Source organism: Nocardia sp. NPDC005978, from assembly GCF_040614455.1.
Lineage (GTDB): Bacteria > Actinomycetota > Actinomycetes > Mycobacteriales > Mycobacteriaceae > Nocardia.
The window spans coordinates 1-42,638 of record NZ_JBEXUS010000070.1 but is presented as its reverse complement, the minus strand read 5'-3'; the positions used below and the strand labels follow the sequence as shown (position 1 = coordinate 42,638).

Sequence of the window (42,638 nt, the reverse complement as noted above, 5' to 3'; positions counted from 1 at the left end):
CTACCCGTCGCTGTTGGTTTCGGCTGGGGTGGGCGTTAGCGGGGGGTCAGCGGGGGGGACTGCGTCTAGTTCGCGTTTCCGAATTGCGCGTGGCCGCCGGGTGTCCGGCGGCCTCGCGGCATTTCGGGGTGGTCGGGTGCGATCGGCGGGTGCGCGACGCCGTGCGATTTGCCGGGCCGTGCCGCCGATCGCTCGCGGCACCGGGTGTTCGTGCGGCTCACCCGTGTTCGCGCACGGAGGTGATGGCGCGGATCTCCATGGACGTGCGGTCGAAGTCGCGGTCGGTGACGCCGGTGGATCCCCGGTACTCCCGGGCGGATTCGCGGTGGAAGGGGACGGCCCGGCCGGCGGCGGCGAACAGGGCGGTGAGGCGAGTGAACATGGCTGCTGCTCGGGATTCGGTCGTCGCGGGCTGGAATGCGCCGGTCGGGGCGCGGTGTTGCAGGGTGGGGGCGATGGCGGTCATACGTGGTCCTCGCTGTTCCGGAGAGATTCGGTGGCGCCGTACGCCATGGCGGCGTAGGTGAGGTAGCCCAGGGCGCTCATGGCGGTTCCGGCGGTGGTGATTGCGACGAGCGGGTGCATGGCAGTAAGTTTTCTTTAGTTCAGTTCCTGCCAACAGTGGCTGTTCTGACATTGTTCGCAAAGATCCAGCCAGGTAGGGTGGGGCCATGCTTTCCAAGGTCGCCGTCGTGCTCAACGACCGCCTCGCCATGTTCGAATTCGGCGTGGTCTGTGAGGTTTTCGGGCTGGATCGCACGATGGACGGCCTGCCCGCGTTCGACTTCCGGGTGTGCGGGGTGGAGCCCGGAAAGCCGCTGAGCACCTCCAGCCCGGGGATCAAGGTGACGCCGGAGTACGGGCTCGAACAGCTGCTGGACGCGGATCTGGTGGCTATTCCGGCCTTTCCGTTCGCGGCCCTGCAGAACGTGGACGCGCGGGTCGTGGACGCGGTGCGGGCGGCCGCGGACAACGGGGCCACCGTGCTGACCGTGTGTTCGGGGGCGTTCCTGGCGGGGGAGGCCGGGCTGCTGGACGGGCGCAAGTGCACCACGCACTGGCGGTACGTCGAACAACTGGCGCAACGGTTTCCGCAGGCCACCGTCGATCCCGACGTGCTGTTCGTGGACGAGGGCACGCTGATCACCAGCGCAGGGACCGCGGCCGGGATCGACGCGTGCCTGCATCTGGTGCGGCGCGAGTTGGGGAGTTCGGTGGCCAATGCCATCGCCCGGCGCATGGTGGTGCCGCCGCAGCGCGACGGCGGGCAGCGGCAGTTCATCGAGCGGCCCGTGGTGGATTGCAGCTCGGACAGTCTCAGCGACACCCTGCACTGGATGGGCGAGCACCTCGAGTTGCCGCACACGGTGGAATCGCTCGCCGAGCGGACCGCCATGTCGACCCGGACCTTCGCGCGCCGGTTCGCGGCCGAAACCGGGACCACGCCGGTGAAATGGCTGACCGGACAGCGGATTCTGCTCGCCAAGCAATTACTGGAGGACACCGAGCTGGATCTGGAGTCGCTGGCGCACCGGTGCGGGTTCGGATCCGGGGCGCTGCTGCGCCATCATTTCCAGCGGCTGGTGGGGATCGCGCCGGTGGAATATCGGCGCAGGTTCGGGGCCCGGGTGTCCTAGCGGGCGGGGTTCGCGGCGCGATCGTCGCGGGCGGTAGCGGCGGTGTGACCGCGCGGGCGCGCGGCGGGTCGTGCCAGTCGGCCCGCGGGGCGGTGCGGTTGATACCGTGCTGACGTGTCGCACACTGCTCAGACAACCGATCGGCCGCTGCGGACGCTGGTGCTCGGTGGAGCCCGGTCCGGGAAGTCGGCCCTCGCGGAACAATTGGCCGAAGCCGCCGCGGGCGCGGCCGGGCGGGACGGGGCGGTGCGCTATATCGCCACCGCGGTGCCGGATCCGGGTGATCGGGATTTCCTCGAACGTATTGCGGCGCATCGGGCCCGGCGGCCCGGGCACTGGACCGTGGTCGAGGGCGATCCGATCGCCGCGCTGGGCACGCCGGCCGCCGCCACGCTGATCGATGATCTCGGGACCTGGTTGACCGCGCGGGTGGACGCGCGGGCGGCGTGGGGTTCGCCGCGCGGGACGCTCGCGCCGGATTTCGACGCGTTGGTCGCCGCGGTCAGCGCGTACGAGCACCCGCTGGTGATCGTGAGCCCCGAGGTCGGGCTGAGCGTGGTGCCGTCGTCACCGTCGGGGCGGTTGTTCCGGGACGAGCTGGGGACGCTGAACCAGCTGCTGGCCGCGGTGTGTGACGAGGTGTACCTGGTGGTGGCGGGGCAGCCGCTGCGGCTGAAGCCGGATCTCGCGGGCGCGGCGACCGCCGTTGTGACGGGTGCGGTCGCGGGTGTGCCTGCCGCGCAGGCGTTCTCGGCCTCCGATGCCGAGGTGCAGGGACCGGCCGACTTCGATGTCGCGCAGGTCGAGGGGGTGGAGGCCGCTGGGGCGCAAGGGGTCTCGGCAGCCGAGGCGGTGAGCCCCGAGGTGTTGCTGCGGCCGAATTCTGTGCAGAGTCAGGTTGTGCGGGCCGCCGGGACGGCCGGGGGCGCGGAGTCGAAGGATGAGGCGGATGCGCCCGCCACCGGCGCGGGCACCGTGCCCGCGGGCGGTGCGGCGGGGAACGGTGCGGCTGCCGCGGCTGCCGTGGCGGTCGGCGCGGGTGTGGGTGTCGCCGGGGATTCGGCCGGCGGACTGGACTTTTCGAAAAAAGAGGTCGCCGAGGTTTCGTTCGGGGTGGTGCCCGGGCCGGACGCGGCGGTGCGGCTCGCGGCCGCGGAGCGGCAGGGGTCGCTGACCAAGCCGGGCGGGGCGCTGGGGCGGCTGGAGCGGCTGGCGAACTGGGTGGCCGCGTGCCAGGGCGTGTGCCCGCCACGGCAGTTCGAGCGAGCCCGCGTCGTGGTGTTCGCCGGGGATCACGGGGTGGCCGAGCACGGGGTGTCGGCGTACCCGAGCGCGGTGACCGGGCAGATGGTGGCGAACTTCCTGGCCGGTGGGGCGGCGGTGAACGTGCTCGCGCGGGTGGCCGATGCCACGGTGCGCGTGGAAGACATTGCGGTGCAGGGCGATACCGCGCCGGAGATCTCGCGGCACAAGGTGCGGCGGTCCAGCGGGTCCATCGATCGGGAGGACGCGCTCACCGCCGAACAGGTGCGGGCCGCGCTCGCGGCGGGTGTCGCGATCGCCGACGAGGAGATCGACTCCGGGGCGGATCTGCTGATCGCCGGGGATATGGGAATCGGCAACACCACACCGGCGACGGTGCTGATCGCGACGATCACCGATACCGAGCCGGTCATCGCGGTGGGGCGCGGGACCGGGGTCGACGATGCCGGGTGGATCCGCAAGACCGCCGCGATTCGCGACGCCATGTGGCGGGCGCGGCCGTTCGCGAAGGAGCCGATCGACCTGTTGCGCACCGCGTCCGGGGCCGACTTCGCCGCCATGGCGGGGTTCCTGGCGCGCGCCGCCGAGCGCCGCACGCCGGTGATCCTGGACGGGGTGGTGGTGACCGCCGCCGCGCTGGTGGCCAATCAGCTGGCCTCGGGCGCGAGCGAATGGTGGGTCGCCGGGCATCGCTCGAGCGAGCCGTCGCACAAGATCGCCCTCGACCGCCTCGGCATGGAACCGCTGCTGGAGATGGAGATGCGCCTGGGCGAAGGTTCGGGCGCGCTGACCGCGCTGCCGCTCCTGCGCGCGGCCGTCGCGACCCTGGGCGAGATGGCGACCTTCGCCGAGGCGGGCGTGAGCACCGCCGGCGCGCCGGAAACCGCCGGTGCCTAGTGCCCCGGCACCGACCGCCGGGCCGAGCGGCTCGGCGGGAAGCAACGTTCGGCGGAACCGTCCGAGGCCGCGAGTGCGCATGTGCGCTGAAGTGTGTAGCTGCGAAGGCGACTTCGAGATATGCGCGGCGGGTGGGGTGACAGGCGATTCCGCTCGGACTGCGGGGTGCGGTCGTGACCGTGCCGAGCTGCCTCGCCGCAGCCCTGGTGTGCGGCGGCGACCACGACCCGCACCGCTTCCGGCGCAACGGGGTTGGCGTCCGAGGCGGCAAAGCGCCGGCGAGCGGGGTCGTTCTTGTCGCCGACGCGTCGGTCTGCGCGGTGGTGTGGCACGCAGACCACCTGTGAACAATGCGGAGCTCAGCGGCTGGGCGTTCCGGGGGATCAGCGCCGGCCGGGTGTGGGTGCGGTGAACGCTGTGCGGCTGGTGGTGTCGTGGCTGACGGTCGTTCCGGTGCGAGGGCCGGAGACGGTGGATCGGGTGGGGGCGGGGCGGGCCATCGGGCTTGCGCCGGTGGTGGGGGTGCTGCTCGGGCTGGGGGCGGCCGGGTTGCTGTGGGGCTTCGACGTTGTGGGTGGGGTGGCGCTGCTCGGCGGTTTTCTGGCGGTGGCGGGGCTGGGGTTGATCACGCGGGGGATGCATCTCGACGGGCTGGCCGACACCATGGACGGGCTCGGGAGTTACGGGTCGCCGGAGCGGGCCCGGGAGATCATGAAGAGTGGCGGCGCGGGGCCGTTCGGGGTGGCCGCGCTGGTGTTCGTGGTTGCCGTGCAGGCGGTTTCGTTCGGGGCGCTGGCCGACGCCGGGCGGTGGGCGGCGGTGGTGCTGGCCGTCGCGGTGGGGCGCGTGGCCGTGGTGGTGGCGTGCAGGCGGGGTGTCGAGGCCGCGCCGGGGGCGGGATTCGGTGCTCTGGTCGCGGGGACGCAGGGGCCGGTCATCGCACTCGGGTGGGCCGGAATCGCCTTGGTGGCGGGGGCATTCGTCACCGATCGGTGGTGGGTCGGGCCGACGGGCGTCGCGCTCGCGCTGGGGCTCACATGGGTGCTGGTGCGGCACTGCGTGCGGCGGTTCGGCGGGTTGAACGGCGATGTGCTCGGCGCCGCACTGGAACTCGCGGTCACGGTGAGTGCCGTGGCGTTCACGCTCGGCTAGTTCCGCCCCCGGAGGGGTTTCGCCGGCGGTTCGGGATCGGCCCGCGCCGGGTAATTCGATTGCGGCGCGGCGGCGGCGTTCCTAGGGTGGGCGCCATGCCATGTCACTACTGCGTGCGTTTCCGTTCCGCCCGGGCTCTGGCCCGCTAGCGGACGCAGGCGTTCTCTCGCGCGTCCGCAGGCGCGGCCCAGGGCCCTTCGAGACCTCCTATCTCTCGAAGCCCCGGAAGGGCACACGCTGTGGCGCAAAAATTCTCATCCCATACCTCCGGCTACCGGAACTACTCCCATACCCAGGGCAAGGTCGGCGCGAGCGGCGGGCACACACCCCGCGACCGCGCCCGGCGCGAACTGTCGCAGAACTTCCTCGTCGATCCGCGCGCCGTGGAATCGATCGTGCGGGCCGCCGAACCGAGCGGTGTCGTGCTCGAACCCGGCGCGGGTGACGGTGCGGTGACCGTGGCGCTGGCCGCGCGCGGAGCCCGGGTCACCGCGTACGAGATCGATCCGCTGCTGGCGGCGAAGCTGTCCGCGCGGACCCGCGCGGACGGTGGAATACGGGTCGTCCGCGGCGATTTCATCAAGGCCCGAGCCCCGCGTGAGGCATTCGCGGTGGCCGGGAACATCCCGTTCTCCCGAACGGCCGCGATCGTGGACTGGTGCCTGAACGCGCCCGCGCTCACCTCCGCGACCCTGCTCACCCAGCGCGAGTACGCGCGCAAGCGCACGGGCGACTACGGGCGCTGGAGCCTGGTCACCGCGGCGACCTGGCCGTGGTTCGGCTGGGAACTGCGGGCGAGCGTGGGCCGGGACAGTTTCCGGCCGGTGCCCGCCGTGGACGCGGCGATCCTGCGCATCCAGCGCCGGGCCGAACCACTGGTGGGTGATCGCGCGGCCTTCACCGCACTGGTGGAGCTGGGCTTCACCGGGGTCGGCGGGTCGGTGCGGGCGTCACTGCGCACCCGATACCGGGGCGTGGACGCGGCGCTGGCCGCGGCGGGGATCGCACCGGACACGGTGGTCGGGTACGTGCATCCCGAGCAGTGGATCGCTGTGTACGACTCGCTCACTTCGTAAAGTCCCGGGGCCGAGTCGATTCCGGTGAATCGGCTCGGCCCCGGGAATTGATCGGCCCGGCGGAGTAATTCGAATTCGGACCGACCGGACGGTCGTTTGTATGTATTCGACTGCGGCATAACAGTTTAGTTGCTGTACGCAATCCGACCGGCCCGCAGCCCCGAATATGTTGATGAATGAGTTCCCCCGTGGCCTGGGAGGCGGAGTCGATCATGGCGTTGCAAATGGGTGCGCTCGTACTGTTCGCGGCGGTGGCGGTCGCGGTATTCATACTCGGCGATCGGATGCGTCCGGCGCGGTGGCGGCACGACGACGACGAAGCCTCCAGCACCATGGTGCTGGATCTGGTGAATATGTTCTTCGCGGCCATTGTGGCCTTCGTGGTCGTCATTCTGTGGCAGCAGTACGACAATGCGCACGCGCACACCGTGGCCGAGGGCAAAGCCCTGGTGGTCACGTATCAGGCGGCCAATGATCTGCCCGAGGCCGATCGCAAAGAGATTCAGTCGCTGGTGAAGGAGTACACCGAGGGCGTCATCACCGACGAGTGGAAATCCATGGACGAGGATTCCGCGCTGAGCGAGACCACCCAGGCGACCTTCGACGACCTGCGCGCTGCGGTCGGCGGGGTGAGTTCGCCGGATCCGGATGTGAAGGATCTGGTCGAAAAGGCCGACGGGGCACTGGATGTCATCGCCGAGGCCCGGTACGACCGCGCCCTGGACGCCGAATACCGGCTGCCCACCTTCATGTACATCGCGCTGTGGTTCGGCACCGGCATGCTGCTGGTGGGCACCGTGCTGTCGGGGATGGCGGTCACCAAGCGCAGCATCCTGATGACCGCGCTCTTCGGGTTCGTGGTCGGCGCGGTGATTCTGGCCGTGTACCAGCTCGATCGGCCCTTCGGCGGCGGCAACGTCATCTCCAAGGAAGCCTATGAGCTCGCGATCTCGCGGTTCGAGCAGATTCCGGCGCCCGAACCCGCACCGGTCCGGGTCGATCCCGCGGTGAGCGTGACCCCGCGCTGATCGGGCGGGGCCGGACGAGTCATTCGCACAAGGCATTCGGAGACAGACGATGGGGCGAAAACAGCGAGCCGCACGCGGGCTGGCGGTAGCGACGGCGGTTCCCGTGGCCGCGATTCTGCTGGCGGTGCAGCCGGGATCGGCGCTGGCGCAGCCGGATCTGCCGTCGATCGGTGAGATTCTCAGCGGCAGTGCGGGTTCGGCGGGATCCTCGGGCGGCGAGATCGACGCGCCGTCCGGCAGTGCGCTGGGACTGGGCACCGGAAGCGGCGCGGCGGCGAGCGGGTCCGGGGGCGGACTGCCTTCGGGCAGTGCGCTCGGGCTGCCCGATGCCGCCGCGGCCGTGGGCATTCCGCTGGGCAGCGGTAGTGCGGCGGGGATTCTCGAGCCGGTGTTCGACGCGGCCGAGGCTCTCGCGCTCAGCAGTGGGCACGCGGCGGCGGCCGCGCCGGGCACGCTCGGGGAGTCCCTGGGTTTCGAGAACGGCAGTGTGCTGACCGCGTGCACGGGCAGTGCCGTGGTCGGCAGCGCCGTGCTGGCGCTGGGAATCTTCACCGGCAGCGGCTTCGGTTCCGGGCTCATCGGGCCCGGATTCGTGCCCGGCTCCAGCGGTTTGGTCGGGCCGGGGTCGAGCGGGCTGGGCAGCGTGGTGGTCGGCAGCGCCGTGCTGGGCAGCGCGGGGCTGACCTGTCTGCTGCTGTTGCCGATGCCGCTGGCGTCGCCGGGTATTCCGCTGGGGTTCCCGGCCGCGCCGGCCGCCGCGCCCGCGCCCGCCCCCGAGGTGATTCCGGCGGTGGTGCCCGAGCTCGTGCCGTTCCTGCCACCGCCGCCGCGGGTGATTCCCCCGCCGCCGCGGGCGTTTCCGGCGAGCGAACCGCTGCCCGAGCCCGAGCCCTGGTCGGCGTTGCAGATGATGACCGTCATCGTGTTGACGATCATCGCCGCGACGCGCGCCAAGATCGCGCGCAGTCGCGGGGAGTGAGGGTGGATCGTCGCGTCGCGCACGCCGGCCGCTGTTCGGCCGTGCGCGGGCCGACCCGGTAGCCGCTGCGGACCGGGCCGGTTCGGGCGGCGGCGGCGCGATCGTAGGATGGGCCGATGACCGGATCGGAAGGGGTGCGCGGTGGGCGGTGAGGACGGCGCGAACGCCGGTGTGCCCACCCGGACCCTGGTCGAGAGCATGCTGCGGGCGGATTCGACCATCGACGCCGGTGAGCTGTACGCGGTCGGCAACGCGCTGGGCATGAGTGATCAGCAGGTGCGGCTGTGCGTGCGCCGGTTGATCGGCGACGGGCAGGTGACGCAGGAGGGGCGCGGCCGCAAGGCGGTGCTGCGCGCCACCGAGGCGCTGCGCCGGTCGGTCGCGCCGAACGTGGATTACCTGCGCTACATGTACGCGCAGGATCGCGGCGACGCGCCCTGGGACGGCGTCTGGCACCTCGTGGCGTTCGCCGTGCCGGAGTCGGTGCGCCATGCCCGGGATGCCATGCGGGACAGGATCGTTCACCTTGGCGGGGCCCCGATTCAAGGCGGGCTGTACGTGTGCGCGAATCCGTGGGAGGCGCGGATCGCGGCCGCGGCGGCGGAATTCGCGGTGGGCGAGTTCATCACCACGATGACCTCCACCGACCTGCGGATCGGGGCGGTCGGCACGCCACGTGATCTCGCCGCGCGACTGTGGCCGCTGGAGCGCCTGGCGGCCGGGCAGCGGCGGCTGGCGCTGGCGGCCGAACGCCACCTCGACCGGCTGCACGCCGCCGAACCCCTCACCCCCACCGAACATCTCACCATCGCCGTCGAGTTGGCCGCCGAGTTCGACCGCGCCACCGATCCCGATCCGCTGCTGCCCCCGGAACTGCTGCCGTCGCCGTGGCCCGGTGCGGCGGCGCGTGAGCTGGTGGCGCGCTGCTGGGCCGAGTTGCTGAAAACCCGTGCGGGCGAGTCGATTCAGCTGTTCGAGGTCTATGCCGAGGTACTCGGAGAGGTCGCCGCCGGGCGCTGATCGGGCCGGGCGACCACTGCGTCGTCCAGTGCGGGCCGCGGTGCGCGCGGGGGTGCGGGATACGCGCTCGATTCCGCACCGTCGCGCCCGGTCTCGGCGGGCAGGGAATCGATTTCCCTCTGCTCAGCGCCCTCGACACCGCTGCCGGTCCGGTCGGCGCCGCGCCTGTTCGCCGGCCTCCAGGCCGGCCGGCCTGTTCGCCGGCGGGTGGTTACGGCCCGCCCTCCGAGCTGTCGATCATGCGATGCCCGGTGGCGATCGCCTCACCTCGCATTGCCGAACGGACTCGCGCAACCATCGAGCTCGTCCGGGTCCGCGCTGTCTGTGACGCCCTGTCCGTAGCGGGTGTGCCGCGTGAACGGCGCGGGCAGGGAGCCGGAATCGATGAGAGCTTCTGTCCGCGTGTTGATTCCGTTGCCGATGCTGTGGATGGTCCGGAGCAGGCCTCGGCGGTGTGGGCGATTTCCCGTAGCGCACTATCGTTCGTGATACCGTCGATCGTATCGAATGTGAACGATCTTGAAGGTTGGGAGGACCTCATGCGGGTGTTGGCACTGGGTGGAGGCGGGGCGATGGGGGCCGTTGCCGTGCGGACCGCCGCCGGGTTGGCGGGGGTGTCGGAGATCGTTGTCGCTGACCGCGATCTCCATGCGGCGCAGCTGGTTTCGTCGACGCTCACCGCGGAGACCGTGCCGGTTCGCGCCGAGCGGGTTGACATCACCGATCCGGGTGAACTGCGGGCGGCGCTCGATGCCGCGGACGTCGTGCTCAATACCGTTGGGCCGTACTACGAATTCGGTGTCGGCGTACTGGGCGCGGCCATCGAGACCGGGACCCACTACCTCGACATCTGCGACGACTGGGAACCCACGCTCGAGATGCTCGAGCTCGACGAGCGGGCGCGGTCCGCGGGGGTGTGCGCGGTCATCGGCATGGGGGCCAGCCCCGGGGTCAGCAATCTGCTGGCGCTGGCGGCGGCGCGGGAGTTCGAAGTGCTGCGGGACATCTACACGGCGTGGCCGGTGGACGCCGGCGGGATGAATCCGGACATGGGGGAGCTGGTGGGGCCGCAGGGGCGGCCGTCGGCGGCCGCGGTGCACTGGATGCAGCAGTTGAGCGGCACCGTCGCGCAGGTGGGGGACGGGCGGATCGTGCGCCGGCGGCCGCTGCGGGCGGTGCGGCTGGACCTGCCGGGCGGGCTGGGCGGCACCGCGTACACGTGCGGACATCCCGAGCCGGTGACGCTGCACCGCACCCTGCGGCCGACGGGGGAGTCGGCCAACCTCATGGTCGTGCGGCCATCCACGGCCGCCTACCTGGATTCGCTGCGCCGCGATCTCGACGCGGGCCGGCTCACCAATGCCGAGGCCGCGGCCCTGGTCGCCGCGCCGGGCGTGCTGCGCGGCCTGCGGGCGGCCTTCGCATCGCTGTGGTTCTCCTCGCCCCGGACGCTGCCGCCCTTCTTCGCGGTGGCGACCGGGACCCGGGAGCGGCGCGCGGAGACGGTGCTCGCGCGCCTGCCCGCGGCCGTGGAGGCCTTCGTCCTGACCGCGGACATGGCCACGGTCACCGGGGTTCCCTTGGCGCTGGGCCTGTCCCAGGTCATCGACGGCGGCGCGCTCGTGCCCGGGGTGCGCCCGCCCGAGGCCGTGATCGATCCGCGGCGCTTCTTCACCGACCTCGCCGCTCACCTCGGGCTCCCCGAATCCGGCGACGTGATCCTGGAAAGAGCCTGATACCCAAGGGAAGTCCCTACCTGCGGAACTTCTCCTCGAGCTCGGTCGCGGTGGCCTGGAGATCGGCAGGGGTGTTGTATTTGAAGATGCCCCGGTAGCCGGACTCCTCCTTGATGGCCTGCTCGACCGCCGGATCGTGGTAGATCTCGGTCAGTTTCAGGTACGTCGGGTTGTCCTTGTCGGCGGCGCGGGCGGCGAAGACGTTGATGTACTGCTTCAGGTCCGGGCGCTCGGGATCGTCGGTGTAGATGATCTCGTTCGCGGTCAGGCCCGCCGGGCGGGCGAAGGTGTCGTCCACGAAGGCGGCGGCCACGCTGCCCAGGGACTGCGCGGTGAGCGTCGGGTCGATGGGGGTGAGCCGCACCTTGGAGGCCGCCGGGTCCACGTCCTCGATCTTGGAGTCCCAGCTCGCGCCGTTCTTCAGCACGACCAGGCCGGCCGCGGCCAGGCTCAGCAGCGGCCGCACCTGATTCGCCGGATTGTTGCTCAGGGTGATCTCGCCGCCCCGTGGAATGTCCGTCACCGACCTGTACTTCTTCGAATACAGCGCGAGCGGGAAGACCTCGGTCGCGCCGATGGGTACCAGGGTGTCGTTGTTGCGGGCGTTGTAGTTGGCCAGATAGCGCACGTGCTGGAACTTGTTGAGATCCACCTGCCGCTGCGAGAGTGCGGGATTCGGCTGGTTGTAGTCGCTGAAGCTGACGTACTCGACCGTGATGCCCGCGTCGCCGGCCTTGCTCTTGAAGACCTCCCAGTGCGGCAGCGCGAGATCGTTCACACCGATGCGCACCACGTCCGAGGGGTGGTCCCTGCCACAGGCGGCGGTCAGGGTCAGCGCGAACAGGAGTGGAATCACCAGAAGACGGCGCATTTGTCGCATTTTTGGCAAAGTAGCCGCGCGGAGGCGCCCTGCGGCAGTGTTTGGATCCGGGGGATCGCAACCATTGCCGGTCGGTTGCCGGTGGGCTTGCATGGTCGGGTTCAGTTTCGACGACCATGCGGGAGCGCGAGTGAAATTCCATCGGGTACTGGCGATCCCGGTACTGGTAGCGGCCGTCGCGACGCTGGGGCTCACCGCCTGCGGCAGCGACGAGGAATCCGCCGACGTGGTGCGCATCGGCACCACCGAGTCCGATCCGCAGTGGGACGTGTTCGAGAGCAAGGCGAAGGAGCAGGGGATCACGCTGAAGATCACCCGGTACTCCGACTACTCGCAGCCCAATACGGCGTTGGCGCAGAAGCAGATCGACGTGAATCTGTTCCAGCACCTGCAGTTCCTCGGACAGTTCAACGTTGCCAACAACGAGGATCTGACGCCGATCGGGGCCACGCAGATCGTGCCGCTGGGGCTGTACTCCAAGAAGCACAAGACCCTCGCCGACATCCCGCAGGGCGGTGAGATCGCCATCCCGAACGACCCGACCAATCAGGCGCGGGCGCTGTTCGTGCTGCAGTCCGCCGGGCTGTTGAAGCTGTCCGGGGATGTGCGCCAGCCCTCGCCCGCCGACGTCGACAAGGGCGCGTCCAAGGTCAAGGTGACCCCGGTCGACGCCGCCCAGACCGCGCTGTCGCTGGCCTCGGTCGACGGCTCGATCATCAACAACACCTTCCTGCAGAAGTCGGGCATCGACCCGAGTTCGGCGCTGTACAAGGATGATCCGAAGAGTCCGGGCGCGGAGCCGTACATCAACACCTTCGTGACGCGGGCCGCGGACAAGAACAACGCCACGTACCTGAAGCTGGTGCAGATCTGGCACGACCCCGAGGTGCAGAAGGCGGTGTCGGAAACCTCCAAGGGCACCTCGGTCGAGGTGAACCGCGCGGGTCCGGAACTGGAGCAGATCCTGGCGCGCGTGCAGCAGACCATCCGCGAGAAGAAGTGAGCGACCCGGTCGCCGACGGCGGGGCGGACGCCCACCCCGCCGTCGAATTCCGTTCGGTCACCAAGGTTTTCCAGGCCGGTAAGCAACGGCACACCGCGCTCGAGGACATCGATCTGCGTATCGAGCGCGGCGAGATCTTCGGCGTGATCGGCTACTCGGGGGCGGGCAAGAGCACGCTGGTGCGGCTCATCAACGCCCTGGAGAAGCCGACCAGCGGGCAGATCCTGATCTCCGGGGACCCGATCACCGGGGTTTCGGAGTCGCGGGTGCGGCGGCTGCGGCGTGACATCGGCATGGTGTTCCAGCAGTTCAACCTGTTCCGATCCCGCACGGCCGCGGGCAATGTCGAGTACCCGCTGAAGGTGGCGGGCTGGCCGCGCGACAAACGCAAGGCCCGGGTCGCCGAACTGCTGGAGTTCGTCGGACTGACGGACAAGGCGCGCAGCTATCCGGATCAGCTGTCGGGCGGGCAGAAGCAGCGCGTGGGCATCGCCCGCGCGCTGGCCACCTCGCCCACCCTGCTGCTGGCCGACGAATCCACCTCGGCGCTGGACCCGGAGACCACGGGGGAGGTGCTGCGGCTGCTGAAGAAGATCAATCGCGAGCTCGGCGTCACCATCGTGGTCATCACCCACGAGATGGATGTGATCCGGGCGGTCGCCGATCGGGTCGCGGTGCTGGCCGAGGGCCGAATCGTGGAGCTGGCCAGGACCTTCGACGTGTTCGCCGATCCGCAGGCCGCGCCGACCCGCTCCTTCGTGGAGACCGTGCTGCACAATCGGCCCACCGCCGAGGAGTTGCGCAGACTCGGCGAGAAGCACGCGGGCCGCCTGGTCACCGTGGATGTCGACGACGAGCGCGGCATCGGCGCGGCGCTGACCGTGGCCGCGCGGGCGGGCGTCGCTTTCGAGGTGGTCTACGGCGGGGTGAGTTCGTTGCAGGACAAGACCTTCGGCAGCATCACCCTGGCGCTGGACGGACCCGAGGATGCCGTCGCGCGGGTCGTGGACGATCTCGAGCGCGGCGCCGAGCATCGGAAGAGCGCGTGAACTACGCCGCCGTCCCCACCGATTGGGACAAACTGCAGCCGGTGCTGATCGAGGCCATCGGCACCACGATCTACCTCGTGCTGCTGACCTTCGTGGTCGGCGGGCTCATCGGCCTGGCCCTGGGCACCGCGCTCTACACCACCCGCAAGGGCGGACTGCTGGCCAACGCGCCCATCAACCTGGTGCTCAACTTCCTGGTCAACGTGGTGCGCCCGATTCCGTTCATCATTCTGCTCGCGGCCCTGGGACCGGTGACCCTCGAAGTCGTCGGCACGACGATCGGCACCGAGGCCGCCGCGTTCGTCATGATCGTCGCCGCCTCCTTCGGCATCGCCCGCATCGTGGAGCAGAACCTGGTCACGGTCGACCCGGGGGTGATCGAGGCGGCGCGGGCCATGGGCGCGACGCCGCTGCGCATCATCGCGACGCTGCTGATCCCGGAGGCACTGGGGCCGTTGATCCTCGGCTACACCTTCATCATCATCGCCATCGTGGACATGTCCGCCATGGCCGGCACCGTCGGCGGCGGTGGCCTGGGTGACTTCGCCCTGGTCTACGGCTACCAGCGCTTCGACTGGCAGGTCACCCTGGTGGCCACGCTCATCATCATCGCGGGGGTGCAGGCCATCCAGTTCGTCGGGAACTGGCTGGCCCGCAAGGTGTTACGCCGCTGATCGACTACTGCGACTGCCGCATTCCGGCCTCTCGACCCCACCCGCTGACGCGCAGGTCGAGGGGCCGGAGCCGGTCGTAGTAGATATTGCGGAGCTGTTCGGGCGCCGAGGGGCGTTCGGGATCCACCTCGTCGATGGCGAACGAGATCGCCGCCAGCTCGCCGAGGAAGTCGTCGCGCTGGCCGGGAAGCTTGGCGCGGTCCTGGGCCTCGAGGCGCGGATTCGATTGCAGGTCGCTGTACTTGGCGCGAATGGCGATATCGGTCTCGTCCATGCGCTCGCGCAGCCAGCCGCGCAGCGCCGAGGGGGTCTGCTGCATGATGACGATCTCGCGGATGGCGGGAATCCGCATGCCTTCACGGATCAGGTCGTCGAGCTTCTCGTTGACGCGCGGCCAGGCCACGAAATCGCCTGCCGCGTAGGCGGCCCGGCCCTGCGCCTCGAGGTCGTCGCGGCGCAGCCGGAAGGCCGGGGCCGAATCCGGTTCGGTGCGCTGCAGCAGCAGGATGATCTCGTCGATCTGACGCAGATCGCGCTCGAACTCCGAGAGCGGGGGCTCGAGGTAGTCGTCCGGCCCGTGGCTGTTCAACAAACCCTGCACGATGGTCTCGGCCTCGAGCAGCAGGTGGTGCGCCTTGGCCTGATCCTGGGTGCGCAGGATCAGGGGTTCGAGCGCGGACAGGCGCTGTGCCATTTCGGGTTCGGCCTTGGCGGCCTCGGCCCGGTGCACCTCGCGGCGCACCTGCTGCCAATCCGTGCGCACACTCGCGGCGCGGGTACGCAACTCGGACCAGGGGGCGACCTCGCGCACCGGGATCTCGATCGCCGCGGTGGCCGAGCGATCCAGGTGCGGGATGCGGACCGCGGCGTGAATGGTCCAGCCCGCCGCGAATTCCAGGGTCAGCTCGACCGGGGTGCCGGGCTCGAGGTTGTCGGGCAGGTCGCGAATCTTCACCTCGCCGATGGGAATCCAGCCCTCGTACAGGCGCACCGCCAGGGTGGTGCCGCGATTGGCGGTCTCCAGGCGCTGATAGACCCGGTGCGGAATCTTGGTGCCGGCCTTGACCACTCGGCACAGCTGGCGGTCCAGCATCTCCACCGAGAAATCGTGGGCCAGGATGTCGCCGGCCAGATCCGGTACGGCCGGGCCGGATTCGACCCGCACACTCAGGCGTTCGGCGGCGATCTCCGTGCCGTCGGCCAGTACCCGGATGGTGCATTCGCCACTCGGGAGCGGGATTTCGATGAACAGGAACGCGCCCTCGTCATCGGTGATGGTCTCGCGCACGGGGTCGCCGCCGTCGGGGTGCACCTCGACCACGACCTCGGCGGCCGCGATGTGCTTGCGCAGCACTCGCCCCGCGATGTCGGCGCAATCCCCCTCCGGCACCAGCGGTTCGAGCTCGAGCACGCTGCCGCGGCTGGTCAGGTTCCCGGCCTTGAGCGCCGCGCCCACCGCGACCACCAGTTCGGGATGGAACAGGCGCGGGGTGACCCCGAAGCGCTCCGCGAGCAGCTCGGCGACCAGCGGGATCCGGGAGGAGCCGCCGACCAGCACGATCTCGTCCAGATCGCCGGGTTTCAGCCGCGCCTTGTCGACCGCGTCGGCGCAGTGCTCGAGGGTGCCGCGCACGAAAGCGTCGATCATGCGCTGGAATTCGTGTCTGCCCAGCGGCAGGTTGATGCTCATGGGCGTGCCAGCACGGTCCTCGAGATCCTGGCTGACGATCTCGGTCTCGGTCTCGCGGGTGAGGTCGTGCTTGGCGGTCTCGGCCAGTGACAGCAGCCGGGCCTGGCGTTCGGCGTCGGCGGCGTCGCCGGGTTCGGTGCGCAGGTCGTAGGCGGGCAGCTGGGCGATCATCCACTCCACGATCGCCTGATCGAAGTCGTAACCGCCGAGGTAGCGGTCGCCGTCGAAGGAGCGGCTGGCGAAGCCCTCCTGCGCGTCCCAGGACACCACCGAGGTGTCGAAGGTGCCGCCGCCCAGGTCGTACACCAGGAAGCGGCGGCGCTCGGCGTGCGTCTCACCGGTCTCGTGCATGTGGGCCAGGGCCGCGGCGACCGGCTCCATGAGGGTTTCGGCCACCTCCAGCCCGGCCTCCGCGCCCGCCCGGGTGGTCTGGGTCTTGGCGCTGGTCTCGAAGTAGGCGGGCACGGTGACCACCGCGCGGTCGATCGGCACGCCCAGGGTCTGCTCGGCCACGGCCTTGAGGTGGCGCAGCAGGTGCACCGACGCTTCGAGCGGGGTGAGGATCGCGTGGCCCGCGGTGACCAGGGCGTCGGTGCCCATGTTGCGCTTGAAGAACATGGCCGGCGGCGAACCGGGCAGGCGCGCTTTGCGTTTGGCGAGCGCGCCGACCAGCGGGGCGCCGTCGGCGCCGATCCAGACCGCGGACGGCGTGGTCAGCGACAGATCCGGATTGGCGACGATGAGCGCGCCGCCCAGCGGGCGCAACCGGCGGGAGTCGATGAGCTCCTGCTTGTTCGGGATGTCCGCGTCGGCGGGAATGGCGAGGCAGCAGTTGGTGGTGCCGAGGTCGATACCGGCGACGATGCTCATGCGAGGGGCTCCTCATGGGTACGCGGGGTGACGGGTTCGTCGCCGGTGGGGTGCGGCACCAGCGCGGGCAGCACCGAAAGCCGCAGGCGCAGTTCGGCGGAGCCCGGCGGGGGCGGCGGTGCGGCGGACAGGGTGCGGCTGAACTCCAGCAGCTCGGCCAGCTCGGCCAGGTCCTCGCCCGCGGCTTCGGGCCGGTGGGTGAGCAGGTCGGCCCGCAGCCGGGCGAGCGGGGTCGCGAGTTCCTCTTCGGCCGCGTTGATCTGCGCCACCGTCAGGGTCTCGCCGAAGAGCGGGAAGCGCTTGGCGTCGTAGGAGATCCGCTTGCGGCGGGCGGCGATGCGGGCGCGGGTGGTGGCCCGATCGGCACCGGGATCGAGGTCCAGGATCTGAAAGGCGGTTTCGTAGTAGGGATTGCGATCGCGCCAAGCCCAGGGGTTCACGATGTGGTTGTCCTGTTCACGCTAGAAGAAGCCGATGGCGCTGCCCTGGGAGTAGCGCGCCCACTGCCCCGCGCCGACCAGGATCTTGCGGGCCTGGTCGTAGGGGCTGTGGTCGGGAAGTCCCAGGGTCAGTGCGGTATTGAGGTGGTTGGCGGCGATCCGGAAACCGGCGCGATCCTCGAAGGGATTGCTCTGCAGCCGGTCGATGGTGGAGATCACGATGGCCAGGCCCAGCCAGAACTCGTGCCGGGCCAGTTTGGCGGCGAAGGCTTTACGGTCCGCGTCGTCCAGTCGCGGACGCAGCGCCGAACTCAGCAATTGCCCCGGGGTGAGGCCGAGTTCGGTGCACAGCGGGCGCACCATGGTCTCGACGCGCTCGAGGACGGTGCGCGCCTGCTCGGCCCATTTGTCGCCGCGGCGCTGTGCGGTCTCGGCGGCTTCGATGCCGACGTCCAGGGCCTGTTCGGCGAGCGGGACGTTGTCCGCGTCGATCTCGACCCACATCTGGGCCTCGTCGAGGGCGCGTTCGAGGTGGCCCTCGCGGGTCGAGCGGCGGATCTGCGCGCCCGCCTCGCGGGCCAGCCGGGTCCGGGCGCGGGTCAGCTCGTCCGCGGCGAAGGGCGCGGTGCGAATGAGCTCCAGATGCGCCCGGGCCCTGGGCAGCTGGTCGCGCCGCAGTTCCAGAACGCGCGTGACGTGTGGTTCCAGGAGCTGGCCGGGGAGTTCCGCGCGCGCCCGGTCGACGATGAGCGTGGTCTCCTCGGGGGTGCCGTCGGCGGTGACCGCGAGCGTACGGGTGCGCAGCTCGTCCCAGAAGTCGTCCGCGGCGTGCAGCCGGGACCACAGCGCCAGGGCCTCGCGCCAGGCCTCGAAAGCCTCGGCGTCCCCGGCGATTTCGAGGGCGTACGCGCGGGCGTGGGCGGCGACGGCGAGGTGGTGCAGGCCGCGGGCGTCGGCGGGGTGCTCGGCGTCGCACTCGCGCCACAGGCGCAGCGCGGACGGCGTCCACGGGTGGATATCGCCGCCGGTGCGCAGTTCGGCGTAGGCCAGGCGCTCCAGGGGGCGTTCGGCGGTGCGGGCGCGGCGGGCGGTGGCGATCTCGGCGATTCTGGCCGCGGCGGCACGCAATCGGCCGGCGTCCTCGCCCTCGAGCCCGGCCAGCAGCCGCGCGGCCCGGGCCAGCGCGCGGTCGGCGTCCCGCGGCGCGTCGAAGAGTTCCGCGCGGGCGGCCTGCGCCAGGTCTGCTCCCGCCACGGTGATGCGCAGCTCGCGCAACGCGTCGTCCGCGCCGCCCACGTCCGTGCTCCCGGCGGGAGCGCGAGTGTCGGTGCTACCGGACACAACTGTTCCGGTCGGATTGGTTGCGGGAGCGTGGGTTTCGGTCACGATCGGTGTGTTCGTGCCGGTCGCGCCGATGAGTTCGGAGACCAGTTCCGGCGCGTGGTGCGCGACCGCGGTCAGCAGGGTCGTGGGATCGAGCAGGGTGCGGGTGGGCCAGGCGCTGCCGTGCCGGGCGAGCAGGGTGCGCGCGCCCCGGGTGACGAGCTCGACGTCCGTGTCCAGCGTGCCCAGCGCCAATTGCCCGTTGGCCAGCAGGGTTTCGTCGGCGGAGGTGGTGCCCAGCAGCCGGCGCAGGTGCTCGCGCGCGCCGTCGCGGTCGTCCGCGCGGAGCCGGTCCAGGGCGGCGAGCAGGAGGGCGGTGGGCAGCAGGCGCTGCTCGCCCGCCCGCAGCACCTCGGTCAGCCGGTCGCCGGGCGCGGTTCCGGACATGACCGCGGCCGCGCTCACCACCAGGTTCCGGTAGGGGCTTGGCGTGCCGGGGCCCTTCAGCTTGTCGCCGGCGGTGATGCCGCGCGCCAGACGGTGGTACGCGCCGATGTCGTGCAGCGCGCGAATGCGTTCGGCCGCCTGCTCGCCGCCGCCGAAGCGCTGGGCCAGTTCGTAGCGCCGGGCGGCCTCGTCCTGTTCGCCGCGTTCGGCGGCCAGATCGCCGACCAGCAGGAACCAGTCGGGTCTGCTCGCGGGTCCGAGCGCGTACAGCAGCAGCCATACCGGTGAGGTGGGGCCGGTGAACTGGTAGTGCTCGAATTCCTTGTCCAGCAGGCCGGACAGATGCCCGCGGGCCGCCCGCCGGAACTCGTCCGAGACCGCCGGACCCGGGGTGCGCACCGAATTGGCCAGCCACGCCGCGAGTTCGGCGTCCTCGGCCAGCAGGCCGCTCACCGAGAACCAGGTGCGCGCGAATTCGGCCGGGGCGGGCTCGCGCAGCCAGGCGCCGAACACCTCGTGCGCGGCGCGCGGGTCGACGGCGCAGCGGTCGGCCACCTCGCACAGCAGGCGCACGGCGGCATCCGGTGCGGTGGGGGCCGCCTCGACGAGCCGGGCCAGCACCCCGGCGCGATCGCGGGTGAGTTCGGCGTCGTCGTAGCGGTTCAGCAGCGCCTGGACCGCGGCCAGGACCGCGCGGGTGCGCACGGCGGGGTCGGTCTCCTGTTCGGCGCGCGTCACCTCGGTCTCGAAGACCGAAGGCCCCGTGGGGCGTTCGTCGCGCCGCGCGCCCCGCGCCGGCTCGGGCGTCGTCTCTCGCACCGGTTCGACCGGTCGCTCCTCGCCGCCCCGCGACCATGGCCAGTTCACGCGAAAACTCCTGCTGGAGGGCGGTATCGGGAAAGCGTGCCGGGGATAGCCACCCGAATCCGCCCCCTGCCCAAGTCGAGAATATCCCTCGCCCGGCCCTTTTCGTCAACCGGTCCGCTCGGAATCGTTGCCGCGCCACGGACATCGCGGGGACCGCTTCGTCGCGGAGCGGGCCACCCGGCGACCGGTGGGACCGTGCGGCACCGAGTCGCCCGGCCCGCGCCCGCTACCCGCGTTTCTGCACGGCGACGGCCGCTTTGCGGGCCGCGACCTGGACCGGGTCCCAGACCGGGGAGAACGGGGGCGCGTAGCCCAGATCGAGGGCGATCATCTGTTCCGCGGTCATGCGGGCGGTCAGGGCCACCGCGGCGATGTCGATGCGTTTGGCAGCGCCCTCGCGGCCCACGATCTGCACACCGAGCAGGCGGCCGGTGCGGCGTTCGGCGAGCATCTTCACCGTCATGGGGGCGGTGCCGGGGAAATAGCCGGAGCGGCTGGTGGATTCGATGGTGACGGTCACGAACTGCAGGCCGACCGCGTGGGCGTCCTTCTCGCGCAGGCCGGTTCGGGCCACCTCGAGTTCGCAGACCTTGCTGACCGCGGTGCCGACCACGCCGGGGAAGGTGGCGTACCCGCCGCCGATGTTGGCCCCGATGATCTGGCCGTGCTTGTTGGCGTGGGTGCCCAGCGCGATATGGCGTTCGGTGCCCGAGACCAGATCCAGTACCTCCACGCAGTCGCCGCCCGCCCAGATGTGCTCGTGCCCGCGCACACGCATGGCCAGGTCGGTGCGCAGACCGCCGGACGCCCCGAGCGGGAGCCCGGCGGCGCGGGCCAGATCGGTGGCGGGGCGCACGCCGATGCCCAGCACCACCACGTCGGCGGGGAACTCCGCGTCGGCGGTGGCGACGGCCCGGACCCGGCCCGCGTCGTCGGTGTGGACAGCGGTGAGCTCGGCGTCGCACAGGACGCGAATGCCCATGCCGTCCATCGCCTTTCGAATGAGCACGCCCATATCGGGATCGAGCGTCGCCATCGGCTGGGACCCGCGGTTGATCATGGTGACCTGGTAGCCGCGATTGATCAGGGCCTCGGCCATCTCCACGCCGATGTAGCCCGCGCCGACCACCACCGCCCGGCGGCCGTCGGTGGAATCGAGGGTGTCGATCAGCGCCTGCCCGTCGTCCAGGGTCTGCACGCCGTGCACCCCGGGCGCGTCGATGCCGGGGATGGGCGGGCGGATCGGAGTCGCGCCGGTGGCGATGACCAGATCGGTGTAGTCCAGCCAGCTTTCGGCCCCGGTGGTCAGATCCCGGGCCCGCACGCGGCGGCCCGGCGGGTCGATCTCCACGACCTCGGTGCGCATGCGCAGGTCGATGTCGCGCGAGCGGTGCTCCTCGGGCGTGCGGGCGATGAGGTGATCGCGGTGCTCCACGTCCCCACCCACCCAGTACGGAATGCCGCAGGCGGAGAAGGAACTGAAGTTTCCGCGCTCGAAGACCACGATCTCGAGCTCCGCCGCCGGCCGCATGCGACGAGCCTGCGAGGCCGCCGACATACCCGTCGCATCCCCACCGATGATCACCAGGCGATCGCTCATGGGTACGACGGTACGGCGCGGGGCGCGCGGGCGGTCGCGCACATGCCGAACCGTTCCCCGGTGCGAGGTTCGCGCACCGCCCTTCGGGGCCGCCGCGAACCTGGTAGTACTGGACTTCGTGAGTATCGATGACATGGACGATGACAAAGTCCTGGAGCTGGCCACGCGCATCTTCGATTTCGCGCGCCAGGGCGACGCCGCACAGCTCGCGGCCTATCTCGAGGCCGGGGTGCCGGTGCAGCTGACGAACGCGCGCGGCGACAATCTGCTCATGCTCGCCGCTTACTATGGGCACGCGGCGGCGGTGGACACGCTGCTGGCCCACGGCGCGGACCCCAACGTCCTCAACGACAGCGGGCAGACCCCGCTGTCCGGCGCGGTCTTCAAGGGCGACACCGATGTCATCGGCGCGCTGCTGGCCGCGGGTGCGGACCCCGACGCCGGGGCGCCCTCGGCTCGCGAGACGGCGATCACCTTCGAGCGCACCGATCTGCTGAAGCTCTTCCCCTAGCCGGGGCGCGACGCGAAGGAGCGCCCGCCGCGGCGGACGCTCCCCGTGTTTCGGTACGCGGCTACACGTTGACCGGGTAGACCGGCTCCTGGATCTCCGGCTTGATGCGGTCCTCCACGAAGATGCCGTGCCAGATCATGAAGACCAGCAGCGTCCACAACCGGCGCGAATGATCCACCGGGCCGGTGCGGTGCGCCTCGAGCATGGCCGCGATGGCGGCCTTGTTCAGCAGGTGGTCGGTCTGGCTGTCGGCGATCTGCTCCCTAGCCCAGTCGTGCAGCTCGGGGCCGCGCAGCCAATGCCGCAGCGGGACCGGGAAACCGAGCTTGGCGCGGTTGAGCACGTGCGCGGGCACGATGTCGCCCAGCGCCTGGCGCAGCGCGTACTTGGTGGTCTGCTTGGTGATCTTCTGTTCGAACGGAATCTTCTCCGCGACCTTGAAGACCTCGTGATCCAGGAACGGCACCCGCAGTTCCAGGGAGTTCGCCATGGTCATCTTGTCGGCCTTGACCAGGATGTCGCCGCGCAGCCAGGTGAACAGGTCCAGGTGCTGCATGCGTGCCACCGGGTCCATGTCGCGATGCTGGCTGCCGTAGATGGGGCCGGTCACGTCCTGATGCGTCCACTCGGGGCGGAAATCGCGCAGCACCGAACGCAGTTGGGCGTCGTTGAAGCTGCGGGCGTTGCCGTAGTAGCGATCCTCGAGCTTCAGCGAGCCGCGGTGCAGCAGGCTCTTGCCGCGGGTGCCCTCGGGAATGCGATCCGAGAGCTTGCCCGCGAGCTTGCGCAGCCCGCTCGGCAGGTACTCGAAGGGCTTGAGCGAGAGCGGTTCCCGGTAGATGGTGTAGCCGCCGAACAGCTCGTCCGCGCCCTCGCCCGAGAGCACGACCTTGACGTGCTTGCGCGCTTCCTTGGCCACGAAGTACAGCGGCACCAGCGCCGGGTCGGCGACGGGTTCGTCCAGGTACCAGACGATCTCGGGGATCGCGCCCGCGAAATCCTCGGGGGTGACCGTGCGGATGAAGTGCTTGGCCCCGATGGCGGCCGCGGTCTCGGCGGCCACGTCGGCCTCGGAGTAGCCCTCGCGCTCGAACGCCGAGGTGAAGGTCAGCAGATTCGGGTTGTGCCGGATCGCCAGCGCCGCAATGGCGGTGGAGTCGATGCCGCCGGACAGGAACGAGCCGACGGTGACATCGGCGCGCATGTGCTTGGCGACCGAGTCCTCGAGCGCCTCGGCGATCTCGCGGTACCGGTTGGCCGGGGTGTTGGGCCGGACGCCGGTCGGGCGGGTGGTGGGGACGTGCGGGTTCACGTCGTCGGGCTTGCCGAAGGGCACCACCCGGAACCGGGGATCGAAGTAGCGCGTGATGCGCGGGGCCGCACCGGGTTCCACCCAGGCGTAGCAGCCCGACTCCAGCCGCCGGATGTCCCGGTGCAGCGTCTCGGGCTCGGGCACGTACTGCAGCACGGTGTAGTGCTCGAGCGCGCGCGGATCCAGGGCATCGGAGAGTTCGAGCTCGGGCAGCAGCTCCAGGACGCTCTTCTTCTCCGAGGCGAAGGCGGTGCCGCCGGGGCCGGTCGCCAGGAACAGCGGCTTGATGCCGAACGGGTCGCGGGCGATGAAGAGCTTGTTCAGCTCGGTATCCCAGATGGCGAAGGCGAACATGCCGCGCAGGCGCTTGGTGGCCTCGGGACCCCAGTAGTGGAAGGCGGCGACGATCGTCTCGGAGTCGCCCTCGGTGGCGAACATGGGGGAGTCGCCGAACTCGGCCCCGTGCGCGGCGGTCAGTTCCTCGCGCAGCTCGAGGTAGTTGTAGATCTCGCCATTGAAGGTGAGGGCGTAGCGTTCCCGGTTCTCCGGCGGGCCCCAGCGCAGCGGCTGGTGCGAGTGCTCGATGTCGATGATGGAGAGGCGATTGAAGCCGAAGATCATGCGATCGTCGTTCCAGGTGCCCTTCTCATCCGGGCCCCGGTGGCGCTGGCAGTGCAGGGCCTCGTACACCTGCGCCGCGGTGGTCTCGACCGTCCGCCCGTCCGGGGTAGTAGCCGTCTGAGCCGTCAGAAATCCGAGCAGTCCACACACTGCGGGCAGAACCTCGTTTCCGGAGTCAAGGGAAATGCGGGGATGTTCGCGCGTCGGCACGCGAAACGTACTGTCCGAGTATGCCGCACGCGTGCGGATCACGCCGCGAGAGGCCGTATCCACGGCTTATGAGCTTTCCGGAGTGTCGAAGCGGACCCCATCACAATGACCGGCCAGGTTTGGTCTACGCTGCGTAGTACTCGGGAACTCCTGGACCGGATCGCGCGTTGTGCGCGAACCTCGCCGGGAGCTCCCAAACGTGCTGTAGTTGTGTCGCCCGGCGGAAGGGAGCCCGGGCGACGCCAGTCGAATAGACGACCAGGAAGGCGTTGAGCGTGGCGCACAAGGCGAGCGAAGCGATAGGGGCACGATCCGCCCAGGGTCGGCAGGGCCGCATCCTTCGGCGGGCCGGGCTGGCGGTGTCCCTCGGGATGACCGCGATGCTCGTCTCCGGCTGCTCGATCGACAACCCGTGGCTGCGATTCGGTTGGCCCTCGGGTGTCACCCCGCAGGCCACGAAGATGCGGGAACTGTGGACCTGGTCCGTGATCGCCGCTCTGGTGATGGGCGTGCTGGTCTGGGGTCTGACCTTCTGGACGATCGCGTTCCACCGCAAGCGGCCGAACTCCCCGGAGTTCCCCCGCCAGACCGGTTACAACGTGCCGCTCGAGCTGAGCTACACGGTGGTGCCGTTCTTCATCATCGCGGTGCTGTTCTACTTCACCGTGGTCGTGCAGAACTACGTCCACGAGAAGGTCGACAACCCGGATGTCGTGGTCGATGTGACCGCGTTCCAGTGGAACTGGAAGTTCGGTTACCAGAAGGTCGACTTCAAGGGCGGCTACCAGTTCGACGGTGTCGACAAGGCCCGCCAGGGCATGAACACCGAGATCCGGGAGAAGTACGAGGAGCAGGTCAACGAGCACGGGCACCCCTCGCCCGGCCCGAACAACGGCCTGCCGGCCAATGACATCTCGTACCTGAACTACGACCGGGTCGAGACCATCGGCACCTCCAACGAGATCCCGGTGCTGGTGCTGCCGACCGGCAAGAACATCGAGTTCCAGCTGGCCGCCGCCGACGTCATCCACTCCTTCTGGGTGCCCGAGTTCCTGTTCAAGCGGGACGTCATGCCGAACCCGAAGGAGAACAACTCCGACAACATCTTCCAGATCACGAAGATCGAGAAGGAAGGCGCGTTCGTCGGGCGTTGCGCCGAGATGTGCGGCACCTTCCACTCGATGATGAACTTCGAGGTCCGGGCGGTCTCGCCGGAGAAGTTCGAGCAGTACCTGAAGGCGCGTGAGGCGGGCAAGACCAATGCCGCGGCGCTGTCGGAGATCGGCGAGGAGCCGGTGGCCGTCACCACCAAGCCTTTCAACACCGACCGTACGGCCCGCGGCGCGGGCCTCACGGAAGCCAAGTGAGGACTGAACTGACATGAAGGTCGAAGCTCGCATCTTCGAACTGATCACGGTCTTCTTCGTGATCGTGGCCGTGGTGTACGGCTACTTCACCGCCCAGTCGCGCACCGGCGTCGAATGGGCCGGTACCACCGCCATCGTGCTGTCGGCGGGACTGTCCCTGATCGTGGCCACCTACTTCCGCTTCGTCGCGCGCCGCCTGGACCTGCGTCCGGAGGACTTCGAAGAGGCGGAGATCGTCGACGGCGCCGGCGACCTGGGCTTCTTCTCGCCCGGCTCGTTCTGGCCCATCCTGCTCGCGGCCGCCGGTTCCGTGGCCGCCCTGGGCTTCGCGTTCTTCCAGTACTGGCTGATCGCCATCGGTGTCGTGCTGATCCTGATCGCCTCGGCCGGTCTGGTGTTCGAGTACCACCTCGGACCCGAGAAGCACTGAGTTCGAACCGCTGAACCCGCGAGCGCCCCATCCGAATCCGGATGGGGCGCTTCGCTTTGTCGTAGGGGGTGTACCGGCTGCTCGCGCCGTTCAGATCCCCAGGGCGTGCCGGAGCCGGGTGCGCGGGGTCAGGCCCGTCAGGGTGAGCAGGGCGCGCGGGAAGCGCGGCTGCATCGTCGACGGGCGGGTGCGCACCGCGGTCTCGATCCAGCGCGCCGCCTCGCCGGGGTCCGCGGTGTACAGCCCGCCGTGGCGGTCCGATGCCGTGGCGTCGATGTGCACCGCCGGATAGTGGACCGTGGTGACGTGGATGCCGCGCGGGGACAGCTCGGCGTCCGCGCACTGCCCGAACGTGGTCCAGGCGGCCTGGGAGCTGGCGTAGGACGCGAAGTTGGGAGCCGGGCCGGTGGCCGGGCTCCACGGGCCCACATTGATCACGTGCCCCGAGCCGCCGGCGAGCATGGCGGGCAGCAGGCCCAGGGTCAGGCGCAGCGGGCCGAAGTAGTTGGTGGCCATCATGCGCTGATAGTCGGCGAAGCGGTCCAGCGACTGCAGCACCGGGCGCCGGGCGGGCCTGCCCGCGTTGTTGATCAGGACGTCGACGCTGTCGAACTCGGCGCGCAGCCAGCGCACCAGCTCGTCCACGTCGCCCAGGGCGGAGATGTCGCAGCGGTGCCAGTGCGCCTGCCCGCCGGATTCGATGATGGCGGCGCAGTCTTCGATGAGCAGGCTCCCGCGGCGCGCGACGAGGAGTACCTCTGCGCCGCGGGAGGCCAGTAATCGCGCGGTCGCGCGACCGACCTCGGAACTCGCGTCGGTGATGACAATGCGTTTGCCCGCGACGGAACCGGCGGGGTGCGTGCGGCGGGCAGCACGAAATTCGATCATGGGACGGCAACCTTCACTCACGTTACGAGAGCTGAATGGTGCACCGGCATCCCGCCGACGTTACCGATGCGGACCGCGCCCAAGGGCTGCTGGAGCGTTGCCAGTGGTGCGGCAGCCCACATCCTAATCGGTGGGGTCGTACCGCCGGGCGCGTTCGGCGACGCAGATCTCGTCGATCGAGGAAACGATGTCGCGCAACAGTTCCGAGGGCAGCGCGGCCGGGCGCAGGCGACAGGTGAAGGTGATGAAGCCGTGCTCCTCGCCGTCCAGTTCCTGCAGGTAGCGCGACCGCACGCCGTAGGTGAGCGCGGAGATGACGGTGAAGCAGCCGGTGGCCTCGCGGTGCCCGGAGAACAGGTCGTGCAGGCGGTGGAAGACCCGCGGATAGGTCGACAGCGGCGCGAAGACCGAGATGCGATAGGCCGCACCGCGTTCGGAGGAGCTGATGACGGTATCGGCCAGATACTCCGCGTCGCGCAGCGTCAGCACCTTCGGAGCGAACATCAGCGCGCCGGCGGCGGCGTTGCGAACCGGCATGCCCGCCCGGCCGCCCGCGGACGCGGCGATGGCGCCCAGCGACTTACGCGCGCGCGAGCCCACCTCGCGTCTGGCGCGCAGTGAGAGGTTGGGCGCGGTGGGATGCAGGCTCGACCACTGGCCGAAGCGCACGGTGCCCAGCTGCACCTTGCCGGTGCCGACCGGGCGCGAGACCTTCAGCGGCGCGGTGTCGACCCAGCGGCCCACCTGCAGCAGCGCTTCGCCGGGGGACTGGATCTCCTTGAACGCCTGCTCGACGAAGGTGTCGAAGTCCAGGAAGCGATGCGCGTCGGAGGTGAGCCAGGTGCGGTCCTTGTCCACATCGGTGACCTCGAGGGTCAGCGCGGTGATGATGCCGGTGCGCCCGCCGCCGCCCAGGATGCGCCGGAAGCGCTCGACGTGGTGATTGCGCCCGCAGGTGCCGAAACGCCCGTCCTGATCGACGTATTCGAGCTCGACCACGTTGTCGCTGAACATGCCGAAGCGGTGCGAGGCGGCGCTGAGCCCGCCGACCGCCGCGAAGCCGCCCGCGGTGATGTCCCGATGGTCGCCCACGATCGGCAGGCCGAGCCCGTGCGCGCCCAGGGTGCGGTCGATGTCGGACAGGCGGGCGCCCGCCTGCACCCGCACCGTGCGCGCGTCCGCGTCCACGACCTGAACGCGGTTCATCTTGCGCATGGACAGCACCGAACCCTGATCCGGTGGTGAGAGCTCCTCGTCCGGGCGCTCCCCACCGCGGATGATCAGCGGTTTCGTCGACTTGCGCGAATCCCGAACGGTCCGAACCACATCCGCGGTGTCGCGGGGGAGGAATTCTTCCGGGAGGGTGGAGACGGGCGTGCTCATGGCGCTACAGCTAACCATAGTCACGCGCATTGTGCTCGCGGATGGCGCGTCGTCTCAGTGAGCGGGGTCCAGACGCCGTGTGAACAGTACGTTTCCGGTTGCGTCACACAGGTTTACTGTGAGTTCGCTGGACCGGCCGTCGATGGTGACTTCGCCGAAATGCTGGTAGGCGCCGTCGAGCGGGGACGTGTTCTGGACGGGCGGGGCGTGGACGAAAACGGCCTCGGGGCCGAAGGTGCCGTCCAGCTCGTTGGGACCGAACGCGCCGGCGTTGAGGGGGCCCGAGACGAACTCCCAGAACTCGTCGAAATCGCCGACCGCCGCGCGGGCGGGCGAATAGTGGTGCGCGGCGGTGTAGTGCACGTCGGCGGTGAGCCAGACGACGTTGCGCACCCGATCGGATTTGATGGCGCGCAGCACCGCGGCGATCTCGGTTTCGCGACCCGACGGCGCGCCCGGATCGCCGTTGGCCGGACCTTCGAACGCGGTGCTCCCGTCCTTGACCGCCAGGCCGAGCGGCAGATCATTGGCGATGATCTTCCAGGTGGCGCGGGAATCCCGCAAACCCTCGATGAGCCATCGGGTCTGGGCCGCACCGAAGATCGTGCCCGCGGGACCGCGGTTCGCGCCGTTGGCGTCCTTGTAGGTGCGCATGTCGAGCACGAAGACATCCAGCAGCGGGCCGTACGAGATCTTGCGATAGAGGCGGCCGTCGGCGGCCTCCTTCGGCTCCACCGGCATCCATTCGTGGAATGCCTGCCAGGACCGGGTGGCGAGGGTGTCCATGGAGCGTTCGGTGTAGCCCTTGCCCTCGGCGATCTGCCCGCCGGGATACCAGTTGTTGACCGTCTCGTGGTCGTCCCACTGCACGAGCTGGGCGACCGCGGCGTTGAAGCGCAGGTAGTTGGCGTCGGTGAGGTTGTAGGCGTAGTTCCCGCGGAACTGGTCCAGGGTCTGGGCGACCGCGCTCTTGGCCTCGGAGACGGTGTTACGCCAGATCCGGCCGTCCGGGAGGGTCACCGATTCCGCGAGCGGGCCGTCGGCGTAGATGGCGTCACCCGAATGCAGGAACAGGTGCGGATCGCGGGCGGCCATGGCGGAGAAGATCTTCATGCCGCCCAGATCCGGATTGCTGCCGTAGCCCTGGCCCGCCACGTCGCCGGACCACAGCAGCGTGATGTCGGCGGGCGCGACGGGGGCGGTGCGGAAGACGCCGGTGACGGGCTCGGAGGTCGCGCCGTCCTCGGCTTCGAGGGTGACGCGGTAGTGCACCTGTTGTCCGGCGGGCAGTCCGTTGACGCGGATCCGGCCGGTGCCGTCGGTGGCCGGGGTCAGCAGAGCGCCCTCGAAACGTCGTGCGTCCCTGAAGGATTCGGTCGCGGCGGTTTCGACGATCAGGGTGGCGGGGCGGTCCGCGCGCGCCCAGATCAGCGCGCCGTCGGTGCGCGGGTCGCCGACCGCGACGCCGTGCGTCAGGCGCGGGCGCTCGCGCACCAGGGCCGGGCCGCCGTTGGTCGAACAGGCCGCCAGGGCGGGCGCGGTCAGCAGCCCGGCGGCGGAGGCGCGCAGCAGGGTGCGGCGGGAGAGACCGAATTCGCGTGCGGGGAAGAGCGAGGCCATGGGCCGACCATGGCGCAGCCAACGCAACATCGGCTGAACTCTGCCGTGCGGTCCGGCGAATCTTCGGCAACGGGGCGACGTGTCGTGCGCGGGTTCGGGTTCGGGCCGCCGGATATCCTTCGGCGCGCGCGGGTTCGGATCGGTAGGGTCCTACGGCGTGGACAGAGCGCAATTGACGGCCGAGATCGCGGCGGGTGCGTCGCCGGAGCTTCTCTTCTTCTGGGGGCACACCCGTACGCCCGGTCACGCCGTGGGCAAGTGGGTGCTGAGCCAGTGGTGGCCGGTCGAGTTCACCGTGGACGGGCAGAGCTACGGCAGCGCCGAGCATTTCATGATGGGGGAGAAGGCACGGCTGTTCGGCGACGAGGAGATGCGTGCGAAGGTCCTCGCGAGCGAGACGCCCGCCGACGCCAAACGGATCGGGCGCGCGGTGCGGGGATTCGATCAGGACGCGTGGGTGGCGCATCGGTACGACATCGTCCTGCGCGGCAGCATCGCCAAATTCGGGCAGCACACCGAGCTGCGCGACTTTCTGCTCGCCACCGGGGACAAGGTGCTGGTGGAAGCCGCACCGCGGGACACCATCTGGGGGATCGGCCTGGGTGCGGAGAACCCGGCCGCCGCGGATCCGGAGCAGTGGCGCGGGGAGAACCTGCTGGGCTTCGCGCTGATGGACGCGCGGTCCGCGCTCGTCTCGGCGACCTAGGCGAGCAGCGGCCCCGCGTGCGTGCGGGCGGCCAGGTCGGCGAAGACCGCGGCGGTGCGGGAGCCGGGCGCGGGGCAGTAGACGATCATGCGCTGGTCGGTGTCGGCGATGTGCAGGACCTGGCATTCGAAGTCGAGGGGGCCGAGGCCGGGATGGTCGACGCGTTTGGCGTGGCCGCGCCGGACCTCGACGTCGTGGGCGTGCCACATCTGCGCGAAACGCGATGCGGTGCCCAGCAGTTCGGTGACCAGGGCGGCCAGGGCCGGATTGCCCGGATAGCGGGCGGAGGCGGCGCGCAGGTCCGCGACGGTGGAGTGCGCGAAACCGACCATGGACTCGTCCGACCACAGCGGATGGTCGAGCGGTACGGCGAACATCCAGCGCACCATGTTGCGCTCGTGGCCGGGCACTGTGTCGAGGTCGCCGATGAACGGGACCGCCAAGGCGTTCCAGGCCAGGATCTCGTAGGTGGCGTCCACCACGTAGGCGGGGGTGCCCATGGTGTCGAGAATGACCCGGACCGATTGCGGGATGGTGCGATCGGGCCCCGCCACCGCGGGCGGATTCTCCCCGCCCACGCGGAAGAGGTATTCCCGCTCGTCGGCGGTGAGCATGAGCGCGCGGGCCACCGCGGCCAGCACCTGACGCGAGGGCTTGGCCCCGCGGGCCTGTTCCAGGCGGATGTAGTAGTCCACCGAGATGCCGGCCAGCTGAGCCACCTCCTGCCTGCGCAAACCCGTTGTGCGGCGGTTGATTCCGGTGGGCAGCCCGACATCGGCCGGGGTCAGGCGTCCCCGCCGGGTGCGCAGGAACGACGCCAGTTCGCTTCGATCGGCCATGGGTCCAGTGTCGGGCACGTCCGCCCGCGGTGGGTGGTACAACTTGGCCCTCCCGGGCGCGCGTGAGCGGTGTGAGGCTGAAACCCATGACGACAGCACTCATTACCGGGGCCAATCGCAGCATCGGTTTCGAAACCGCCCGTCAGCTCGCCGAGCGGGGGCTGACCGTGCTGGTGGGGGCCCGCGACGCCGAGCGCGGCCGGACCGCCACCGAGAAGTTGAAAGCCGAAGGCGCGCAAGCGCATTTCGTGCAGCTCGACGTGACCGACGCCGAATCCATCGCACGGGCGGCGGCGTGGATCGAGGCCGAGTTCGGATCGCTGGACGTGCTGGTCAACAACGCGGGGATCCTCGGCGGCTTCGACCTGGACGGCAAACCCTCCAACACGCGGGTGCCCACGTTCGCGCAGACCCTCGAGACCAATGTGTTCGGCGTGGTCGCGGTGACCAACGCGCTGCTGCCGCTGCTGCGCCGGGCGCCGGCCGCGCGCATCGTGAACGTCTCCAGCGAGGTCGGCTCGATCGCGGGCATGCTCGATACGCGGGGTCCGATGTGGCCGATGGTGAGCATCTCCTATCCGGTGTCGAAGGCGGCGCTCAACATGGTCACCGCCCAGTACGCCAAGGAACTCTGGGACACCCCGATCAAGGTGAACGCTGCCAACCCGGGCTACTGTGCGACCGACTTCAACGGCAACACCGGTTTTCGCACGGCCGCCCAGGGCGCCGAACCGTCGGTGTATCTGGCGACTCTGCCCGCGGACGGGCCCTCCGGGCAGTTCTGGGGCTACCTCTGGGGTGGTGACACCGAGTACGGTCTGCTGCCCTGGTGACGATTTACGTGACCGTCACCGGCGGGAAACGGACACTGTTGGTCAATTGACCAGTATTGGTGTCCGGTCGGGCATACCCTTGCGACCCGGCTCGACTCGGCGGAAGGATGCCCGTGAACATAGGCCGCAGAACAGTGCTCAGAGGTGCGGCGATGGCCGCGGCGGCGGGACTGGCCGGAGCCGCCGCGGCCCGCGCCACGCCCGGTGCGCCCGGCGCGAACCGGGACGCCGAGGTGATCGTGGTCGGCGCCGGGCTGTCCGGCCTGGCCGCGGCCAAGGCCCTGCGCGCGGCCGGGCAGCGGGTGCTGCTGCTCGAGGCGCGTGACCGCGCGGGCGGGCGCGTGTTCAACGCCACCACGCGCGGGGGCATCGCCGTCGACGGCGGGGCCGAGTTCCTCGGGCCCACCCAGGACCGCATCGCGGCGTTCGCCGCGGAGTACGGGGTGCCCACGCTGCCCACCTACAACCGGGGCGAGTCCATCTTCGCGATCAACGGTGCGCTGCACCGGGTTCCGGCCGCGGTGCCGCTGCCCATCCTGCCGGGCACGGCCGAGACGGCGCTGGCCATGGCCCGCATCGACGCCACCGCGCTCGGATTCCCGGTCGGGGAGCCGTGGCGGCATCCCGAGGCCGCGTACCTGGACTCCATCACCTGGCAGGACTGGATCGACGCCAACGCCGGAACCTACGAGGGCAAGCTGTTTCTCGCCCTGGCCCAGAGCGCACCGCTGTCGGTGCGGCCGCACGAACTCTCGGCGCTGTTCATGATGAACTACTTCGCCGCCTCCGGAAACGAGAGCAACCCCGGCACTTTCGCGCGGCTGCTCAGCGTGGAGGGCGGCGCGCAGGAGCGGTTCTTCGACGGCGGCGCGGCGCTGGTGCCGCTGCGGATGGCCGAATCCTTCTCGGACAGCATCGTTTACGGAGCGCCGGCGCGCGCCATCGAACAGCACGAGGCCGGGGCGTCGGTGATCACCGATCGGGGGACCTTCCGCGCGGCGAAGGTGGTGGTCGCCATGTCGCCCGCCATCAGCGGGCGGATCGAGTACCGGCCCGGACTGCCGAGTGAGCGCGTCGAACTGACCCGGGGCTACACCATGGGCCGGATCGCCAAGTTCCTCGCGGTCTACGAGCGGCCCTTCTGGCGCGAGGACGGGCTCTCGGGGCAGGTCGTGGGCGACGGCACGCCCATCGACGTCACCTACGAGAGCTACGGCCAGGGGCACCACATCCTCATGGGCTTCATCTCCGCCGACGCCATGGCCGACCTGGACGTACGGCCCGACCGGGACCTGGTCGAGACCGGGCTGGACAGCCTGGTGCGGTACTTCGGCCCCCGGGCCCGGTCCGAGGCCGTCGACTACGGATTCAAGAAGTGGGACAACGATCCCTACTCGTGGGGCGGGCCCACGGCCACCACGCGCCCGGGGATTCTCACCCGGTTCGGTCCCGCGCTGCGCGCCCCCGTCGGTGACATCCACTGGGCGGGCACCGAAACCGCGGACTACTGGCAGGGCTACATGGACGGGGCGATCCGCAGCGGTGAACGGGCCGCACGGGAGATCCTGGCGCTGTGATCGGCTGCGGGACGGGCGGATTCGGCGGCTGCGCGACCCCGGAGACGCGAATGCACTCCGGGCGAAGGGATTTCGCCGGGAGTGCATCGTCGCTGGGACGCGTCAGTTGACCACTTCGATGATGTCGCCCGGATTCACATGGTTGTAGAGCCGCTCGGCGCCCTCGGGCACCATGCGGATGCAGCCGTGCGACTGCTCCTCGATCGGGCCGATATGGGTGGCGATGTCACCGTTGAAGAACACGGCCCAGAGCATCTCCGCGTGGTGCATGGTGCTCCAGTGGTACTCCTTCTTGAAGGCCACGTGGAACACCCCGGGCGGGGTCTCGTAGCCGGGGCGGCCGTGCGAGATCGGCGTCGGGCCGTAGGTGACGTTGCCGTCCTCCATGAGCCACGCCTCGTTGCGCGACAGGCTCATGCAGACCCGGGCGCCCTGCGTGGTGCAGGGCGCGACCACCGGGGCCGGTGGGCTGGGAATGATCGACGGGACACCCGGAATATCGGGGCCGCCGGGCCACAGCGGTTCCGCCTGGGCGGGGGCCGCCATCAGCACGGCGGCCGACGCGATTCCGGTTAGCACCGCCGCTCGGGCGATAGGTTTACGGAAGATGGTGCCGCTCATATGTGAACCTCGCTCTTCCCGGGCGCAAGAGTGCGCGGCGGTGACCGGTGATCAGGTCACCTGGTGGTCATGCAAAGGAACTATCACCGCATCTTAAACGGGAATTGTGAGGATTCGGGCGGAATCGGCACCCTGAACAATTGGTGGGTACACCGCTCGGAACCGGCTCTGACCGGGCGGTCGGCAGCTTTGCCGAACTGTGATCGGAAATCACTCGGCGGGGTTATTTCGCTCGTGTAGAAGCAGGAGCAGATACGCCGCGACCGTTTGCGAATCGACGATTACGCCATTCGCGATCATCGTTTCCACTTCGGTCCGGGAGAACCACGCGGCGCGCATGTCCTGTTCGGAGGGCTCGCGTTCGGGTTCGCCCGCGGTCAGTCCGGTGGCCAGCACGACGTGGCCGTAGTGATTGCTGGTGCCGGGCGCCGGGGCGATCCTGCCGAGCAGTGCGAGATGCGCTGCGCGCAAACCGGTTTCCTCGCGCAGCTCCTGCCGGGCGGCGGCGATCGGATCGAAGGGCGTGCCGGGCACCGTGCCGCCGGGGAACTCCCAGCTGCGGCGGCGCAGCGGATACCTGAACTGTTCCACCAGGTGGAATCGATCGCCGTCGCGCGGAATGACGATGGCGAAGTGCGCCTTGTCGATGTAGGCGTACAGCCCGTCGCCGTCGGGTCGGCGAATGATGTCCTCGTGCAGGGTGATCCAGGGATTGGTGTAGATCTCCCGCGATGAGATGGGGTCCATCGCGCAATCCTGCCGCATCGGGTGCGCACGGCGGCGCACTCGCCTCAGGGACGCAGGCTCGCGGTGATCGATTCCGCGGCGGTGACGGTGGCCGCGGCCAGCTCGCGCAGGGCCGCGGCGGGCAGGTGGGCGTCGGGGCAGCTGACCACCGAGGCGATGACCGCGCCGGCGGGCCCGAAGATCGGGGCGGCCACCGAGACCACGGCGTTGTTCTCACCCAGTTCGTCGGGCAGGTAGTCGATGGTGATGAGTTCGGTGATCATGGCGCTGAGGCGGTGCCGCAGCGGGTCGGTGACGGGGGAGTGCCGCAGCGCGGACAGCGCCTCGAGCATGGGGGCGGAATCGTCGGCCAGGCGCTCCACTGAATAGCCGCGCGAGGCGATGGCGTCCAGCACCGTGGCCAGGCGGTCCCGATGGGCCGGGTCGGCGGCGGCGAGCCAGGCGCGCCGTTCGGATTCCGGCGCCCAGGCGATGAATTCGCGGCACACCGGGGGTGCGAAGGGTATGCGCCTGGCATGCCGGATCCAGGGCACCGAGGGTGTGCCGATGACCTCGGTGACGGCGATCGTGTCGCGCTCGCGTTCGGCGAGGAAGACCGGTACGCCCCGGTCGGCGGCCAGCGCGCGCATGGCGTCGGCGGCCGTGCGGCGCAACGGGAACGCGGCCTCGGCCCGCCGGGCCACCGACATCAGGCCCAGGCCCAGTGCGTAGTTGCCGTCCTCGTCGCGGACCGTCCAGCCCTCGGCGGTGAGCTGGGTGAGCACCGCGTGCGCGGTGGCCCGGGACATGCCGGTGGCCCGGACTATGCGGGCGAGCGAGAGCTGTTCGGCCGCATGCCGGGACAGCAGTTCGACGGTCTGCACGACGCGGCGGGTGGGCGGGGAGGGCGCGCCCGTCTCGCTCGGGCCGGCGGTAGCGGAGGCGTCCCGGGCGCCGTTCGGCGCGGCGGCGGTGCGGGCCTCGGTCACGGTGTCCTCGATTGCTGTGCGGCGGAGGGGGTTCGGTCCATTCAACAGCAGTCCCGGCGGTCGCACGCGGGGCCGGGTCCGGGTGTCGCGGTGCGAACGGCGGGCAGCCCGCGCCGGGCAATTCGGCGCGGGGTATTGACCAGTACTGGGCAACCGACCTATCGTCGGTGTCACATTATCGAACAATAGCGTCGAATATTCGACACCGCAAGTCCCGGGCACACGACGCTCCGGGCAACGGCGGGGGCCGGATCGGCGCGGCGAGTGAGTGAAGCGAATGCGCGCGGGATACGAGCTGACGCACCTGGACGCCCTGGAGGCGGAATCGGTGCACATCATTCGGGAGGTGGCCGCCACCTTCGAGCGGCCGGTACTGCTGTTCTCGGGCGGCAAGGACTCGGCGGTCATGCTGGAACTGGCGCGCCGGGCCTTCTGGCCCGCGCCGCTGCCGTTCCCGCTCATGCACATCGACACCGGCCGGAATTTCGACGAGGTGATCGACTTCCGCGATCGCACCGTCGCCCGGCTCGGGGCGCAGCTGCTGGTCGGCAGCGTGCAGGACGACATCGACGCCGGCCGGGTCACCGAGAAGGCCGGGGAGAGCCGCAATCGGCTGCAGACCGCGACCCTGCTGCGCGCCATCCGGGAGAACCGCTTCGACGCGGTCTTCGGCGGGGCGCGCCGCGACGAGGAGAAGGCCCGGGCCAAGGAGCGGGTCTTCAGCTTCCGCGACGAATACGGGGCCTGGGATCCGCGGGCGCAGCGGCCGGAAGTGTGGAACCTCTACAACGGCAGGCACAACAAAGGCGAGCACATCCGGGTGTTCCCGCTCTCGAACTGGACCGAGCTCGACATCTGGGAGTACATCGACCGCGCCGAGGTGGCGCTGCCGTCGCTGTACTACGCGCACCGGCGGCTCGTGCTCGAGCGGGACGGAATGCTGCTGGCGGACAACAGGTTCGTCACCCCCGGACCCGGCGAACCGCTGGTCGAACACAGCGTGCGTTTTCGCACCCTCGGTGACGCCGACTGCACCGGCTGCGTGGAATCGACCGCCGCCACCCCCGCCGAGGTGATCGCCGAAACCGCGGTCACCCGGCTCACCGAACGCGGCGCGACCCGCGCCGACGACCGCATCTCCGACTCCGGCATGGAGGATCGCAAGCGAGAGGGCTACTTCTGATGCGCCGCAACCTATTGCGCCTGGCCACCGCCGGCAGCGTCGACGACGGCAAGTCCACGCTCATCGGCCGCCTGCTCTACGACTCCAAGGCGCTGTTCACCGATCAGCTCGACGCCATCGAACGCGTGAGTCTCGGGCGCGGCAGTGCGCAGCCGGATCTGGCGCTGGTCACCGACGGGCTGCGCGCCGAACGCGAGCAGGGCATCACCATCGACGTCGCCTACCGCTACTTCACCACCCCGCGCAGGAAATTCGTCATCGCGGACACCCCCGGGCACGTGCAGTACACCCGCAACATGGTGACCGGCGCGTCCACCGCGGACCTGGCGCTCATCCTGGTCGACGCGCGCAAGGGCGTCTCCGAGCAGACGCGGCGGCACGCGTTCCTGTCCTCGCTGCTGGGCGTGGGGCACCTGGTGCTGTGCGTGAACAAGATGGACCTGGTCGACTGGTCCGAGGAGCGGTTCGAGGAGATCCGTTCCGAGTTCGCCGATTTCGCCACCAAACTCGACGTCGGCGACCTCAGCTTCCTGCCGGTGTCCGCGCTCACCGGCGACAACGTGGTCGAAACCTCCACGCACACACCGTGGTACGCCGGACCGCCGCTGCTGCGGCACCTCGAGGAAGTGCACATCGCCTCGGACCGCAACCTCATCGACGCGCGGCTGCCCGTGCAGTACGTCATCCGCCCGCACGGGCAGAGCGAGCGCTCCTACGCGGGCACCATCGCCGGGGGGATCTTCAAGCCCGGCGACGAGGTCGTGGTGCTGCCCTCGGGGCGCGGCAGTCACGTCAGCGAGATCTGGGGACCCGGCGGCGGCAAGATCGAGGAGGCGTACGCCGGGATGGCGGTCTCGCTCACCCTCGACGACGACATCGATGTCGGTCGCGGCGACATGCTCGCCCGGCCCGGCAATCAGCCGCATCAGGATCGTGAACTCGACGCCATGGTGTGCTGGTTCTCCGACACCACCGTGCTGCGCGCCGGGAACGACTACAGCCTGCGCACCGCCACCCAGGCCACCAAGGTGCGGGTCACCGAACTGGACTACCGGCTCGATGTGAACACCCTGCACCGTGAGACCGAAGCGGAACAGCTGGGGCTCAACGACATCGGGCGACTCACCCTGCACGGCCGCCAGCCGGTCATGTTCGACGCCTACCGGGACAATCGCGCCACCGGCAGCTTCATCCTCGTCGACGATGCCACCAATCAGACCGTGGCCGCGGGCATGATCACCGGGCGCACCCCGGGCAAGCTCGAGACCAGCAGCGACCGCGGGCACCGCACCAGCGGGCGGCGGCCGCGCCCGAACCTGGTGTGGCACAACTCCAAGGTCGATCGCGAGCAGCGGCTGAGCGCGGGGGCGACCATCTGGCTCACCGGGCTGTCCGGGTCCGGAAAGTCCACCATCGCCGTGGAATTGGAGCGCCAGCTCATCGCGTCGGGCCGGCCCGCGTACCTGCTGGACGGGGACAACCTGCGGCACGGACTGACCAGCAACCTCGGATTCACCGACGAGGATCGGCGCGAGAACATCCGGCGCGTGGCCGAGGTCGCGGCGCTGTTCGCCGACGCGGGCACCGTCGCCATCGTCTCGCTCATCAGCCCGTTCCGGGAACAGCGCCGCGACGCGCGAAAGCTGCACGACGACAAGCGATTGCCGTTCTACGAGGTCTTCGTGGACACGCCCCTGGCAGAGTGCGAACTGCGCGATCCCAAGGGCCTGTACAAGCGCGCCCGCGCCGGGGAACTGCGCGAGTTCACCGGCATCGACTCCCCGTACGAGCGGCCCGAATACGCCGAACTCACCATCACCCCGCAGGCCGGGACACCCGTCGACATCGCCCAACTGATCCGCCGCGAACTCGGCGGACTCTCCGAGAGGAATGGCTGAGGCCAGATGGCACAACCCGATATCGAGCAGGCCGAACTACCGCTGACCGAGCCGTTCCTGGCCGCGGTCGCCGAGGCCGAGAAGCTCATCGCCGCCGCGGAATTCATTCGCGACGAGCACGACCTCGCCGAGGGCTACGACTACCTGCAGGGCAGCATCGCCGCCGTGCTGCAGCTCTCGCGCGCGCACGGCACCTCGCACCCGTACTTCGTGTCCTCCACCGGTCCGTACGCCAAGATGGGCCTGGACAACCCGGACACGCTGTACTACCACGCCAATGTCGAACCGGGCGCGGAGTACCTGCTCACCGGGGTGCGCGGCAGCACCGTCGATCTGAGCTTCCAGGTCCTCAAGGGCGACTACACCGCCACCGATGTGCCGGGCGGACAGGACGCCTTCGACGATCGCCGCCTCGACATCGCCGCGGACGGCAGCTACCAGCTGCGTTTCGGGCCGCCCAAGGAGAATCCGGAGCCGAACTATTTCGTGCTCGGCGAGGGCGCGTCCATGCTCGCGGTGCGAGAGGTGTACGGGGACTGGCTGTCCGAGCGCAAGGGCACCATTCGCATCGAACGGGTCGACACCGTGGGCACCGCGCCGGTCGAGCCCGACGTGACCCAGCTGCGCAAGCGCTACCGGGCCGCCGGGCGCATGCTGCTGACCCGCGTGCACACCTGGTTCAACTTCCCCAAGTGGTTCTACCTGGATCTGCCGGTCAACACCCTGACCGAACCCCGGCTCACCCCCGGCGGATTGAGCACCCAGTACTCCTCGGTCGGGCACTACGACCTCGCCGACGACCAGGCGCTGATCATCACGGTGCCGAAATCGCAGGCGCCGTACCTGGGTTTCCAGCTCGGCAGCCGCTGGTACATCTCGCTGGACTACGTGAACCACCAGACCAGCCTCAATCACGCACAGGCGCAGGTGGATCCGGACGGGCTCGTCCGCCTGGTGGTGTCGGCGCGCAACCCCGGCATCGCCAACTGGATAGAGACCACCGGTCGCGGGCGCGGCATCCTGCAATTCCGCTGGCAGCGCGTCGACGCCCCGGTCACCCCGGATCAGGGTCCCGCGTTCGAGCTGGTGCCGTTCGACAAGGTGGCCGAACGGCTGCCGCACTTCGCACACAATCAGATCGACGACGCGGGGTGGCGCGAACGAATCGCCGCCCGTCAGCGTGGTTTCGCGGAAAGGATGCTGGGATGAGCCGGCTCGAAACAGGACTGCTCGCGGGCAAGGTCGTCGTGGTCAGCGGCGTCGGTCCGGGGCTGGGGCGGTCCATCTGCCTCGAGGCCGCCGCGGCCGGGGCCAAGGTCGTGCTCGCCGCTCGGACCGAGGCGCGGCTGAAGGAGGTCGCGGCCGAGGTCGAGGCCGCCGGCGGCGAAACCCTCAGCGTGGTCACCGATATCACCGACGCCGACGCCGTCGCGAACCTGGTGGCGCGCACGCTCGAGGCGTTCGGGCGGGTGGATGTGCTGGTGAACAACGCGTTCTCGGTGCCGTCCATGAAGCCGCTCGCACGCACCGACTACGCGCAGATCACCACCAGCCTCGATCTCACCGTGCTCGGGAACCTGCGGATGACACAGGCTTTCACCGAAGCGCTGACCGAGACCGCGGGCAACGTGGTCATGATCAACTCGGCGGTGCTGCGGCACTCCGAGCCGCGCTACGGCAGCTACAAGGTCTCCAAGTCGGCGCTGCTGGCGCTGTCGCAGACCCTGGCCACCGAGCTCGGCGAGAAGGGAATCCGCGTCAACAGCGTTGCCCCCGGCTACATTTGGACCGATCAGCTGAAGTGGTACTTCGGGGAGATCGCCAAGAAGTACGGGATCACCGAGGAACAGGTGTACCAGCAGACCGCGTCCAAGTCCGACCTCAAGCGGCTGCCGCTGCCGGACGAGATCGCGCAGACCGTCGTGTTCCTGGCCTCGCCCTGGGCCAACGCCATCACCGGCCAGACCATCGACGTGAACTGCGGCGAATACCACGTCTGACCAAGCTTTTCCGGGGTCCACGGCAGCTGCGCAAGGCTGTCGCGGACCCCGGTTCGACAAGGAGTTACCTGAATGAGCGCACGCACCACCGTCGGCACCGTCGAGGATCTGCACGCCTCGGCCACCCGGGTCTGCGGCCTCGAGGATTTCGGCGGCGACGACCACCTCGAGGGGCTCGGCGTCCTGCTGGAGTCCTACCAGCGCGACGCCGGGCTCACCGAACTCGGCTCCAAGATGAGCCGATACTTCCTGCGCGGGGCGCTCGTCGCCCGCGCGCTGAGCGAGGCGTCCTGGAAAGCCAATCCGGCCTACGCCGACACCCCGGTCCAGCGGCCGATTTTCGTGACCGGCCTGCCGCGCACCGGCACCACCGCCCTGCACCGCTTGCTCGCGGCCGACCCGCAGCATCAGGCGCTGGAGATGTGGCTCGCCGAACTGCCGCAGCCGCGCCCGCCGCGCGAGACCTGGGCCGACAACCCGATCTATCAGCGCATCGACGCCGGGTTCGCCCAGCACCGGGTCGAGAACCCGGACTTCATGGGGCTGCACTACATGAGCGCCTCCGACGTGGAGGAATGCTGGCAACTGCTGCGCCAGACGGTGAAGTCGATCTCGTACGAGACGCTGGCCTACCTGCCCACGTACTCGCAGTGGCTGCGCAAGCAGGACTGGACCGACGCCTACGCCCGGCACCGGAAGAACCTGCAGCTCATCGGACTCGGCGACAACCGCCGCTGGGTGCTCAAGAACCCCAGCCACCTGTTCGCCCTGGACGCGCTGATGGCGGCGTACCCCGACGCGCTGATCATCCAGACCCACCGCGATCCGGTCACGATCGTCGGCTCCGCGTGCAGCCTGGCCGATCACGCCGCCCGCGGCTGGTCCGACACCTTCGTCGGTGACAAGATCGGCGAGACCCAGCTCGAACTGTGGTCCCGCGGCCTGCGCGAGTTCAACACCGCCCGTGCGCGATACAACCCCGACCAGTTCCTGGACGTCCAGTTCGACGACCTGCGCGCCGACCCCCTGGGCACCGTGGACAACATCTACACCGCCTTCGGCCTGGACTTCGACGACCCGGCCCGCACCGCCATGACCTCCCTCGACGAGGAGAGCAAGAGCGGCGACCGCAAACCCACCCACAACTACTCGCTGGCCGACTACGGGCTGACCGAGGACCGGGTCCGGGCGGCGTTCGCGGAGTCCTGATCGGCCGCACCGGGTCCGGCATACGCGATGGCCGGTGACGGTCACCGCCGCGCCGGTCTCCGAACACGCGGGCCCCGAGCCGAA

At 69.9% G+C, this 42,638-nt stretch carries 37 protein-coding genes; 22 read left to right on the top strand and 15 right to left on the bottom strand.

Annotated features, from left to right (window positions below; all coding sequences use genetic code 11):
- Nucleotides 1–217: 217 nt before the first annotated feature.
- Together ABZ319_RS27060 and ABZ319_RS27055 are read right to left on the bottom strand one after the other, a co-directional pair.
- A complete protein-coding gene (locus ABZ319_RS27060) occupies nucleotides 218–466 on the bottom strand; it encodes a hypothetical protein (RefSeq protein ID WP_354989302.1) in 249 nt (82 codons plus the stop codon).
- Entirely contained in the window at nucleotides 463–585 is a 123-nt protein-coding gene (locus tag ABZ319_RS27055) for a hypothetical protein (protein ID WP_354989301.1), read from the bottom strand. The genes ABZ319_RS27060 and ABZ319_RS27055 overlap by 4 nt, the downstream gene beginning before the upstream one ends.
- A gap of 86 nt (nucleotides 586–671) precedes the next feature.
- On the opposite strand from ABZ319_RS27055, the gene ABZ319_RS27050 reads away from it, so the two are divergent.
- The 8 genes from ABZ319_RS27050 (at nucleotide 672) to ABZ319_RS27015 (ending at nucleotide 10,788) form a co-directional block, all read left to right on the top strand.
- Entirely contained in the window at nucleotides 672–1,637 is a 966-nt protein-coding gene (locus tag ABZ319_RS27050; RefSeq protein ID WP_354989300.1) for a helix-turn-helix domain-containing protein, read from the top strand.
- Between the two features lie 114 nt (nucleotides 1,638–1,751).
- Entirely contained in the window at nucleotides 1,752–3,797 is a 2,046-nt protein-coding gene (gene cobT, locus ABZ319_RS27045) for a nicotinate-nucleotide--dimethylbenzimidazole phosphoribosyltransferase (RefSeq protein WP_354989299.1), read from the top strand.
- Nucleotides 3,798–4,205: 408 nt separating this feature from the next.
- Complete coding sequence (locus ABZ319_RS27040; RefSeq protein WP_354989298.1) at nucleotides 4,206–4,949, top strand: adenosylcobinamide-GDP ribazoletransferase; 744 nt, start codon at nucleotides 4,206–4,208, stop codon at nucleotides 4,947–4,949.
- A 239-nt stretch (nucleotides 4,950–5,188) separates the two neighbouring features.
- The gene (erm, locus tag ABZ319_RS27035) at nucleotides 5,189–6,025 is read left to right on the top strand and encodes an ErmE/ErmH/ErmO/ErmR family 23S rRNA (adenine(2058)-N(6))-methyltransferase (protein ID WP_354989297.1); all 837 of its coding nucleotides are present in this window, start codon (nucleotides 5,189–5,191) and stop codon (nucleotides 6,023–6,025) included.
- Between the two features lie 176 nt (nucleotides 6,026–6,201).
- On the top strand, nucleotides 6,202–7,053 hold the full coding sequence (locus ABZ319_RS27030) for a DUF4239 domain-containing protein (protein ID WP_354989296.1): 852 nt from the start codon (nucleotides 6,202–6,204) through the stop codon (nucleotides 7,051–7,053).
- Between the two features lie 103 nt (nucleotides 7,054–7,156).
- Nucleotides 7,157–8,032, top strand: a complete 876-nt coding sequence (locus tag ABZ319_RS27025) for a hypothetical protein (RefSeq protein WP_354989295.1) — start codon at nucleotides 7,157–7,159, stop codon at nucleotides 8,030–8,032.
- A 198-nt stretch (nucleotides 8,033–8,230) separates the two neighbouring features.
- Nucleotides 8,231–9,052, top strand: a complete 822-nt coding sequence (locus ABZ319_RS27020) for a PaaX family transcriptional regulator C-terminal domain-containing protein (RefSeq protein ID WP_354989305.1) — start codon at nucleotides 8,231–8,233, stop codon at nucleotides 9,050–9,052.
- 539 nt (nucleotides 9,053–9,591) lie between these two features.
- Nucleotides 9,592–10,788 (top strand): saccharopine dehydrogenase NADP-binding domain-containing protein, encoded by a 1,197-nt coding sequence (locus ABZ319_RS27015; RefSeq protein ID WP_354989304.1) that lies wholly within the window; start codon nucleotides 9,592–9,594, stop codon nucleotides 10,786–10,788.
- Nucleotides 10,789–10,804: 16 nt separating this feature from the next.
- On the opposite strand, the gene ABZ319_RS27010 is transcribed toward ABZ319_RS27015, so the two are convergent.
- A complete protein-coding gene (locus ABZ319_RS27010) occupies nucleotides 10,805–11,659 on the bottom strand; it encodes a MetQ/NlpA family ABC transporter substrate-binding protein (RefSeq protein WP_354989294.1) in 855 nt (284 codons plus the stop codon).
- A 172-nt stretch (nucleotides 11,660–11,831) separates the two neighbouring features.
- Between ABZ319_RS27010 and ABZ319_RS27005 the strand changes: the two genes are divergently transcribed.
- Genes ABZ319_RS27005 through ABZ319_RS26995 form a run of 3 tightly spaced genes read left to right on the top strand, consistent with a single transcriptional unit; the run spans nucleotide 11,832 to nucleotide 14,394 of the window.
- Nucleotides 11,832–12,671, top strand: a complete 840-nt coding sequence (locus ABZ319_RS27005; protein WP_354989303.1) for a MetQ/NlpA family ABC transporter substrate-binding protein — start codon at nucleotides 11,832–11,834, stop codon at nucleotides 12,669–12,671.
- Nucleotides 12,668–13,720 carry a methionine ABC transporter ATP-binding protein gene (locus tag ABZ319_RS27000; protein WP_354989293.1) on the top strand — a complete coding sequence of 351 codons (1,053 nt, stop codon included), beginning with the start codon at nucleotides 12,668–12,670 and terminating at the stop codon, nucleotides 13,718–13,720. The genes ABZ319_RS27005 and ABZ319_RS27000 overlap by 4 nt, the downstream gene beginning before the upstream one ends.
- Complete coding sequence (locus tag ABZ319_RS26995) at nucleotides 13,717–14,394, top strand: methionine ABC transporter permease (RefSeq protein WP_354989292.1); 678 nt, start codon at nucleotides 13,717–13,719, stop codon at nucleotides 14,392–14,394. Before ABZ319_RS27000 ends, ABZ319_RS26995 begins: the two co-directional genes overlap by 4 nt.
- 4 nt (nucleotides 14,395–14,398) lie before the next feature.
- On the opposite strand, the gene ABZ319_RS26990 is transcribed toward ABZ319_RS26995, so the two are convergent.
- The 4 genes from ABZ319_RS26990 to ABZ319_RS26975 form a co-directional block, all read right to left on the bottom strand.
- Nucleotides 14,399–16,954 carry an Hsp70 family protein gene (locus ABZ319_RS26990; RefSeq protein ID WP_354989291.1) on the bottom strand — a complete coding sequence of 852 codons (2,556 nt, stop codon included), beginning with the start codon at nucleotides 16,952–16,954 and terminating at the stop codon, nucleotides 14,399–14,401.
- The gene (locus ABZ319_RS26985) at nucleotides 16,951–17,394 is read right to left on the bottom strand and encodes a hypothetical protein (protein ID WP_354989290.1); all 444 of its coding nucleotides are present in this window, start codon (nucleotides 17,392–17,394) and stop codon (nucleotides 16,951–16,953) included. Before ABZ319_RS26985 ends, ABZ319_RS26990 begins: the two co-directional genes overlap by 4 nt.
- Before the next feature lie 21 nt (nucleotides 17,395–17,415).
- Nucleotides 17,416–20,031 (bottom strand): hypothetical protein, encoded by a 2,616-nt coding sequence (locus ABZ319_RS26980; RefSeq protein ID WP_354989289.1) that lies wholly within the window; start codon nucleotides 20,029–20,031, stop codon nucleotides 17,416–17,418.
- A gap of 226 nt (nucleotides 20,032–20,257) precedes the next feature.
- Entirely contained in the window at nucleotides 20,258–21,631 is a 1,374-nt protein-coding gene (locus ABZ319_RS26975) for an FAD-dependent oxidoreductase (RefSeq protein ID WP_354989288.1), read from the bottom strand.
- A 133-nt stretch (nucleotides 21,632–21,764) separates the two neighbouring features.
- On the opposite strand from ABZ319_RS26975, the gene ABZ319_RS26970 reads away from it, so the two are divergent.
- Nucleotides 21,765–22,142, top strand: a complete 378-nt coding sequence (locus ABZ319_RS26970; RefSeq protein WP_354989287.1) for an ankyrin repeat domain-containing protein — start codon at nucleotides 21,765–21,767, stop codon at nucleotides 22,140–22,142.
- 61 nt (nucleotides 22,143–22,203) lie between these two features.
- On the opposite strand, the gene asnB is transcribed toward ABZ319_RS26970, so the two are convergent.
- Nucleotides 22,204–24,225, bottom strand: coding sequence for an asparagine synthase (glutamine-hydrolyzing) (asnB, locus tag ABZ319_RS26965; protein ID WP_354989286.1), 2,022 nt, complete (start codon nucleotides 24,223–24,225; stop codon nucleotides 22,204–22,206).
- A gap of 431 nt (nucleotides 24,226–24,656) precedes the next feature.
- Here asnB and ABZ319_RS26960 point away from each other — a divergent pair, with 431 nt between their 5' ends.
- Both ABZ319_RS26960 and ABZ319_RS26955 read left to right on the top strand, forming a co-directional pair.
- The gene (locus ABZ319_RS26960; RefSeq protein WP_354989285.1) at nucleotides 24,657–25,652 is read left to right on the top strand and encodes a cytochrome c oxidase subunit II; all 996 of its coding nucleotides are present in this window, start codon (nucleotides 24,657–24,659) and stop codon (nucleotides 25,650–25,652) included.
- A gap of 13 nt (nucleotides 25,653–25,665) precedes the next feature.
- Nucleotides 25,666–26,082 (top strand): cytochrome c oxidase subunit 4, encoded by a 417-nt coding sequence (locus ABZ319_RS26955; protein ID WP_354989284.1) that lies wholly within the window; start codon nucleotides 25,666–25,668, stop codon nucleotides 26,080–26,082.
- A 90-nt stretch (nucleotides 26,083–26,172) separates the two neighbouring features.
- Here ABZ319_RS26955 and ABZ319_RS26950 read toward each other — a convergent pair whose 3' ends face one another.
- The 3 genes from ABZ319_RS26950 to ABZ319_RS26940 all read right to left on the bottom strand — a co-directional run bounded on the left by ABZ319_RS26950 (nucleotide 26,173) and on the right by ABZ319_RS26940 (nucleotide 29,973).
- Nucleotides 26,173–26,970, bottom strand: coding sequence for an SDR family NAD(P)-dependent oxidoreductase (locus ABZ319_RS26950; RefSeq protein WP_354989283.1), 798 nt, complete (start codon nucleotides 26,968–26,970; stop codon nucleotides 26,173–26,175).
- 123 nt (nucleotides 26,971–27,093) lie between these two features.
- Nucleotides 27,094–28,353, bottom strand: a complete 1,260-nt coding sequence (locus tag ABZ319_RS26945) for an FAD-dependent oxidoreductase (protein WP_354989282.1) — start codon at nucleotides 28,351–28,353, stop codon at nucleotides 27,094–27,096.
- Between the two features lie 54 nt (nucleotides 28,354–28,407).
- Nucleotides 28,408–29,973 carry an alkaline phosphatase D family protein gene (locus ABZ319_RS26940; RefSeq protein ID WP_354989281.1) on the bottom strand — a complete coding sequence of 522 codons (1,566 nt, stop codon included), beginning with the start codon at nucleotides 29,971–29,973 and terminating at the stop codon, nucleotides 28,408–28,410.
- Nucleotides 29,974–30,130: 157 nt separating this feature from the next.
- Here ABZ319_RS26940 and ABZ319_RS26935 point away from each other — a divergent pair, with 157 nt between their 5' ends.
- On the top strand, nucleotides 30,131–30,679 hold the full coding sequence (locus tag ABZ319_RS26935; protein WP_354989280.1) for an NADAR family protein: 549 nt from the start codon (nucleotides 30,131–30,133) through the stop codon (nucleotides 30,677–30,679).
- On the opposite strand, the gene ABZ319_RS26930 is transcribed toward ABZ319_RS26935, so the two are convergent.
- Entirely contained in the window at nucleotides 30,676–31,518 is an 843-nt protein-coding gene (locus tag ABZ319_RS26930) for a helix-turn-helix transcriptional regulator (RefSeq protein WP_354989279.1), read from the bottom strand. The two genes, ABZ319_RS26935 and ABZ319_RS26930, sit on opposite strands and share 4 nt — an antisense overlap.
- A gap of 86 nt (nucleotides 31,519–31,604) precedes the next feature.
- On the opposite strand from ABZ319_RS26930, the gene ABZ319_RS26925 reads away from it, so the two are divergent.
- Nucleotides 31,605–32,351, top strand: coding sequence for an SDR family oxidoreductase (locus tag ABZ319_RS26925; RefSeq protein ID WP_354989278.1), 747 nt, complete (start codon nucleotides 31,605–31,607; stop codon nucleotides 32,349–32,351).
- Nucleotides 32,352–32,503: 152 nt separating this feature from the next.
- The gene (locus ABZ319_RS26920) at nucleotides 32,504–33,928 is read left to right on the top strand and encodes an FAD-dependent oxidoreductase (RefSeq protein ID WP_354989277.1); all 1,425 of its coding nucleotides are present in this window, start codon (nucleotides 32,504–32,506) and stop codon (nucleotides 33,926–33,928) included.
- A gap of 102 nt (nucleotides 33,929–34,030) precedes the next feature.
- Here the strand turns inward: ABZ319_RS26920 and ABZ319_RS26915 are convergent, their stop codons facing one another.
- From ABZ319_RS26915 to ABZ319_RS26905, 3 genes are all read right to left on the bottom strand, one after another.
- Nucleotides 34,031–34,549, bottom strand: coding sequence for a L,D-transpeptidase (locus ABZ319_RS26915; protein ID WP_354989276.1), 519 nt, complete (start codon nucleotides 34,547–34,549; stop codon nucleotides 34,031–34,033).
- Nucleotides 34,550–34,759: 210 nt separating this feature from the next.
- Nucleotides 34,760–35,296 (bottom strand): NUDIX hydrolase, encoded by a 537-nt coding sequence (locus ABZ319_RS26910; protein WP_354989275.1) that lies wholly within the window; start codon nucleotides 35,294–35,296, stop codon nucleotides 34,760–34,762.
- Between the two features lie 44 nt (nucleotides 35,297–35,340).
- Nucleotides 35,341–36,264 carry a helix-turn-helix domain-containing protein gene (locus ABZ319_RS26905; RefSeq protein WP_354989274.1) on the bottom strand — a complete coding sequence of 308 codons (924 nt, stop codon included), beginning with the start codon at nucleotides 36,262–36,264 and terminating at the stop codon, nucleotides 35,341–35,343.
- A 277-nt stretch (nucleotides 36,265–36,541) separates the two neighbouring features.
- On the opposite strand from ABZ319_RS26905, the gene cysD reads away from it, so the two are divergent.
- From cysD to ABZ319_RS26880, 5 genes are all read left to right on the top strand, one after another.
- Complete coding sequence (gene cysD / locus ABZ319_RS26900; protein ID WP_354989273.1) at nucleotides 36,542–37,447, top strand: sulfate adenylyltransferase subunit CysD; 906 nt, start codon at nucleotides 36,542–36,544, stop codon at nucleotides 37,445–37,447.
- Nucleotides 37,447–39,345 (top strand): adenylyl-sulfate kinase, encoded by a 1,899-nt coding sequence (gene cysC / locus ABZ319_RS26895; RefSeq protein ID WP_354989272.1) that lies wholly within the window; start codon nucleotides 37,447–37,449, stop codon nucleotides 39,343–39,345. Before cysD ends, cysC begins: the two co-directional genes overlap by 1 nt.
- Before the next feature lie 6 nt (nucleotides 39,346–39,351).
- Complete coding sequence (locus ABZ319_RS26890) at nucleotides 39,352–40,554, top strand: hypothetical protein (RefSeq protein ID WP_354989271.1); 1,203 nt, start codon at nucleotides 39,352–39,354, stop codon at nucleotides 40,552–40,554.
- Nucleotides 40,551–41,345, top strand: coding sequence for an SDR family oxidoreductase (locus ABZ319_RS26885; RefSeq protein WP_354989270.1), 795 nt, complete (start codon nucleotides 40,551–40,553; stop codon nucleotides 41,343–41,345). The genes ABZ319_RS26890 and ABZ319_RS26885 overlap by 4 nt, the downstream gene beginning before the upstream one ends.
- A gap of 72 nt (nucleotides 41,346–41,417) precedes the next feature.
- Nucleotides 41,418–42,554 carry a sulfotransferase gene (locus ABZ319_RS26880; protein ID WP_354989269.1) on the top strand — a complete coding sequence of 379 codons (1,137 nt, stop codon included), beginning with the start codon at nucleotides 41,418–41,420 and terminating at the stop codon, nucleotides 42,552–42,554.
- The last annotated feature ends 84 nt before the right edge of the window (nucleotides 42,555–42,638 follow it).

What these genes read in the sequence shown, in the direction of transcription:
- ABZ319_RS26925 (WP_354989278.1), top strand. Translation starts at nt 31,605, where the DNA reads ATGACGACAGCACTCATTACCGGGGCCAATCGCAGCATCGGTTTCGAA.
- ABZ319_RS27020 (WP_354989305.1), top strand. Translation starts at nt 8,231, where the DNA reads ATGCTGCGGGCGGATTCGACCATCGACGCCGGTGAGCTGTACGCGGTC.
- ABZ319_RS27015 (WP_354989304.1), top strand. Translation starts at nt 9,592, where the DNA reads ATGCGGGTGTTGGCACTGGGTGGAGGCGGGGCGATGGGGGCCGTTGCC.
- ABZ319_RS27050 (WP_354989300.1), top strand. Translation starts at nt 672, where the DNA reads ATGCTTTCCAAGGTCGCCGTCGTGCTCAACGACCGCCTCGCCATGTTC.
- ABZ319_RS26910 (WP_354989275.1), bottom strand. Translation starts at nt 35,296, where the DNA reads ATGGACCCCATCTCATCGCGGGAGATCTACACCAATCCCTGGATCACC.
- ABZ319_RS26920 (WP_354989277.1), top strand. Translation starts at nt 32,504, where the DNA reads ATGGCCGCGGCGGCGGGACTGGCCGGAGCCGCCGCGGCCCGCGCCACG.
- ABZ319_RS26885 (WP_354989270.1), top strand. Translation starts at nt 40,551, where the DNA reads ATGAGCCGGCTCGAAACAGGACTGCTCGCGGGCAAGGTCGTCGTGGTC.
- ABZ319_RS26915 (WP_354989276.1), bottom strand. Translation starts at nt 34,549, where the DNA reads ATGAGCGGCACCATCTTCCGTAAACCTATCGCCCGAGCGGCGGTGCTA.
- ABZ319_RS26880 (WP_354989269.1), top strand. Translation starts at nt 41,418, where the DNA reads ATGAGCGCACGCACCACCGTCGGCACCGTCGAGGATCTGCACGCCTCG.
- ABZ319_RS27030 (WP_354989296.1), top strand. Translation starts at nt 6,202, where the DNA reads ATGAGTTCCCCCGTGGCCTGGGAGGCGGAGTCGATCATGGCGTTGCAA.
- ABZ319_RS26930 (WP_354989279.1), bottom strand. Translation starts at nt 31,518, where the DNA reads ATGGCCGATCGAAGCGAACTGGCGTCGTTCCTGCGCACCCGGCGGGGA.
- ABZ319_RS26960 (WP_354989285.1), top strand. Translation starts at nt 24,657, where the DNA reads ATGACCGCGATGCTCGTCTCCGGCTGCTCGATCGACAACCCGTGGCTG.
- ABZ319_RS27010 (WP_354989294.1), bottom strand. Translation starts at nt 11,659, where the DNA reads ATGCGCCGTCTTCTGGTGATTCCACTCCTGTTCGCGCTGACCCTGACC.
- ABZ319_RS26950 (WP_354989283.1), bottom strand. Translation starts at nt 26,970, where the DNA reads ATGATCGAATTTCGTGCTGCCCGCCGCACGCACCCCGCCGGTTCCGTC.
- ABZ319_RS26970 (WP_354989287.1), top strand. Translation starts at nt 21,765, where the DNA reads ATGGACGATGACAAAGTCCTGGAGCTGGCCACGCGCATCTTCGATTTC.
- ABZ319_RS26955 (WP_354989284.1), top strand. Translation starts at nt 25,666, where the DNA reads ATGAAGGTCGAAGCTCGCATCTTCGAACTGATCACGGTCTTCTTCGTG.
- ABZ319_RS27055 (WP_354989301.1), bottom strand. Translation starts at nt 585, where the DNA reads ATGCACCCGCTCGTCGCAATCACCACCGCCGGAACCGCCATGAGCGCC.
- ABZ319_RS26945 (WP_354989282.1), bottom strand. Translation starts at nt 28,353, where the DNA reads ATGAGCACGCCCGTCTCCACCCTCCCGGAAGAATTCCTCCCCCGCGAC.
- ABZ319_RS26975 (WP_354989288.1), bottom strand. Translation starts at nt 21,631, where the DNA reads ATGAGCGATCGCCTGGTGATCATCGGTGGGGATGCGACGGGTATGTCG.
- ABZ319_RS26890 (WP_354989271.1), top strand. Translation starts at nt 39,352, where the DNA reads ATGGCACAACCCGATATCGAGCAGGCCGAACTACCGCTGACCGAGCCG.
- ABZ319_RS26940 (WP_354989281.1), bottom strand. Translation starts at nt 29,973, where the DNA reads ATGGCCTCGCTCTTCCCCGCACGCGAATTCGGTCTCTCCCGCCGCACC.
- cysD (WP_354989273.1), top strand. Translation starts at nt 36,542, where the DNA reads ATGCGCGCGGGATACGAGCTGACGCACCTGGACGCCCTGGAGGCGGAA.
- ABZ319_RS26990 (WP_354989291.1), bottom strand. Translation starts at nt 16,954, where the DNA reads ATGAGCATCGTCGCCGGTATCGACCTCGGCACCACCAACTGCTGCCTC.
- ABZ319_RS27060 (WP_354989302.1), bottom strand. Translation starts at nt 466, where the DNA reads ATGACCGCCATCGCCCCCACCCTGCAACACCGCGCCCCGACCGGCGCA.
- cysC (WP_354989272.1), top strand. Translation starts at nt 37,447, where the DNA reads ATGCGCCGCAACCTATTGCGCCTGGCCACCGCCGGCAGCGTCGACGAC.